The 57,671-nt window shown below is 58.8% G+C and carries 42 protein-coding genes (2 of these 42 cut by a window edge); 17 read left to right on the top strand and 25 right to left on the bottom strand.

Annotated elements, in window-relative coordinates:
• Positions 1–942, top strand: partial view of a DUF418 domain-containing protein gene (locus BUC24_RS09555; protein ID WP_073214256.1) — the 3' portion only. Its footprint begins 246 nt before the window's first position; 942 of the gene's 1,188 nt are visible here — the last part of the coding sequence; its start codon lies off the left edge, out of view; it ends in the stop codon at positions 940–942.
• Between the two features lie 14 nt (positions 943–956).
• Here the strand turns inward: BUC24_RS09555 and BUC24_RS09560 are convergent, their stop codons facing one another.
• A complete protein-coding gene (locus BUC24_RS09560; RefSeq protein WP_073214261.1) occupies positions 957–3,053 on the bottom strand; it encodes a TonB-dependent receptor in 2,097 nt (698 codons plus the stop codon).
• A gap of 161 nt (positions 3,054–3,214) precedes the next feature.
• Between BUC24_RS09560 and BUC24_RS09565 the strand changes: the two genes are divergently transcribed.
• A complete protein-coding gene (locus BUC24_RS09565; RefSeq protein ID WP_073214264.1) occupies positions 3,215–3,646 on the top strand; it encodes a YeeE/YedE family protein in 432 nt (143 codons plus the stop codon).
• 9 nt (positions 3,647–3,655) lie between these two features.
• A complete protein-coding gene (locus BUC24_RS09570) occupies positions 3,656–4,084 on the top strand; it encodes a YeeE/YedE family protein (RefSeq protein ID WP_073214267.1) in 429 nt (142 codons plus the stop codon).
• 5 nt (positions 4,085–4,089) lie between these two features.
• Here the strand turns inward: BUC24_RS09570 and BUC24_RS09575 are convergent, their stop codons facing one another.
• Both BUC24_RS09575 and BUC24_RS09580 read right to left on the bottom strand, forming a co-directional pair.
• Positions 4,090–5,232 (bottom strand): alpha/beta fold hydrolase, encoded by a 1,143-nt coding sequence (locus BUC24_RS09575; protein ID WP_073214268.1) that lies wholly within the window; start codon positions 5,230–5,232, stop codon positions 4,090–4,092.
• Positions 5,233–5,312: 80 nt separating this feature from the next.
• A complete protein-coding gene (locus BUC24_RS09580) occupies positions 5,313–6,857 on the bottom strand; it encodes a hypothetical protein (RefSeq protein WP_073214271.1) in 1,545 nt (514 codons plus the stop codon).
• Between the two features lie 213 nt (positions 6,858–7,070).
• Between BUC24_RS09580 and BUC24_RS09585 the strand changes: the two genes are divergently transcribed.
• The gene (locus tag BUC24_RS09585) at positions 7,071–7,904 is read left to right on the top strand and encodes a hypothetical protein (protein WP_073214273.1); all 834 of its coding nucleotides are present in this window, start codon (positions 7,071–7,073) and stop codon (positions 7,902–7,904) included.
• Positions 7,905–7,990: 86 nt separating this feature from the next.
• On the opposite strand, the gene BUC24_RS09590 is transcribed toward BUC24_RS09585, so the two are convergent.
• Entirely contained in the window at positions 7,991–8,683 is a 693-nt protein-coding gene (locus BUC24_RS09590; protein ID WP_073214276.1) for a PEP-CTERM sorting domain-containing protein, read from the bottom strand.
• Positions 8,684–8,967: 284 nt separating this feature from the next.
• Here BUC24_RS09590 and BUC24_RS09595 point away from each other — a divergent pair, with 284 nt between their 5' ends.
• Positions 8,968–11,760 (top strand): TonB-dependent receptor domain-containing protein, encoded by a 2,793-nt coding sequence (locus tag BUC24_RS09595; protein ID WP_073214279.1) that lies wholly within the window; start codon positions 8,968–8,970, stop codon positions 11,758–11,760.
• Positions 11,760–13,214 (top strand): prolyl oligopeptidase family protein, encoded by a 1,455-nt coding sequence (locus BUC24_RS09600; RefSeq protein WP_073214282.1) that lies wholly within the window; start codon positions 11,760–11,762, stop codon positions 13,212–13,214. Before BUC24_RS09595 ends, BUC24_RS09600 begins: the two co-directional genes overlap by 1 nt.
• Positions 13,215–13,223: 9 nt before the next feature.
• On the opposite strand, the gene BUC24_RS09605 is transcribed toward BUC24_RS09600, so the two are convergent.
• Entirely contained in the window at positions 13,224–16,196 is a 2,973-nt protein-coding gene (locus BUC24_RS09605) for a Tn3 family transposase (RefSeq protein WP_073214285.1), read from the bottom strand.
• Between the two features lie 741 nt (positions 16,197–16,937).
• Between BUC24_RS09605 and BUC24_RS09615 the strand changes: the two genes are divergently transcribed.
• Positions 16,938–17,525: an SIS domain-containing protein gene (locus BUC24_RS09615; protein ID WP_073214290.1), complete on the top strand. Its 588-nt coding sequence runs from the start codon at positions 16,938–16,940 to the stop codon at positions 17,523–17,525.
• Between the two features lie 832 nt (positions 17,526–18,357).
• Positions 18,358–19,536, top strand: coding sequence for a S8 family peptidase (locus tag BUC24_RS09625; protein WP_073214296.1), 1,179 nt, complete (start codon positions 18,358–18,360; stop codon positions 19,534–19,536).
• Between the two features lie 76 nt (positions 19,537–19,612).
• Here the strand turns inward: BUC24_RS09625 and BUC24_RS09630 are convergent, their stop codons facing one another.
• A complete protein-coding gene (locus tag BUC24_RS09630) occupies positions 19,613–20,626 on the bottom strand; it encodes a diguanylate cyclase (protein WP_073214298.1) in 1,014 nt (337 codons plus the stop codon).
• A 130-nt stretch (positions 20,627–20,756) separates the two neighbouring features.
• On the opposite strand from BUC24_RS09630, the gene BUC24_RS09635 reads away from it, so the two are divergent.
• The gene (locus BUC24_RS09635; protein ID WP_073214301.1) at positions 20,757–21,050 is read left to right on the top strand and encodes a hypothetical protein; all 294 of its coding nucleotides are present in this window, start codon (positions 20,757–20,759) and stop codon (positions 21,048–21,050) included.
• A 139-nt stretch (positions 21,051–21,189) separates the two neighbouring features.
• Here BUC24_RS09635 and BUC24_RS09640 read toward each other — a convergent pair whose 3' ends face one another.
• A complete protein-coding gene (locus tag BUC24_RS09640; protein WP_073214302.1) occupies positions 21,190–23,811 on the bottom strand; it encodes a heavy metal translocating P-type ATPase in 2,622 nt (873 codons plus the stop codon).
• A 307-nt stretch (positions 23,812–24,118) separates the two neighbouring features.
• Here BUC24_RS09640 and flgB point away from each other — a divergent pair, with 307 nt between their 5' ends.
• On the top strand, positions 24,119–24,517 hold the full coding sequence (flgB, locus tag BUC24_RS09645; protein WP_073214305.1) for a flagellar basal body rod protein FlgB: 399 nt from the start codon (positions 24,119–24,121) through the stop codon (positions 24,515–24,517).
• Here the strand turns inward: flgB and BUC24_RS09650 are convergent.
• From BUC24_RS09650 to BUC24_RS09695, 11 genes are all read right to left on the bottom strand, one after another.
• Entirely contained in the window at positions 24,498–25,211 is a 714-nt protein-coding gene (locus BUC24_RS09650; RefSeq protein ID WP_083598801.1) for a phosphatase PAP2 family protein, read from the bottom strand. The two genes, flgB and BUC24_RS09650, sit on opposite strands and share 20 nt — an antisense overlap.
• A complete protein-coding gene (locus tag BUC24_RS09655) occupies positions 25,201–26,928 on the bottom strand; it encodes a phosphoethanolamine transferase (protein ID WP_229448121.1) in 1,728 nt (575 codons plus the stop codon). The genes BUC24_RS09650 and BUC24_RS09655 overlap by 11 nt, the downstream gene beginning before the upstream one ends.
• Before the next feature lie 22 nt (positions 26,929–26,950).
• On the bottom strand, positions 26,951–27,373 hold the full coding sequence (locus BUC24_RS09660; protein ID WP_073214307.1) for an MgtC/SapB family protein: 423 nt from the start codon (positions 27,371–27,373) through the stop codon (positions 26,951–26,953).
• A gap of 232 nt (positions 27,374–27,605) precedes the next feature.
• Entirely contained in the window at positions 27,606–28,595 is a 990-nt protein-coding gene (locus tag BUC24_RS09665) for a cation diffusion facilitator family transporter (RefSeq protein ID WP_083598857.1), read from the bottom strand.
• 77 nt (positions 28,596–28,672) lie between these two features.
• Complete coding sequence (locus tag BUC24_RS09670) at positions 28,673–31,882, bottom strand: CusA/CzcA family heavy metal efflux RND transporter (RefSeq protein WP_073214313.1); 3,210 nt, start codon at positions 31,880–31,882, stop codon at positions 28,673–28,675.
• Positions 31,883–31,896: 14 nt separating this feature from the next.
• A complete protein-coding gene (locus BUC24_RS09675) occupies positions 31,897–33,486 on the bottom strand; it encodes an efflux RND transporter periplasmic adaptor subunit (RefSeq protein WP_073214317.1) in 1,590 nt (529 codons plus the stop codon).
• Positions 33,483–34,802 carry a TolC family protein gene (locus BUC24_RS09680; RefSeq protein WP_073214320.1) on the bottom strand — a complete coding sequence of 440 codons (1,320 nt, stop codon included), beginning with the start codon at positions 34,800–34,802 and terminating at the stop codon, positions 33,483–33,485. Before BUC24_RS09680 ends, BUC24_RS09675 begins: the two co-directional genes overlap by 4 nt.
• An 88-nt stretch (positions 34,803–34,890) precedes the next feature.
• Complete coding sequence (locus BUC24_RS26615; RefSeq protein WP_143167447.1) at positions 34,891–35,256, bottom strand: DUF2946 family protein; 366 nt, start codon at positions 35,254–35,256, stop codon at positions 34,891–34,893.
• Positions 35,257–35,315: 59 nt separating this feature from the next.
• Complete coding sequence (lpdA, locus tag BUC24_RS09685) at positions 35,316–36,755, bottom strand: dihydrolipoyl dehydrogenase (RefSeq protein ID WP_073214323.1); 1,440 nt, start codon at positions 36,753–36,755, stop codon at positions 35,316–35,318.
• Positions 36,756–37,213: 458 nt separating this feature from the next.
• Positions 37,214–39,625, bottom strand: a complete 2,412-nt coding sequence (locus BUC24_RS09690; RefSeq protein WP_073214326.1) for a heavy metal translocating P-type ATPase — start codon at positions 39,623–39,625, stop codon at positions 37,214–37,216.
• Positions 39,626–40,049: 424 nt separating this feature from the next.
• Entirely contained in the window at positions 40,050–40,475 is a 426-nt protein-coding gene (locus BUC24_RS09695; protein ID WP_073214328.1) for a Cd(II)/Pb(II)-responsive transcriptional regulator, read from the bottom strand.
• Between the two features lie 190 nt (positions 40,476–40,665).
• Here BUC24_RS09695 and BUC24_RS09700 point away from each other — a divergent pair, with 190 nt between their 5' ends.
• Positions 40,666–42,546, top strand: a complete 1,881-nt coding sequence (locus BUC24_RS09700; RefSeq protein ID WP_373887971.1) for an FTR1 family protein — start codon at positions 40,666–40,668, stop codon at positions 42,544–42,546.
• 95 nt (positions 42,547–42,641) lie between these two features.
• Here the strand turns inward: BUC24_RS09700 and BUC24_RS09705 are convergent, their stop codons facing one another.
• A complete protein-coding gene (locus BUC24_RS09705) occupies positions 42,642–42,833 on the bottom strand; it encodes a hypothetical protein (RefSeq protein WP_073214334.1) in 192 nt (63 codons plus the stop codon).
• A gap of 22 nt (positions 42,834–42,855) precedes the next feature.
• Positions 42,856–43,815 (bottom strand): site-specific integrase, encoded by a 960-nt coding sequence (locus BUC24_RS09710; RefSeq protein ID WP_073214336.1) that lies wholly within the window; start codon positions 43,813–43,815, stop codon positions 42,856–42,858.
• A 179-nt stretch (positions 43,816–43,994) separates the two neighbouring features.
• Between BUC24_RS09710 and BUC24_RS09715 the strand changes: the two genes are divergently transcribed.
• The 6 genes from BUC24_RS09715 to BUC24_RS09740 all read left to right on the top strand — a co-directional run bounded on the left by BUC24_RS09715 (position 43,995) and on the right by BUC24_RS09740 (position 49,757).
• Positions 43,995–45,041, top strand: a complete 1,047-nt coding sequence (locus BUC24_RS09715) for a DNA-binding protein (RefSeq protein WP_073214339.1) — start codon at positions 43,995–43,997, stop codon at positions 45,039–45,041.
• 146 nt (positions 45,042–45,187) lie between these two features.
• Positions 45,188–45,499, top strand: a complete 312-nt coding sequence (locus BUC24_RS09720) for a hypothetical protein (protein ID WP_073214342.1) — start codon at positions 45,188–45,190, stop codon at positions 45,497–45,499.
• A 397-nt stretch (positions 45,500–45,896) separates the two neighbouring features.
• Entirely contained in the window at positions 45,897–46,574 is a 678-nt protein-coding gene (locus BUC24_RS09725; RefSeq protein WP_073214345.1) for a prolyl oligopeptidase family serine peptidase, read from the top strand.
• 119 nt (positions 46,575–46,693) lie between these two features.
• Complete coding sequence (locus tag BUC24_RS09730; protein WP_073214347.1) at positions 46,694–47,302, top strand: PH domain-containing protein; 609 nt, start codon at positions 46,694–46,696, stop codon at positions 47,300–47,302.
• 745 nt (positions 47,303–48,047) lie between these two features.
• Complete coding sequence (locus tag BUC24_RS09735) at positions 48,048–48,605, top strand: hypothetical protein (RefSeq protein WP_143167448.1); 558 nt, start codon at positions 48,048–48,050, stop codon at positions 48,603–48,605.
• Between the two features lie 333 nt (positions 48,606–48,938).
• Positions 48,939–49,757, top strand: coding sequence for a C40 family peptidase (locus BUC24_RS09740; protein WP_083598802.1), 819 nt, complete (start codon positions 48,939–48,941; stop codon positions 49,755–49,757).
• A 59-nt stretch (positions 49,758–49,816) separates the two neighbouring features.
• Here the strand turns inward: BUC24_RS09740 and BUC24_RS09745 are convergent, their stop codons facing one another.
• The 5 genes from BUC24_RS09745 to BUC24_RS09765 all read right to left on the bottom strand — a co-directional run.
• Entirely contained in the window at positions 49,817–52,012 is a 2,196-nt protein-coding gene (locus BUC24_RS09745; RefSeq protein ID WP_073214355.1) for an OsmC domain/YcaO domain-containing protein, read from the bottom strand.
• 78 nt (positions 52,013–52,090) lie between these two features.
• Positions 52,091–53,326, bottom strand: coding sequence for a hypothetical protein (locus BUC24_RS09750; protein WP_073214358.1), 1,236 nt, complete (start codon positions 53,324–53,326; stop codon positions 52,091–52,093).
• Positions 53,327–53,343: 17 nt separating this feature from the next.
• The gene (locus tag BUC24_RS09755; protein ID WP_073214361.1) at positions 53,344–54,933 is read right to left on the bottom strand and encodes a CHAT domain-containing protein; all 1,590 of its coding nucleotides are present in this window, start codon (positions 54,931–54,933) and stop codon (positions 53,344–53,346) included.
• Positions 54,921–57,299, bottom strand: coding sequence for a PAS domain S-box protein (locus tag BUC24_RS09760; RefSeq protein ID WP_073214364.1), 2,379 nt, complete (start codon positions 57,297–57,299; stop codon positions 54,921–54,923). The genes BUC24_RS09755 and BUC24_RS09760 overlap by 13 nt, the downstream gene beginning before the upstream one ends.
• Before the next feature lie 224 nt (positions 57,300–57,523).
• Positions 57,524–57,671: the 3' portion of a DUF1801 domain-containing protein gene (locus BUC24_RS09765; protein WP_073214367.1), read on the bottom strand. The gene runs 272 nt beyond the window's last position; the window shows 148 of its 420 coding nt (coding positions 273–420); its start codon lies beyond the right edge, outside the window — the gene reads right to left on this strand; its stop codon occupies positions 57,524–57,526.

Raw genomic sequence — 57,671 nt, forward strand, 5'->3', positions numbered from 1 at the left:
TTGCAGGGAGAAGACTTCCGGGCTCGTTTTGCCTGGCGCCTGCTGCTCCTGTTCGGGTTTGGCATGGTCAATACGCTGTTTTACGATGGCGACATCCTGTCGCTATATGCCGTGCTGGGCTTCACGCTGATTCCGGTGGCAGGCCTGGGCAATCGCGCCTTGCTGGCAATTGCCATCGTTTTATCGCTGCAGCTGTGGCAGTGGGGCGTGCTGGCCGTGGCGCTGACCGAGCCGCCGCATGCGCTGGGCGCACCGGCGGCAGATGCTTACTTCATCCGTTCTGCCGAGTATCTGGCAAATGGCACGGTGCTGCAGGTGTGGTGGGGCAATCTGACCAACGGCAAAATGGCCACCATTGTGTGGAGCTGGGAAGCAGGGCGTCTGCTGCAAATTCCTGCCCTGTTCATGGTGGGCATGGTGCTGGCGCGGCAGGAACGGTTTCACGTGTCGGAAGCAAACCGGCAGTTCTGGCGCCGCGCATTCGTTTGGGGTTTGCTGGCCTTGATCCCGCTGGCGGCGCTGAAAGCGTCGCTGCCAGCATGGATTGCGAATGAAGCGGTGCGGCGCCCGCTGGGATCGATCGTGCAATCGTGGGCGCAACTGGCGGCATTGCCGGTACTGCTGTCGTGCTTGATTCTGGCCTACCATGCCGGCTTCGCCGGCCGCTTGTTTGCCTGGCTGTCCCCGATGGGCAGAATGAGCCTGACCAGCTACATGAGCCAGTCGCTGGTGGGCACATTCCTGTACTACGGTTTCGGACTGGCCCTGTATCGAACCGCAGGGCCGGCATTGTCGCTGCTGATCGGCGTGGTCATGATCGGCGCGCAGATTGTTTTCAGCATCTGGTGGCTGCGCACGCATCGGCAAGGCCCGCTGGAAGCCTTGTGGCACAGGGCGACCTGGATCGGCAGCGAGAAACATGCGCGGCGGCTAGCCACCTAGCGCTGGCCTTACCATCAGAACCGCACGGACATGCCCAGATCGACCGAACGTCCCTGCCCAGGCAAGGGCCGCAGTGCTCCTTTGTCAGCCGCAAGACCGCTCAGGTAGACGCCGCCCAGCGGGTCGTTGTAAAACTTGTCGAACAGATTGTTAACTCCGGCGCTGAGCAAGACGCTAGTGCTCAGTTGATATCCGGCGCGCAGGTTCAGCAGGGCGTAGCCCGCTGTCCTGCTTTCCAGCCGGCGCTGATCGACCCGGTGCTTCGGACCGACGAGTTTCATTTCAAATTGGCTATTCCAGTGACCGCTTCGCTGTTCCAGCGCAAGCAAAGCAGTCGGTGGCATGATGCGGTACAGCGCGCCGCCGTCCTCACGGCTGCCACGGGTGAAAGCCGCGTTGCCCGAAAAGTGAAGTTCACCAAACGGTGCGGTATGCGCAATTGGCACTTTCCAGGACAGATTGGCGCCGTACAGCGTGGTGTCGTGATTGGCAAACTGCAGCAGCGCGCCTTGCGCCTGTTTTGCCATGTAGGGCGTGAAGCTGGCCAGGGCATCGACGTCAATATAATCATGCACACGGTTGTAATATGGCGCGAGTTTCACAAACCAGCCGTTCGCATCTGTTCCGTGCCAGTGGGCAGTCAAGCTGACAGTGTTGGCAATTTCAGGGCGCAGGTCAATTCGGCCGACGTAGCCATTCCCATCGCCAAACCAGTTTGTCATGGTCATGGCCATGGTGCTGCGGCCCCAGGCAAAGCGCTCATAGAGATTGGGTGAACGGGTTTTGCGCGCATAGCCGAATTCAATCGCGTGCGTGGCGCTGCTCTCGTACTGCGCCGTCGCCGTCAAGTCCAGATTGGCGTCGCGCCGCTGATGCGCGCTTGTGTTGAACAGGGCTGCCGCCCCGGCGTCAGCTGCATTCATCATGTTGCTGCCGTAGGCCTGCACCCGGCCCGCGTCCGAATTAACCCATTCCCCGCGCGCACCGAACTGGGAAATCCAGGCCGTGCCATGGTGAGTCACCAATTCTGCAAACAGGGCAACGCGGTCGCGCTTACCATCCTTGATATTAACGTAGGTCTGCGGGCCCATCATCACCGAGCCCGGTACTGCAGGCCAATAGTCGTTCAGGCGGAAGATGTGGTACTCCTGGCCGGCGCGCAGCAACTGGCGCTCGCCCAGCGGGACGGTGGCGCGCACCGTGTACCCGAGATTGCGGCCCTCAGTCACCATGGGCATCGTGCCGCGCCGCTCCGGCGTGAAAAATCCCATCTCATGGGTGGTGTTTTGCCAGTACAGCGCGCTTTCCAGCTCGCCCCATGCCATCTGGCCGACGTAACGCAGGGTCGCATAGTGACCGGTGTTGTCGGTCATGTCCATGTATTGATTCGGGAAGCCTTCGTATGGAATGCGCTGCACCCCGGCCCGTAACGTCAGGCGGTAGGCATCGCCGCGCAGACCGAATGTCAGGCCGTGGTTCACGCTTTTGAACATGCTGGCCAGCACCCGATCACCATGGCCGTCCTGATAGCTGTGCGCGCGGGTATAGGCGCCATCGTAAGAAAGGCTGAGGCTGTCACTGGCGACCGATGCGCTGACGCCAGTCGAAAGCGCCTGATTGCTACTACGGCCAGTGACGGAAATGCTGCCCTGCGTACGCAAGCCAGCGCCTGGCTTGGCGAATACGGGCGCCGCGGTGGTCATCGAAATGGTCCCGCCGATATTGTCACCGCTGATACTGACGGGCGTAATACCCGCAGCGAGCTCGATGCTTTGTACTTGCTTGGGATCGACGTACGACATCGGGGGATTCATATGATTGGCGCACGCGGCAGTGACTTCGAGCGCATCGACCCTGATTTTGAGACGATCGTCGGCCAAGCCATTTACCACCGGCAGGGCAGAGACGCCGCCACTCGCCGCAACGTTGTAGCCAGCCGTGTTGCTGAGCAAGTCTGCGCTGTCGCTGGTGGGCGCCACGCGATAGGGATAGTGTTCGAGCAGCTTGGCCGTAATCACTACCGTGGGCAAGGGACCATTTTGATCGCTGGCGCGAACAGTTCCATAATTAAGTGCGAGCAAAACGGCGAGCGGGAGAGGTGCGAGCTTCATTTCTTGTTTTCCTTGACATGTTTTCTTTTTATGACTTGACCATGATCAATGGTCTGCCTCGGAATTTCATTGATGGAGATCAATAACTAGAATGTCATCTCAAGAAGCGGATTCGCACGCTGTCTGTATACTGCCAACGATCAAACCGAACAGGACATGCCATGACGATTGACTCGATCCACTTCACACCCTGGACTGCACTGGCCGGCGGCGCCATGATTGGACTGGCAGCCGTGCTGCTTCTGATCGCCAATGGCAGGATTGCCGGCATCAGCGGCATTGCGGGCGGATTGTTACGGCCCACCCGCGGCGATGTCGGGTGGCGCCTGGCGTTTCTGGCCGGTCTGGTGCTGTCGCCATTCGCGTATGGGCTGGCCGCGCCGTTGCCGACGGTGCAGGTGGACGCCAGCGGCCTGCTGCTGATTGTGGCGGGCTTGCTGGTGGGCGCGGGAACGCGCTACGGTTCAGGCTGCACCAGCGGTCACGGTGTGTGCGGCCTGTCGCGCCGGTCACCGCGCTCGATGGCGGCCACCGCTGCCTTCATGGGCGCGGGGTTTGTCACTGTGTATCATCTGCGGCACCTTGCCGCCTGAGGTGGACTGATGAAATCCTCCCTCAGCGCGCTGGCAGCCGGACTGCTGTTCGGCATTGGTTTGATCTTCTCGGGCATGAGCAATCCGGCCAAGGTGCTGGGCTTTCTTGACTTGGCAGGGCAGTGGGATCCCTCGCTGGCGTTTGTCATGGGTGGCGCCTTGCTTGTGGGCCTGGCCGCGTTTCCGTTTGCCGTGCGCATGCCACGCTCGCTCACCGGCGAAGCCATGCAAATTCCCACGGCAACCCGGGTCGACCGCCGATTGATACTCGGCAGTGTGACCTTTGGCGCGGGCTGGGGTCTGGCAGGGTATTGCCCCGGCCCCGCACTGGCCTCGCTCGCGACGGGCGGCACGCAGACGCTGCTATTCTGCATTGCCATGGTCGCGGGGATGGCCTTGTTCGCTTGGATCGAAGGCGCGCGCGCCAGCCCGGGCTAGTCGCCTCAACGGTGGGCTGGCGGGCTGGTCTCTTCTTCGCCGGCCGGCGCCACGTCTCCGGCTTTTTCTGCGATCGGTCTGGCGTAGCGCACCAGCGAAACAAGCATCTTGCCCGGTTCCTCGTTGAACATTTCGTGCGCCGAGTTCTCGAACCAGACCAGCGCCTTCGATGGTGCTTTTACGCGCGCGTACCATTCTGCTGCAGCACTGGCCGACACGTTGTAGTCGTGCCGGCCGTTGAACAGGATGATCGGGCACTTGAAGCGGGTGTAGCTGGTGTAGTCGAGGCCGACCACGTCTGCCAGCAAATGTTCAGTTGAATAATCATTGGCTTTCCACATGGTGCTCAAATCAGCGTCGGTATATTCGGGCGCCAGACGCGCCGCGCGCCCTTCGTGTTTGGCATCCTTGCGCCCGTACACGGCGCCACCGTAGTAATTGAGCCACTTGCGTTGCTTGTAGACGTCGGAAAGTGCGGCTGCCCGTCCGGGCGCGGCGTAGTCGCCCAGCGCTTCCAGCTCCGAGATCGCCTGGTCGTTCTTGTCGCGGCGCGCGGCTGCCAATGCGAACTGCAGACCACGGCGCTCGCTTTCTGGCGCGCTGGAGATTTGTCCCATCCCGATGTAGGCATGCAGCCATTCCGGGTGGCGATGGGCGAGCTCAATACCAAGCACGCTTCCCCAGGAATGCCCCAGTACGAAGATGCGCTCCTTGCCGAATTCGCGGCGCAGCCAGGTGACCATTTCCTCGGCGTCTTCAATCATCCGCGCCCGGTTCATGGTGGGGGCCACTTTGGCCGGATCATTGGCCGCGTACGTTTTGCCAGCGCCGCGCTGGTCCCATTGAACGACCGTGAAATAATCTTCCCAGCCACGCTGGAAATACCAGCTGGTCGGCATGGAGACAAACCCAGGCCCGCCGTGCAGCATCAACAAAACCGGATTGCGGCGATCGGTGCCGCGCACCGTAATCCATTGATCAATGCCGCCGATTCGCACCGCTTCCGTGCGTTCGATTCCCTGCGGCGTGACGATGCGCCGCATGTCGGCGATCAGCTTGACTGCTTCGGCGCGGCTGGCGGGACTTTGAGCCCAGGCTGGAATGGATGAAAGCAACAAGGTACAGGCAAAGGCAAGATGGAAGTTCATGGCTCTCTTGAGTTGTTGTCCCCACCATATGTTAGCAAGGGATCAGCGAGTTTGCTCATCCCGGACGCGCCTGCTTGCCATCAGGTGATGCTGCCGCGCGGCGTGCCAAGCGACTCGAGCGCCGCCACTTTGCTCACGGCAGCAACTGCCGGAATGGGCTTCGGCCTCGGTGGCGGATTGTCGGGCTTGAGGTTCTGGGCGGCAAATGGTCCAGTGCTCAAGTTGTAGGCGGCAATGGCAGCGGCAATCGCTGGATCGCGCGCTGCCAGTTGCGCCTGGCTGGCTGGGGAGGGTAGGGCGACTGGCAGCGGCGCCAAGTCCGGCTGGCGACTGACTGGGTCAGCCGGATCGCGCACTGGAATGGCAATTGGCCGGGCCGACGCCGCTGGCAGCAGCCGCTCACGCAAGGCAGGCTCGATGCGCGACAGCACGTCCGTCACGGCGGAATCATCGCGCTGCTGCGCACTGTTACCGGCTTGCTTGGGCTCACTGGTCCGGCTCGAATCGCGCGCCTCGATTTCGGCGGCAAGCGCGGCGCGCACTTCCTCACTGGCGCCGGCGATTTTTTCGTCGAGCAAACGTGCCGCCTCGCGTTCCGCCGCCAGTTGCTGTGCGAGCTGGCGTGCTTCGTCTGCAATGGCGTCGGCCTTTGTGGCGGCTGCGGCGGACGCAGCTTGGACCGCAAGGCTGGCATCTTGCGCTTGCACACCGTTTTCGCGAGCGATGATCGTTTGCGCTGCCGCTGACGGCAGGGCAGGGATGCCCAGTGCCTGTTCAGCCTGAAAAGGCGCAGTTGGTGCTGCCGTCGCGGGTGGCTGATTGTTTGCCGGCGCCACCGCCTCGTCACCGGGAAGCGCAAGGCCATTCGCAGGATCGTCGGGCAGCGCGCTTCCCTCACGAAGGGCATCTGTCAGCAAGTTTTGTACGAACAGCGCTGGCGACCGATCCTCCGCGATCTGGGCTTGCAGCGCAGGCGCGGCCAAGTCCAGCGATTCAAGGGGGTCCTGTTGTTCCTGGTCGAATGGCGCCAGCTGCGCGCTTTGCGACTGTATCTGGCTGCTCACGACGCCGAACAACGCGTCCGCACTGCGTGTCAGCAGGGCAGTGGTATCAGCGAGATCGTCCCGCAATGCGCTTTGCAGCGCCGCATCGTCGACCCGGAAGCTGCCGGGCGTTGACGGCGTTGGTCCGGTGGCGAACTGAAGGCCGATGCGGCCCAGCGTCACCCGGCCTTCGTCTTCGCTTGCGCCAAATTGCGCAAAGAATTGCGATGTCAGCGAACCCTGCCCGATGCGATCGGTCAGCGCACCAGCGTCGTCGACCGGGGCAAGTTGCAGCTCATTAAATACGTTTGCCAGCGCTTGCAGGCTCGCTGTCACGTTCGCAAAGGCATCGCTGCTGTCGTTGTCACGCTCCAGCGAGGCCTGCAATTCCAGCGTCTTCTTTTGAAACAAGGAGGCCAGCGACAGAAAGCGGCCCTGGGTTGACAGGTCGACTGCGGTGGGCGCCACCGATAGCAGACTAAGGGACTGGCCTGCGTCGACGACCGGCGTCTGCGGCGCGGTGATGGGATTGGCTGCCGAAATGGCGCGGAGCGTCGGCACTGCAGTTTGCGTGATTTCCATGATGCAACTAGCTCTCTGAAATTCTGCTCTGCTGATTGTCTTACGCAAGGCCTCTGCCGGACTGTGCGTAGACGAACACAGGCGCCCAACTGAAGTAAAAAACAACGTTATTTTCTGTAGTGTGAGTGTCAACGTTGTTGTGGAGATACCATGCGCCTGCATTCAGCGCATCGTCTGAATACCTTTGCCACAGACAAAATTTTAGGAGTTCCTATGTCGAACCTGCATTCCTCCCGCGCCCGTCACCTGATCGTTGGCGCCTCGCTCGTCAGCGCCGCGTTCGGTGCCATTGCTGCGCCTGCCGCGCCGCTGGACCGCTTCAGCCTGTCGGCTGGTGCTTTCAGCACTGAGCCTGAAATCAGCGTCGATGCGGACACCAATTTTGGCCGCATCGAAAGTGGCGATCAAAAAGGCAGCCGTACGACCTTGCCGAAAGTAAAAGCCGAAATGTTGATTGGTGACCGTCAATCGATTGCGCTCGATTACATTCGCTACAGCAAAACCTACAATCCCACCTTGTCCGGCGATACCGTGATCGATGGCGAAACCATCTCCGGCACGGCCAAATTCGACGGTAAATTGCGCCTGGACCTGAGCAAGGCCGCTTACAAGTGGTGGTTCGGCGACCAGAACGACGTATTCGCCGTGGGCATTGGCGCGGCCTACTACCGCGCCAAGGTGGGCGGCACGGCCAGCGCCACGGTGCAAGGCACAGTTAACGGGCTGCCAGTGTCGCGTTCGGTAAGCGGGACCGATTCCACCAGCGACGATGCCTATGCACCAGTGCTGGACCTTGGCTGGCGCCATTCGTTCTCCCAGGATGTGCGCATTTATGTCGAAGCATCGGGCATCAAGAAAAATGGCGGCAAGATCAATGGCCACATTTATTCCGGCGCGGTCGGCGTGGAATGGTTCCTGGCCAAGAATATCGGCCTGGCACTTGACTACGGCATCCAGAAGATCGACCTGCGTCGCGACAGCGACCGCGATAGCGCACTGCGCATCAAACTGGCGGGTCCGTCGGCGTATCTGAAGGCGCGTTTCTAAGCGTGACATGAACGCCGGCACGGCGTGCCGGCAAGAGGGAAGCAACGCCAACCGGAACCGGTTGGCGTTGGCGTTTCAAGGGTCAATCAAGCGCCGGCCTTTGCGCGGCGCCGCAAGCTTGCACCAATCAGACCGAGTCCCACCATGAACGTGCCCAGGGTCGCCGGCTCGGGCACGGCATTGATCACCGTCCACGACAAAGCATCCGGCCGGCCCGTAAAACTGGTCGTGCCTTCGCCGGTGAACGCGGCGAAATACCACCAGCTGGAGTCGCTATACAAATCGAAGGTGCGTGGCGATGTGAAATTCATCGCGTTCACAAACGGTGGGTACGAATAAACTTGCGCGATTGCGTCCACGGAAATGCCATCGAGGACATTGGTGCCATTGCCACGCATGTCCAGATATTCGTATTCCTCTGTTCCCCGATAGCTACGGGCCAGATACAGACTGGCGCGCCCATAATCGATGCTCCAGGCGTAAGCATGTCCGTCGACCGTCGTGGTGCCGTAAAACTTGGTGGTCGTGTCATTCGCCCATTCCGACACAGTTGTCGGCGTGTACGACTTTGACGGAAGAAAGGCCGTGTCGACCGTCATCGTCTGCGTATAGCGTTTCCCCTCGAGGTTCAGACCCGTTTGAAATAAATTCAGGCCGTCCGTACTACCCGGCGCCAAGGTGCCGGCGGAGGTAAAGGTAATCAGGGCTGCGTGCGCCGGTGACGCGGCTGCGCAGGAGAAGAGGATGGCCGACGCCACCAGTTTGAAGGAAATGGACATGTGGAATTTGGCGTTTCCGCGAATTGTAAAACGCCGATATTATCTTATTTGCATTCTTAATGCTAAAACATTGTTAATCGAATCGCCATGTTGAGCCGTCGGGCCCAGCCACGCGCTGACGCGCAGGGGCCAATTATTCACCCTGCATCATGAACGCCGGTGAATCGGGCATATATGCTCAATCATCCCGCTTTCTTTGAGCAAACGGCTCAAGACTGTCGTTCTCCTTCACCGCTAAGCTCCCCCTCCATTACAAGTTGTGAACAACACCTCAGGGGACAGCAATGAAGCAGCAATACAAACAAACCACCATGGCCGCGGCCGTCGCACTGGCGCTGGCCGCGCCCAATGCATGGGCGCAGCAAAATACCGACGCACCAGTGGCGCGCGTCGTCGTTACCGGCACCAATCTCAAGCGTGTCGACAGCGAAACCGCCTCACCAGTACAGATACTGACGCGCAAAGAGATCGAGCAAAGCGGTGCGCAAACCGTGGCCGAAATTCTGGGCAATGTCGCCAGCAATGACCACGGCGCCATCTCCGACCTGGGCGGCACCAATTCCTGGGCCAGCGGCGCTTCCGGCGTGTCGCTGCGCAATCTGGGCGCGACCGCGACCCTGGTTCTGCTGAACGGACGGCGCCTGTCCTCGTACGGCTTTGCGGACGGGCTGCAAGCGAACTTTGTGAATATCGATGCCATTCCTAGCGATGTGATTGAACGCGTCGAAATCCTGAAAGATGGCGCGTCAGCGATTTATGGCTCGGATGCGATTGCCGGTGTCATCAACATCATTACCCGGCGCGATTTCCGCGGTGTGGGCGTGAAGGTGGCCGCGCAGCAGTCCACCCGAAACAGTTATCTGGACGCCGAGCAGAAATTCTCCGTAACAGGCGGCCTGGGCGACCTGGACAAGGATGGCTACAACGTCTGGGCCCATGTGGAAGGCTTCCATCGGGTCGGCTACAAGGACCGGGATGCCCGCCCGTTCCTGCCGGACTGGTATCTGCGCATGAATCCCGAGCGCAATGCGCTGTCGACCGGCTCCGTTCCAGGTAACTATGTGGGACGTTACCCAGCCAATTACAGCAATCCTGCATTGGCAGGCAAGTCGATCAACACGGCAGCGCCTGGCTGCGCAGCGGCCGATCTCAGCGGCGGGCTATGCTTCTACGATTACTGGAAAGACAGCGATGCACGCGCGCCGGCCGAGCGCCTGACCTTCATGTCGGGCGGGCGCATGAAGCTGGGCGCCACCACCACAGGCTACGCCGAGCTGCAACTGGCGGGCACGCGGGACGATTACCATACGGCGCCACCGCGCAGCAACGTGAATGGGGTAGCACTGTCGTGGTACGACTCCATGAAGGGCGAAATGCAGTACTTCACCGACCCGAAACTGCCGGTCGGCCACGCCAGCAATCCATACAGCTTCCCGATCGGACTAAATTACCGCTTTGCCGACCACCCAGAGATGTTCAAGAACGTTGGTTCCGCCAGCCAGTTCCGCGTGCTGGCCGGCCTGGAAGGGCAGGACATGGGCTGGGACTGGGACGGCGCAGTCGGTTTCATGGGTTCGACGGCGAAACAGCGGCAGCACCTGTACCGCGACCGTTATGCCTACGCCGACGCGATCACCAGCGGCGAATACAAGTTTGGCCAGCAAAACAGCCGCGAGCTGCTGGACCGGATGTTCCCGAACATGGGGTCGCACGGGCAGTACCGCCAAGCGTTTGTCGACTTCAAGGCCTCGCGCGAGCTGATGCAGCTGCCCGGCGGGCCGCTGCAAATGGCAGCTGGCTTCGACCTGCGCCACGAATCGTTCGAGCACAAAAGCAGTGACAACGTGCTGGCAGCGCAGATCGTGCAGTTCAGTGGCGTGTCGATTGCCGGTTCGCGCAACCTGGCTGCCGCCTTTGTCGAACTTGGCGCACCGTTCACGCAAAAGCTGGAAGGCAGCTTTGCTCTACGCGGCGACAAGGCGATTCACCGCGCCGGTGCAGTCGTGCCAAAGTTCGGGCTCAAGTACAAGGTGTCGAACGCGTTCATGTTGCGCGGAACAGCAACCGAAGGCTTCCGCGCGCCAAGCATCCCGGAAACCGGCAATGGCGGCGCATCCTGGTTCAACAATGGTTACACCGATCCGAAGCGCTGCGCGGCCGCGACCGAGCTGCGCAACATCCTCAACACAGGCAATGCCGCCGACAAGAACAATGCGCTGACCGCCTACGCGCTGGGCTGCTCGGTCAGCTTCCCGGCCGCCGTGACACCCAATCCGGACTTAAAGCCCGAGAAGACCAAGAGCTTCACCCTTGGTTTCGTTCTGCAGCCGATGCGCGAGATCAGCATCACCTTCGACTACTACAACATCAAGCGGCGCGATGAGATCGCAGTCAAGAGTGTGGACGAAACGCTGGCCAATGAAGACCGGATTGCCGGCCTGGTGCAGCGCGACCCGCTCAGCAGCCAGGATAGCGAACTGGCCCAGCGCGCCAGCGAATTGGCTGGCCGTAACGTGGGATTCCCGATCGGGCCGATCAAAACCATCGCCGCGCAATACGAAAACCTGGGCAAAACGGCCGTCTCCGGCATCGACGTCGAGGTGTCGAGCCGCTGGATGCTGGGCGAATGGGGGAAAATCAACGCTGGGCTGGAAATGAACCGCCAATTGTCCTACCGTGGCTGGGACGCGTACCAGAACACCTACACCGAGAACTATGTGGGCTTTCGCGGCACACCGCGCATGATCGCCATCGCCAAGGCCAACTGGGAACTGGGCAAGGTGAATGTGGGCTTGCGCGTGAACCACAGCAGTGCCACACAACTGGGCTGGAGTTCGCTCGACACCTCCAATTCGATCGAGGGCTGTGCTGACCGTGACGTGGACGCCGCCGCTTGCCGGATCGCTGCCGATACCACGGCGGACCTGTGGACCAAGATCCAGCTGATGCAAAACACCTCGCTGTCGGCCAATCTGTTCAATGTATTTGACCGCAAGGACCCAGTGCAAATGCGTGTCGGCAGCGGTCTGCCTTTGCGTGGCCGCACCATCTTGCTGACGCTGGAGCACAAGTTCTGATGCGCGCCGTTCCTGCCTTAGCGGCCAGCATTGTTCTGCTTGGCATTGCAGCAGCAAGCAGTGCGCAAGAAAGTGATCCTCATCTGTGGCTGGAAGAAGTACAGTCCCCGCGCGCGCTGGAGTGGGTCGGCGCGCGCAATGCGGAATCGACCCAGGCGTTGACCAGCCTGGCGCAGTACCGCGCCCTGCAGCCCGCCATCAAAGGCGTGCTGGACGCGCCTGGCCGGATTCCCGGCGTGGAAATGCAAGGGAAATGGCTGTACAACTTCTGGCGCGACCCGCAGCACCCGCGCGGACTGTGGCGCCGTACCACGCTGGCAGAGTATCGGAAGGCGCAGCCGCGCTGGGAGACCGTGATCGACGTCGACCAGCTGGCCGCTGCCGAAAAAGAAAACTGGGTCTGGGGTGGCGCCCAGTGCCTGGAACCGGCGGCGCGGCGTTGCCTGGTGAGCCTGACCCGCGGCGGCGGCGATGCCCACGTCGTGCGCGAATTCGACGTACCGTCACGGGGCTTTGTGCGCGGCGGCTTCAGTTTGCCGGAAGCGAAGGGCAGTCTGGCCTGGATTGACCAGAACCGCGTGTTCGTTGATACCGATTTCGGACCGGGATCAATGACCGAATCAGGCTATCCCCGTGTCGTCAAGGAATGGCAGCGCGGCACGCCGCTGGCCAGCGCAGTGACGGTGTTTGAAGGCCGCGAAAGCGATACCAGCGCAAGCGCATGGAAAGACTTCACGCCCGGGCATGAACGTGAGTTCATCATCCGCAGGCCCACGTTTTTCACGAATGAACTATTCATCCGCGAACAGGGCGTGCTGACAAAAATCGCCAAACCGGAGGACGCCGAAGCCTACACCATTGGCGACCAGCTGATGATCGAACTGCGTAGCGACTGGCAGGTTGGCGGCAAGGTCCATGTACAGGGCTCGCTGCTGGCGATTCCGTACCGGGCTTTCCAGCGCGGCGCGCGCAACTTCGATGTGCTGTTCACACCGACGGCAAGCAGTTCGCTGCAATCGGTCGTGGCGCTGCGCGACGCCATCATCCTGGTGGAAATGGACAATGTGCTGGGCAAGGTCGAGGAACTGGTGCATCGCCAGGGGCAATGGCGACGGCGCACCGTGGCCACCCCGTCGTTCGGCAACGTGGCGGTGGCGGCACTGGACGGTGCGCGTTCGAATCAGTACTTGCTGACCGTTGGCGGCTTCCTCCAGCCGACCACGCTGATGCTGGCGCGCGCCGGCAGCGATGAGCACACGCCGCTCAAGTCGATGCCAGCCTATTTCGACACAACGCCCTATAAAGTAGAGCAGTGGAGGGCGCTTGCCGACGATGGCACAGCAGTGCCGTATTTCGTCGTGATGCGCAAGGACGTCGTGTTCGATGGCAGCAATCCCACGCTGCTGTATGAGGGACGGCCGGGATTCGTGTTTTTCACGCCAAAGCGCAGATAAGCCAATGATTTAAAAGGTGAAATCGAACTTGTAGTTGATCGGATCGACAGGCCGGTCGAGATCCAGCGGATACTCTCCGAATCGGTTGATGTGCTCCCTTCTGTACGGCGCAGTTCCCCTCAGAATCTCCTCGCGCAGCGGGAATCCCTTGGCTTGCAGTCCCTTCAGAACGCGGGTCATGCCTTGCACGTTATGCAGGATCACCATGTTGGCCACCAACTGGTTGTACTTCACTACCTTGCGCTGCTCGTGCCGGATGTTTTCGGCGATAACCCCTTCGCCGCCGAAGAACAGCCACTTCACGAAGTCATTGAATTCCTCGCTCTTGTTGGTGGCGGCGTTGATTGTGCGGCGCAGCTCGGCGTCGTCGATGTACTTGAGCAGGAATTGCGTGCGCACTGCCCTGCCCAGTTCCCGGAATGCGTAATACAGCTTGTTCTTGCGGCTGGCAGTGCCCAGGCGCCGCAGAATGGTCGACGGCGCGATCTTGCCGGCCTTGATCGAGATGACCACTCGTAGCATGTCCTTCAGGTGCAGCTCAATCAAATTCCAATCGATGGTGCCGCGGAACAGGCTGCCGATATGGTCCAGGTTATCCTCACGGTCGGCACGGTAGAAGGTCAAGTCCTTGATGTTGCGGATCCGCGGCATCAGGTTGATTCCCAGCAGATAGGCCAGGCCGAATACCGGCGTGCTTTGCGCCTGGGTGTCGCCATGCAGCGTGTCGGGCTGAATATCGGAGAGGTTGTTGATCAGACCGTCGAGGATGTAGACCGCCTCATAGACACCGCATGGAATAAAGTGGCTGAACAGCGCAATGTACTTGTCTGATACGTGGTAATAGCCGATGCCGCCATAGCCGCCGTAGCGGATGTGATATTCGGACAGCAGGTTCTGTTCGTACATATTCCACTTCGTGCCATCCGCGGAGGCGCTCTTGCCTGATCCCCAGTAGCGCGGCAAGGCGAAGCGGTTATAGGCGTTGATGACCCTGAAGATCGCCTTGTCCAGGCGCTGCTCAGTGACGTGTTTAAGGTTAAGCCAGGCCACCTGTTTGCGCGACAAACCCTTGACGGACCGCGCGGTCTGCGTCGGCCCCAGGTTGCAACCGTAGCAGAACAAGGTGGTAATGAAGCGCTTGCGCGGCTCGTCCACCTTGGGCTCGAATCCCGACAGCGGACCGAATAGCTTGTGCAGGTCCAGCCACTTTTCCACTTCGGTGAGTACGTCCAGAATGCTCGACTCGGTCATCTGCTCGCGAATGGCCTGATCCACCACGTCAAGTTCAGGGGGCGGTTTCAGTTTTTCGGGTCGGCGAATGATGAGGCCAGATTCGTCAATATCGACGCCGGCGTTCTCAGGGAAATTGAGATTGACTACCTTGGCCACCTCCTTCATCTGCGTGCGCAGGTTGGCCACGAACGCCTTAGGTTCGAGTGGCATGCCGACCATCTCGCCGTAGGCATGAACCTCGCGTTCGTATTCCTCCCAGCTGACCAGATGATTGCGGTAGTCGTCGAAGTCACCGCTGTGTTCCACATACAGGTCGCCGGACTTGAGCGCAACCATGACCTCGGAGAACACCGCCAGTTCGTAGTATTTGCGGTGGTACGCGGTCACCTCGCTATTCTGGCGACGGCCAAACACCAGCACCCGCCACTTGTCGGGCATCCAGTCATGGTCATCGACGGCCATGCCGCTATCGACGACGGCGATTTGCTCGCGGTGGCTGGAGCGGTATTTCTGCACCTGCGCGATCGCCCGTAACAGGCTGCCGTCCTGGGAACTGGAGCGCAGGTCGAGCGCTTCCATGCACTTGAACAGCAGGCTGCGCTTGGAGGTGTAGCTGCCTAGCATGAACGGGAAATAGTTGTTCCCGGCGTAAGCCATGTGCTCGTCGCAGGCACCGATCCAGCGCGCCAAATCATGGTCCAGCAGCGTCTCCACACGGTCGACTCGTTCCTCGCCGGTACCTTCCTCGCTGAAGGTTGACAGTACGTCGCGGAAGCGGCCGATCAGGCGCTCCACCTGCTCTGCCTGCTGGAGGTGATACTGGCGCAGCCGATCCTCCGCGACATTGTGCATGTTGCGCACCGTCTTGATGAAGATCTCGGCGATATCGTCCATCGCCCGCTGCAACTGGGTCTGAATCAGCAGCACTGCAAGCGTGTAGCGCTTCATCGGCTTGATGGCCTTCATTTCAGCCAGATCCAGCGCGCGGGCTTCAAGCACCATCTGGTCGCGTTTGGTCGCGGCGATGTCGCTGGTGCTCGGCAGGTCGCGCGAGAGCACGCTCATGTTATCGATGTGCGCGAGGAATTCCGTAACTTCCCGCACGTTCGGCTGCTTGGGCTCGCGCTTCAGGCCATCCCAGGCACTGCGGCCGGCGACCGATTTGAACAGACCATTGAGGCGCTCGATCACGGTGTCGGACAACTGACCGACAACCGATTGGTAGACCTGCTCGTTGACGGTGGCACGCGCGTTGCTAGACAAGCGAAACAGTTCGGTAAAGGCAGGCAGCTCGAAGCGCCGCTGCACCAGCTCTTCAATCAGCACGTTGATGATATCGGCCAATTCCTGCTTGGTCCTGGCCGCCTGAAAGGCCTGCTCCTTGAGCCAGACCTCATCGAGCGGCAGCAGCGTGCGGATGCCGACAAAGTCGCGCAGGTGGGCACGGTGGCGTTGCTTGGTCCCGGATTTGTCGTATCGGGCCAGCGCCGACTTGGTCGGCAGCCTGACTTGGGCGCGGCTGCAGATGTGCTTGATGACTTCGTGCGGAACGCTGCCAAGCATGATGAAATATCCGAGGCGCTGCAGCAGCTTGAGCTGGATAAGCAGGAAGGTCTGCAGCGTCACTTGCCGGTACCGCGCCGCGACGAAGCGCAACTCTTCAGGGGTGGGGGTATAGATGGCAACAAGTTCCTGCTCCGTGAACTCGTCCTTCAAGCGAGGATACGCGGTTTCGTGAACGCTGCTCATTGGGGTATCTAGGCCTCTATGTCAACTGAACAATATTACGCTTGGGCCAATGATACCGCTTTATCAATGAAAAGTTGAGCGACATTATGCGTTAGCTGACGTGCAATTTTGGGTTGGGTGACACCTTATTAGGGTTGTTTCATCTAGAGGATGTAACCCGTGACCCCGTTAATCCAACGATCGAGGCCTCGTATCGGGCGTCCCCCTTCTATTGCAAGCGCTATAGTGATAATCCATGTATTTTTACTAAGAGGGAGATTTCGATATGGCCAGCTCAGAAACCAAGAATTTGCAAGATTGCATCGAGGCTTGTGAAGAGGCAATCCATGCCAGTCAAGCCTGCGCGGCAGCAGACATCCGCGAGGGATCGGCCCAGTGCGCACTTATCAACCTGGACTGCGCAGATATCTGTTCAGCTACAATGAATGCGTTGGCGCGAAACTCAGCGCACCACGGCGATTTTTGCAAGTTGTGCGCCCATATTTGCCGCCAGTGCGCCGCAGCGTGCGCCGCCCACGCAAAGGAGCATAAACATTGTGCTATCTGTCAGAGCGCTTGCGAGAAGTGCGCTGCAGCTTGTGAAAAGCATGCGGCAGAAGCGCACGCGATTTAAACCGAGCGTTCCCCGTTCAACGAGCGGGGCTTACTGCCCCGCATCGACGTCCCAGACTTAAACGCCTTATTTTCTGAAATGCTTTCTGCCGTTTAGGTAGAGCGGCTCATTTAACTGTTGGAGACACCGTGATTGAAAATATCAGCGCCTCACTGCAGGAAGCTAGAAAGGCACTCGACGCACTCTTGGCGGACCGACGTCAGCTGGACCATATCGCTGCCGCCGCAAGCTTCTTGATCGAATGCCTGAAACGGCAAGGCAAGGTCATTACATGTGGAAATGGCGGCTCGATGTGCGACGCGATGCATTTTGCCGAGGAATTAACAGGCCGATTCAGACAAGACCGCCCCTCGATGGCTGCGATGGCGATTTGCGATCCAAGCTACATAAGCTGCGTGGCCAATGACTACGGGTATGACCAGGTCTTCTCCCGCTTCGTTCAGGGCCATGGCGGCGCTGGCGATGTGCTGATCGGGATCAGTACCAGCGGCGCCAGCCAATCAGTGGTCCTCGCGGCGCAGGCTGCCAGACAAGCGGGAATGACAGTGATCGCACTCACCGGACGACCAAATTCTGTTCTTGAGCAGCATGCAGACATCACCATCTGCACACCGGGCGGTGATTTTGCGGATCGTTCCCAGGAACTCCATATCAAAGTCATCCACATTTTGATCGAACAAGTAGAGCGCGCCCTGTATCCGGCCAATTACAAGTGAAAACGCTGAGCATAGCTTCCCATCCGCGCGGAATAACTGGAATGCCGACGGCTAATGCCTTGACCTCGACAGAATTTATCGCGCGCGGTGTATGCCTGATTTTTTGCTCTTGTAGCGTCCATGGCGTTTCCCCCGGGTGCGCTACCAGCCATTCTCGTGGTGCAGTATTTTTAGAATTGAGAGGACTTCTCATGAACGCAAACAAACAAGGTATGCAATGCAAGCACATGGCCGCAGGTGAGCGCGTTCAAACTGGGGCGGCCATTTGATGTCGCCCTCATCTAAAAAATCAAGTCGCGCACGCGCCAAGAAAAACGACTCTACGGCCGTGCCCACGCCATCAGATCAGACAGGAAGCTCGCGTCGCCAAAAGACGAATGTGGAGACTGGCAGCACTGCTGCCAGGAGCACCTCTGTCGAGGTGGCGAACGATACGGCGCAGCGGGATATCGAAAGCAATGCGGATATCAGTCAAGAGCAGAATGTTGAAACCGGGTCAATCGATTCGAGGGAATCGTTGGAAGCCCCTGCGGACGATGGCGGCGATGTAGAGCGCATGTAGCGGGCGCTCAAGACCAGTTCTTGCTGTCCAGGGCAGCGAACGTTAGCCCTGTCTGCCCGCCAAACCAACATTGAATCGTCCTTAATGAATCGCGCTATTTGGTGATCGTTGCTTTGGATACCAAAACAGGATTCGACCACGCTATCGCGATTTCCTCACGTGAGCATTTGTGCTTACACAATTGCGGGTGCGGCACTACACGCCACCATAGCATTGCGTGGCACCGCTTGCAGGCCTGCCAATGCACTTGACAAACGGAGGAGACCGACCATGATGCGGGACTATGTGATCCTACGAACGGGCATTGCGTCCGTCGCGTCCATGCTTGTCGCGCCCCCGGACGCAGCGGGTGCAAACCGTTACCGCATCGAAGTGGATGTCGATAGACTCAATGCGCGCAGCTTAGCGGCGCTATCGCGCGATCCGCGTGTTGTGGCCATCGCACCCACGTTACCAATGTGTCTGGTTGCCCCTGCCCGTATCGATCCAGTTTTGGAGGCGCCGGGTAAGCTCACGTGGGGTGTAGAGGCCGTTGGCGCCGCTCTGTCAAAGCGCACCGGTGAGGGCGTGACAGTCGCCGTCCTGGATACTGGAATTGACGCCAGTCACCCCGCGTTCGCGGGAATGTCGTTGGTTCATATGGATTTTACCGGCGAGGGCGGGGGTGATGCGAACGGTCATGGCACGCACTGTGCCGGAACTATTTTCGGGCGTGACGTTGACGGGCTGCGCATTGGGGTCGCTCGTGGAACGCGACGCGCTTTGATCGGCAAGGTCCTCGACCAAACTGGAGCGGGAACGAGCGAGCAGATCGTGCGTGCAATGCTATGGGCAATTGAAGAAGGTGCGCACGTCATATCAATTTCCATCGGTATGAATTTCCCTGGATACGTGCAGCAGATGGTCGAGGCTGGCCTGCCAGTCGATCTTGCCACGTCGCGCGCCCTGGAAGGCTATCGAGCAAACGTGCGCTTGTTCGACACGCTCGCCGCACACGTGAAGGCACGCTCGGAGGTGGGCCAGGCGGCGATTGTTATCGCAGCAGCTGGCAATGAAAGCCGTCGGCAGCTGAGCGAGGACTTCGAGGTCGCCGTTTCGCCCCCTGCCAATTCGGATGGCATCATTTCCGTGGCTGCCCTCGGCCAAAGTCCGACCGGGCTGGTAGCGGCCGACTTCTCTAATACCGGCGCTCATCTCAGTGCACCGGGTGTCCAAGTTGTCTCGGCAGCACTCGGAGGCGGCTTAACCTCGATGTCAGGTACCAGCATGGCCGCGCCGCACGTAGCCGGGGTAGCCGCGCTGTGGGCGGAGCAACTCCTCGCCACCGCCAGGCTAAATACCTTTGCCCTGTCCGCCAAACTGGCCGGGAGCGCCATCACGAAAAGGCTGGCCGATGGATTTCACTCGTCCGATGTAGGCGCCGGAATCGTTCAATCTCCTCTTGATTAGCCCAGAATCATTCGTTCAGTGCGCTGCGCCTTTCGCACTTGACCCACGCACAGATAGCGAAGCTTGGCGCTTAGTCTCACGGCGTGGGAACCTCATCGCTCTCGCCGCTAGAGGGACAATGCGCAGCACACACGGTGTTGCGACCACGATGTTTCGCGGCATATAGCGCTCGATCTGCCGCTTCAATCAGCGCGCCCATTGCCGTTTCTTTACCAGGGCGTGCGACCGCGGCTCCCACGGAAATTGTCAGGTACCCCGTTGGGCTGACGCCTCTATTCTCAATGTGCAGTGCTTCCAAATGCTGAAGGCTATGGTTTGCAATGTGAACAGCGCCTTCAATGGTCGTATCCGGCAGGATGATTGCAAACTCTTCCCCGCCATATCGCGCCACCAGGTCACCTGGACGGTTTAGCTGCTCCGTCAACACAGCGGCAACGCGCTTGAGGCACTGGTCTCCGCCCTGGTGGCCATACGTGTCGTTGTATTGTTTGAAATGATCTATGTCGCACATGAGAAGTGCCAGCGAATATTTGTTGCGCTTCGCGCGTTGCCACTCCACGGCGAGTTGCTCGTCAAATTTGCGTCGATTCGCAATTCCCGTTAAGCCATCCAGGCCGTTGAGTTTCTGGAGCAACACGTTAGCCGCACCTAGCCGTTCCTGGCTAACTTGAAGGCAATGAAACGCTTCGTCGCGCTCCATGTTGGCCAGATAGGCCTTGGAGTGATATCGAATCCTTGCCAAGAGCTCCACGCGGTGCGGCAATTTGACCAGGTAATCGTTAGCCCCTTGCAGGAAGCATTGTTCCTTCTGGAAGGCGTCATCGTCAGCGGAAAGCACGATGATTGGCACGGATTCAAGCTCAAGGGTTTCGCGATACCGCCCCATCAGCTCGATTCCATCGAGGGTTGGCATGACCAAATCCTGCAAGATGACGGTTGGCCGGAATCGTAGGGCCACGTCGACCGCATGCAGCGGATCTGTAACGTACTCACAGACAACTCCACTGTCTTCCAACATCAATTCTAGATGTTCAATGATGATTGGCTGATCGTCAACGACGAGCAATCGTACTGGTTTGTCCGCGTTCATTCTGCCTAGTCCTTCATGTGGCGATTGATACTGTCAGGCGGCCCACGCTCATGCGATGATCCTACAGGCCGTTGGCGGCTATACTGGCGAAAGCGGCTGTTGAATGTGGCGAATCAAGCAAGGAGTGCCAATGTTCCAACGAACCTTTTTGTATGCATCCACGGCAATATCCGAGATTGTTGCGGTCGTCATGGTGCTGCGATGGACGACGCATATCGCGCCTACTCCCTTGACGCTGGTCGCTGCCACAGTCGCACTGGCGCTTTTTCTCTTCCTTCTGCGGTTTCATCCGGCTCGAGAGCGCGCCTATACGGTCTATGCAGGACTCGGCCTGGCTGTCGTCATGCTGTTCTTCTTTATCGTTGACCACGTGGAGCCCACAGAAGCCCCCGCGCTCATCTGGAAAAGCGGCACAGCACATTGAGCATCCGATCCAGACCGTCGCCCCCGGAGCGTCAGGCCGGTCCAGGGCCGCGGCAAAACTTAAAAGTGAAACTGACTGACTCTTGCAGTGCCTCGAATGCACCCCGGACTGCGGCATAGGTCGAGTTCAACCGCATTCCTCAGCTCGACTTGTCTGCCGGCGGGGCCGGCACCGCTAGGTTCTTTTTATAAGCCAGCAACCGCAGTGCGTTCACGACAACAAGCAGTGTTGAACCCTCATGGAACAATACGGCCGTTCCTATGTTCAGGCCAAAAATCGTTGCGGGAATCAGCACGGCTACCACGCCTAAACTGACCCACAGGTTCTGCTTGATAATTCGGCTCGTACTTCTTGACAGCCCAACGGCGAATGGCAAGTGGGCGAGATCGTCGGCCATGAGCGCCACATCGGCAGTCTCAAGCGCTACATCTGATCCCGCTGCGCCCATCGCGATCCCTACGGTTGCATTGGCCATCGCCGGCGCGTCATTCACGCCGTCGCCAACCATGGCAACCTTGCCGTGCTTGTCCCGCAGAGCCTTAATCGCATCGACCTTTTGCTCAGGCATGAGATCGCCTTGTGCTTCAGTCAAGCCGACGGTTTTCGCGACGGCGTCGGCGACGGCCTGATTGTCACCCGAGATCATGATCAGCCTTTCGATGCCGAGCGCGCGAAGCTCACGCATCACCTCGGCGGCCACCGGGCGCGGCGTGTCCATGACGCCAAGTACGCCGAGAAATTGCTGGCCCATGCGCACGATCATCGTGGTGCGCCCAGCAGCGACTAGTTTTGCATTCGCCTCTGCCACCGGTACCGGCAGCGCCGAGTTTGGCAGTTCAGAGAAGAGAACCGGTTTGCCGATATGTACCGGTTGGCCGTCAACAAGTGCCTGGACGCCGCGCCCGGTAATACTTTTTACGTCCGATGCGACCTTCGCCACGAAGTTTTCCCCCAGACGTGCGCGGGCGCCGCCGACCACTGCACTGGCCAGCGGATGGTCACTGTGCTCCTCGACGGCGAGTGCAACGAGCAGCAACTGCGCTTCCGTTACACCATCAGCAGGAACAGCGTCGGTAAGCCGCGGCTTGCCTTCGGTCAGAGTGCCGGTTTTGTCGAAGGCGATGGAAGTGAGCGTGCCGAGGTTTTCAAGCGGACCGCCCCCCTTGACGAGGACACCTCCGCGTGCCGCCCGGGCGACCCCGCTTAAGACTGCGCTTGGCACCGAGATGGCAAGGGCACACGGACTGGCCGCTACAAGCACCGCCATCGCGCGATAGAAGCTCGTCGAGAAGGGTTCATCAATGACAAGACAAGCGAACAACAACAAGGTCACCAGGGCCAAGATTGCGGGAACGAATATGCGTTCGAACTTTTCCGTGAACTGCTGGGTCGGGGAGCGCTGCGCCTCCGCTTCCGTCACCATTTTGACCACCCTGGCCATCGTCGACTGATCGGCCATGCGCGCGACCATGACTTCGATGGCGCCCGAGCCGTTGATGGTGCCCGCAAAAACCCGGTTTTCCGGGCTCGTGCGGTCGAAGGCGGCAAGTGCCGCCTTGGGGTCGGCAGCAGGCTGCTTATCGACCGGTACACTCTCACCCGTAACGGGTGCCTGATTGACACTCGACGTGCCCACCGTAACGACGCCATCGGCCGCGATTCGCTCGTTTGGTTTGACCACGATGACATCACCGATCTGCAAGGTCTTGACGGGCACCTCCTCGGTGCCACTTTCACGGCGTACCATTGCCGTTTCAGGAGCGAGTTGCGCTAAGGCCTCGATCGCCCTTCGGGCCCGGCCCATGGCGTAGTGCTCGAGCGAGTGCCCGAGGCTGAACAAGAACAGCAGCAGTGCCCCTTCCGCCCATTCGCCGAGGGCAGCGGCGCCGGCGGCAGCAACAAGCATGAGCGTGTCGATCTCAAACCGGCGAGCACGCAAATTGTCGATTGCCTCCTTGACGGTGTAGTAGCCGCCGGCGGCGTAGGCCGCGACGTACAGCGCAATCGATAGCCAGGCGGGGGAATCGCCGTAGCGGTTCAGCAACCAACCAGCGGCCAAAAATCCACCTGCCAGCAGCGAAAAGATCAATTCAGATTTCTCGCCGAAGGGGCCGCCATGGTCGTGCCCATGGCCTGCGTGGCCTTCGTCGCTCGGGCCGTGCGCGTGGCCAGCATGATCGTGGTCGTCATGGTCCTGCTCTTTGCCTGCAGCGGCGGTAACGGCGGGCTTCTTGGACGCCTCCTGAGCCGAATCGGTGGTACTGGTGAAAAGCTTCGTCGGCCCGGGTGGGGCAAGCTCCGGAGATGTTTCGCCAAGCGCACCGCCGGTACGTCTATTGGCTTCTTTCAGCAGATCAGTTTCAGAGGTCAAGGTACGATCGAATTCGAGCCGGACAGCACCTGACGGGCCAACGTCGGACACGACCACGCCGGGGATATCTCGCAGATTGTCCGCCATCGATCGCGCTGCGCGCGCATGCAAGCTGTCGCGCGTGCGTAGCGTCAGATGGCCATATCTGGCAGTTACCTCAGCGCCAGATGCGTGGATCAACTCGCGTACCCTGGCCAAGGTCAGAACGGTCGGGTCGTAATGCAGGCACAACTGAGGCGCGCCTTCATCTGGCCTGACCAGATGGACATTGGTGACTCCTGGTCGCCCACACAATCTCTCCTGCAGGCGCTTTATACACGCGTCATCCTCATCTTCGATATTTGGGAGGATTAATGGAAGCTCAAGCCGTAGCTTTTCGATGTCGTTCATATTATTTTCGCTTTTCACATGGATTAAAAACCGGCCTTCACCTGGCGTTACCAGCAATGCCCCTATTTGCCCATCTCAGCCTGCAGCCTCATTGATATCTCTACTCTAACCTGGCCTTGTTCCATTGTCGGTGCGTCACCGAACGGGATCGGCGCCGTCAGTTTCAAAAGCTTTTATCCCCTTCGTCAAGTGGCCCCCATCGAGGGAATTAAGACTGCTTCCCCGTCTTATTCGTCGCGCCGGAACAACGTTGAATGCGGTACGCTTTCGCCATACCATGCTCATTTAACGGATTCATGAAAAATCGATGAAAACAGTTAATGGCTCTCCTTCGAGCGAAGAACGGTCTTGGGAGAATTCACTTTCCGTTTACAGCAAACGACTCGAATTAATCGCCTCCAATATTGCCAATGCCGATACTCCGCATTACAAGGCGCGGGACCTCGATTTCAAAGCTGCCATGTCCCACGCGATGCAAGCGGCCCCGCTACCGACCGGCCAAGCCGCCCGCACACTGGCTTCGCCGGACGTCCTACCTGTTCTCTACCGCGTCCCTGCCCAGGGCAGCGCCGACGGGAACACCGTTGACATGGACGTCGAGCGAGCAGCATTCGCAGAAACGTCGCTTCGCTACCAGCTCTCTGTTCAACAGGTCGCCCACGAATATAAAGAAATGAGCGAATTGTTCAAATCTGTCCCGTATTGAGCAGGTGACGATTTTCCACCAGGCGCAGCGTCCCATAGGCGGCGTACATGAGTGAGATAGCAATCCAGGCCGACCATAATGTGTGCGTCATAAAGTGGGCCCCACGCACTTGCTGGACGATCCCCATCGCGATACCAACACAGAGCAAGCTGCCGCCGACACCCCATGCAATGTGAGGCTTGCCAGGCAGCCAGAACAACATGATCGATGCCAGCCAAAGGCCACCGGATGCGTGACCTGCCGGGAAGCATTGTCCTGGTGACGCGCCAGCCGGAATACGGTCGAGGAGCCGGACGTAGGGCTCGACGCCGCCAAACAGCGCGATGTCCCAGGGGCAGTGCGTGCGGCTCATTTGTTTAAGCATGCTGATCGTGGTTGGAACCAGAATGGCACACAGGGCCACTGTCCGGATCCGCCACCCGGTTTGACGCGTCCAGTACTTCCCTGGACGCCAATAGTCCACCAAGGCACACGTTAAAAAAGCGACGCCGATTGTCACCACGAACAGCTTCATGTACCCATGGAAAAATTGGCTGGTGAACCAAGCGTCCCTTAGGGGGAACCGCCCGCTAGCCGCGTCGTAACTGAGCGTGGCGATATCGAGATCAATATCAGTGGCTTGGCCGAGCCAAAGCAGAACCGCGGCGGAGCATGCCAATGCACAAGGCATGAAAAGGCCGGATTTAGCGTGCATGGGTGCACCCCGCAAAAAGATCCAGCGTCGGGTTATACACCTTTGTTTGAATTTGAAGCATGCCAAGTATCGAATGGAAGATATTGTCATGCGAGAGCGCAGTATCGCGCCGCGCAGTCAAACACGCTGCATCGAGGTTGATTCTTTTCTGGAAGCCGTCAGACATCCACACCATTAACGGAACATGTCGCTGTTCGATTGGCGAAATGACATAGGGGGCGCCATGTAAAAACAGATTTTTTTCGCCCAGCGATTCCCCATGATCGGCAAAATAGATGAGTGAGCTGTCGATCTCACGGTGTTCGCTCAGCAGCCTGATCGCCTGGTCAATGACATAGTCGGTGTAGAGCACGGTATTGTCGTAGGCCGAGACGATCGACTCCGTCGAGCATTCGCTGAACATGGTGCTCTGGCATGCAGGCCCAAAGCGCGCAAACTTGGCCGGATAGCGCCGCCAGTACGCAGGCCCATGACTGCCTTTCTGATGCAACACCACAACCAGGTCGCTGTCTGCCGCTGCTATCCGCTTTTCAAGGCCCGCAAGGAGCCGCTCGTCAAAGCATTCGTCGGTTCCACAGAAGGAAGAGCCCGGTTCCGGAATGCTGAGATCCTCGTACTCCACGCCCTCGCAAGTGCCCTTGCACCCCGAATTGTTGTTCCGCCACAGGAGCGAAAACTGTGCGTACTTCAAAACCGCCATCAATCCCTGCTGGGAGCCCGCTTTCTCGTCCGTGAAATTCTCCCGGCCGAGCGACGAGAACACGCACGGAACCGAAACCGCCGTAGCAGTACCGCATGACTGAACGTTGGTAAAATTGAAAAGATCACTGCGCTGCCCCAACATGGGATTGGTCTGGCGGGCGTAACCGTTCAGCGAAAAATTGGCTGCCCTTGCGGTTTCCCCCAGGATGATCAACGTGACCGTCTTTCTTGGATTCTGCACCCAGGCGCTGCTTTTGCGCGCATCAGTTCCAAGCGGGGTGACCACGCCTTGACGCGCGGCCTTCATCTTCCGAACCCCGTTAATCGCCTGAATATAGTTAGTCGGCGCGAGAAGGTAGCGCAACTCACGATGCTGACGGAACACGGGCGCGAGCGTCTTGTAGAAGGCAAACACAAAAAGGGCAAGCGCCATGCAGGAAACTGAAATAATCAGGAACTTTCGCGCCAGCCCCTCACGCCAATTCCCATAGTCAATTTTTGTGGCGATCACAATCGCAGCGGGCACTACACCGAGGAAGATTACCGTCGTCGCCAACGAGTAGCTAAACAGTTCCGACGCCTCCCGCACGTCGGTTTCAAGTACGTTCTGCATCATGCTCTTGTCGATCGTCGCACCGTACTGGTCCGTAAAATAGGCCGCGATCGAAGTGAGCAGGAAAAGAACAACCAGAACCGGCTTCAACATGTAGCGAAAGCTGACCAGGGTCAGGCATGCGTTGAAGAGAATCACGATAATGATAAAGCTAAAGCCGATCAATGCCGCCCCGGACATAGTCCAGCCCCCGGTGGCGGAAATAAAAGTCGTCCAGAATTTCTGGTTATAAAGCAAGCACAGTAGAGCCGACGCGGCCAACGTGACGTATTCCGATTTGACTCGATATTTGGTGAACATGTCTATCTCGATGAACTCTTTGAATCGCCTGGAATCCGAGCGCAGGAAACACAGCCAGGAAAAAAAGGCTGAACGATCCCCCGCGACACTGAAGCGCTTCATTTTCTAATGCGGTTAATTTGGGCTATCGTCTTTTCAGACGCAGCGTGATAAATGTCGTAATACTCAAAATGGCTGCGATGTCATACAGGGCAAAGCCGACCGAGGCGCCAATCGCACCCGTTGCCCAGATACTGGACGCTGTCGTATTACCCCTGATTTCGCTATCCCCTTTCATGATCGTTCCGCTGCCAATGAAACCTATGCCTACTATCAAGCCGTACAGGACGCTGGACAGTTCGGTCGACTTTTCACCAAAGGCGCCGACTCCCACCAGAATGAAACCGCAACTGGCCATCGCTACAATCGGGAAGGTACGCAATCCTGCTCCCCCCTGGGTAGCAGCCTCTCGGTCCCAGCCAATCGGTAGCGCTAGCAGATAGGCGAGCGCCATGTCGATCAGATGAGACGCCACGTCAGCCCATACCAGTGCCTGAAAACGAAACATTCGGCTCCTTCCTGTTGGTGATGCCCGCCACGACGGCGCGCAACTTAGCGATAAGGCTTTCGGCCCTTGACTTTTCGCCGGGAAGACGATTTGGCGTTGGTCACGTTTGGCGGAGGCTCTTTCCGTTTTTGGCGGTCCTTCCACGTCAAGAATAGAAACAAGGCGCCGATCGACACCACCGAGCCGACCAGCAGCAGCAAGTAGACTGAGTCAGGTAAATTGTGCCTGTCCATTACAGAGACTTCCCATCGGATCGAGCAGCGTCGCCATCGGGGACGATGGCCGATGGAGACTCTGCGGATTGCTGTAGTGACGAGGACGCATAAGAGTGCTCAGCCACTCCCTGCTCGCACACACTGTTCTCAAGCTGGATAGTGGCGTGAAAAATCGAGAATTTTTCACCCAGCAAGCGCCGGATTTCGTCAGTCAACAGCGGCCAGCGCTCTGGCGGGTGTGTGCTCGCCAGGTGGACTGTCAGGCTGGCCTTGCCGCTCGAGATGGACCACACATGCAACTCGTGGACGTTGAAGATGCCGTCAACAGCCAGAAGAACCTTCTTGATGTCGTCAACGCCCAAGCCTTCCGGTACGCCTTCAAGCAGCACGTTGACGCTTTCCTTGAGCAGGGTCCAGGTTCGTGGGAGTACCCACAGTCCGATTGCAACGGCAATGACGGAGTCAACCCAGCTCCAGCCGGTGAGCTTGATGACCACAGCCCCTACAATGACGCCGATGGAACCGAGCATGTCGCTCCACACCTCCAGGTATGCGCCCTTGATGTTGAGGCTCTCATCCTTGTCCTTTGTCAGAAGGCGCATGCTGATCAAGTTCACTACCAGGCCCAGTGCCGCAACGGCGAGCATGGTCATCGATTCGATCTCCGCCGGCTCGCTTAGTCGTTGATAGGCTTCGTAGATGATGTACATCGCGACGAGAAAAAGCAGAATCGCGTTGAAAGCCGCGGCCAGAATTTCGAAACGATAGTAGCCAAAGGTCCGTTTCCCGTCGGCGGGCCGGCGACCGATGCGAATCGCAGCGAGTGAGACGGCCAGGGCCGCTGAGTCGGTGAACATGTGCGCTGCATCGGAAATGAGCGCCAGGCTGTTCGTCAAAATTCCCCCAATTACTTCGGCGATCAGAAAGGCACTGGTGAGGATCAAGGCAATCCACAACGGTCGTTCGCCTTGGCCCTGAACGGCAATGTTCGAATCAGTAGAGGTCACGTTTTCTCCATTTTTGTTTTCAAATTGCCTTTGCCAGCCCATCCGGGACGGCAAAGGCTCACTCAACTTAGGCGCGTTTAAGGTGCGGGAGCGACGCCGGGCTTGAAGTTCTCATCAGTATCAGAGTGCCTCGTGAAATCCTCGACACTTTCGTCTTTGCCATGGGCCCAGCGGTACAGCAGAGGGAGAACGAGAAGGGTCAGGATTGTCGAGGAGATGATGCCGCCGATGACAACGGTGGCCAGCGGCCGCTGCACTTCTGCGCCGGTACCCGTCGCGATCGCCATCGGGATAAATCCGAGCGATGCAACCAGTGCCGTCATGAGGACCGGCCGCAGGCGGGTGAGCGCGCCGACATTGATCGCTTCGTCCAGATCCATACCTTCTTCGCGCAGCGTCCGGATAAAGGACAGCATGACAAGCCCGTTGAGAACCGCGACCCCGGACAGCGCAATGAAACCCACGGCCGCCGAAATCGACATCGGAATGTCGCGCAGCCACAGCGCCAGGATGCCGCCGGTGAGGGCGAATGGAATGCCGGTAAAGACCAGCAGCCCATCCTTGACGTTGTTGAACATCACGAACAGGAGAACAAAGACGAGGAACAACGCCAGCGGCACCACAATCTGCAGTCGCTGCGTCGCCGATTGCAACTGCTCGAATGTGCCGCCCCAGCTCGTCCAATAACCAGGCGGTATTTTCACTTCCTTGCGGATCGCGCTTTCCGCTTCAGGTACAAAACTGCCGATATCGCGACCCCGTACGTTGGCGCTGACGACAATACGGCGTTTGCCATCTTCACGGCTGATCTGGTTCGGTCCTGGCGCAAAATCAAGCGTGGCCACTTCCCCGAGCGGGATGTAGCTGACCAGTCCCTCACCATCGGCGCCTGCCGCAGGCTTTGGCAGCGCAATCGGCAGCCGGCGCAGCGCCTCGAGGTCCGTACGCAATTCTTCCGGCAAACGGACAATGATATTGAAGCGCCGGTCGCCCTCGAACATCGTCCCGGCTTCAGTACCGCCGGTGGCAATGGCAATCGTCTCTTGAACGTCGCCGATGTTCAGTCCATAGCGCGATGTTTTCTCGCGATCGATGTTCAGTGTGAGCATCGGCAAGCCTGAGGTTTGCTCGATCTTGACTTCGGATGCGCCTGGTACCCGCCCAAGCACCGTGGCCACTTTGGTCGCCGTGTCATTGAGCACGTCCATATCGTCGCCGAAGATTTTCACCGCGACGTCGCTGCGCACACCGGAAATCAGTTCATTGAAGCGCAGCTGGATCGGTTGCGAGAACTCATAGTTGTTGCCAGGGTACTTGTTGGCTGCCTCCTGCACGGCGGCCAGCAATTCATCACGCGTCTTCTTTGGCTTTGGCCACTCGCTCTCCGGCTTGAGCATGACGTAGCCGTCTGAAATGTTCGGAGGCATCGGATCGGACGCAATCTCCGCAGTACCAGTCCTGGCAAAGATACGTTCGATCTCAGGAAACTGTGCCTTCAAGCCAGCCTCGATTTGCTTTTGCATCTCCAGGGACTGAGTGAGGCTGGTGCCGGGTATGCGCAAAGCCTGAATAGCAAAATCCCCCTCGTTCAGGCTTGGTACGAATTCGCTGCCCATGCGAGACGCCACAGCCCCCGAGAGAATGACAAGCACAAGTGCACTGCTGACAACGACTGCTTTGTTGAGCATGACTTTCTCAAGCAGAGGCTTGTAGGCCCGCTTGGCGTAGCCCATCAAGAAATTTTCCTTTTCGCTCACGCGCTCGCCGATGAACAGTGCGACGGCAGCCGGAATGAATGTCAAGGACAGGATCATGGCGCCAACGAGAGCGGCCACCACCGTGAAGGCCATCGGATGGAACATTTTTCCTTCCACGCCAGTCAGGGCAAAGATCGGAATGTAGACGATCATGATGATCAGCTGGCCGAACAGCAGTGGACGACGCGCTTCCTTCGCCGCCGCGAACACTTCATGGAATCGCTCGGTCCGGGTGAGCACGCGCCCCTTGTGCTCCTGCGCGTGGGCCAGGCGCCGGACACAGTTTTCCACGATGACGACGGCGCCATCAATGATGATGCCGAAATCGAGCGCACCCAAACTCATCAGATTTGCGCTGACTTTGTAGGTAACCATGCCGGTAAAAGTAAACAGCATGGAAAGCGGAATGACCATCGCGGTGATGAGCGCCGCGCGGATGTTGCCCAGAAAGAGGAACAGGATGACAATCACCAGCACTGCGCCTTCAAGCAGATTCTTCTTGACGGTGTTGATTGCTTTGTCGACCAGGACTGTACGGTCATACACGGTGACGGCGCGTACGCCTGCGGGCAAGTTGCGGTTGACTTCCTTCATCTTGACGTCGACCGCTTGGGAGACCACGCGACTGTTCTCACCGATGAGCATGAACACGGTCCCCAGTACAACCTCGCGTCCATTGTCGGTGGCGGCCCCGGTGCGCAGCTCGCGGCCGATCTCGACGTTTGCCACGTCGCGGATGCGGATCGGAACACCCTGGACGTTACTCAAAATGACGTTCTTCATATCGTCAATGGAGCGAACCTGGCCGGGGGCGCGAATCAGGAACTGCTCGCCGCGCCGTTCGATATAGCCGGCCCCGACGTTATTGTTGTTGCGATCGAGTGCCGTGACAATGTCAGCCAGCGTGAGGCTGTATGAACTCAGCTTGGCAGGATTTGGCGTGACGTGATATTCCTTGGCGTACCCGCCAATAGAATTGATTTCCGTGACGCCTTTCACATTGCGCAATTGCGGCTTGATGATCCAGTCCTGTATCTCGCGCAAATCGGTCGGCGTGTAGGCAGTGCCATCGGGCTTTTTTGCGCCCGGTTCAGTTTCCACGGTCCATAAATAGATCTCGCCCAAACCGGTGGAGATGGGCCCCATCATCGGCGTCACCCCCGAAGGTAGCCGCTCCTTGGCTTCCTGCAGTCGCTGGTTGACCAGCTGGCGTGCAAAATAGATGTCCGTTCCGTCTTCGAAGATGACGGTAATCTGCGACAAGCCATAGCGGGACAATGAACGCGTCTGCTCGAGCCCGGGGAGGCCTGCCATGACGGTCTCGATCGGGAAGGTGACGCGCTGCTCCATTTCAAGCGGCGAGTAGCCGGCAGCAGAAGTGTTGATCTGGACCTGTACATTGGTAATGTCCGGCACCGCATCAATCGGAAGTTTTTGATAGCTGAAGATGCCAATGCCCATCATCCCCACGACGGCGAGAATGACAAGCCATCGGTGCTCGATGGAAAAGCGAATTATTCGTTCAAACATGATCTTTTCTCCGCTTAGTGGGCATGCTCGGCGCTGCCCTTGCCCTGTTCGGCTTTCAGGACGAAGCTGCCTTGAGCGGCATACTGGGTGCCGGCTTTGAGCCCGCTCACGATTTCGGTGTACTTGCCGTCGCTGCGGCCGAGAGTGACCGGCACGGCGATGAATCCGCCCTCGATTTTGGCAAACACGGTGGGTTTGTCGGCAACCGCCTGGATCGCGTCGGAGAGGACTGATACCGCAACATCGCGTTTGTCCGCGGTTAACTCCACGTTGACGAAGAGGCCAGGGCGCCAAGCATTGTTCGGGTTGGCCAACGTCACGGTTGCTTTGGCAGTTCTGGTCTGCTCGCCAAGAAGGGTGCCGACATAGGTGACGGTGCCCGTAGCGCTTTGCGCAAGCGAGGTCGCCTTCACTACCGCTTTCTCGCCAACACGCACAACGCCGAGGTCCTTGGCCGGCACGCTCACATCGGCCCAGACCGAAGACAGGTCGGATATTTTAAAGACGTTGGCATCTTCTTTGACGGACTCGCCCAACGCGATGTGCTTTTCGACAATGGCGCCATCGAAGGGGGCTCGCAATTCGAAGCGGTTAAGCGCGCCCGATGTACTGCTGGCCGAGGCCCCAATGGCGAGCAACTTCTGGCGCGCATTTCGCGTCGCAATTTCCGCTTCCCGCATAACCTGCTGGGCCTGCAGATAATCCTGTTCAGCCGAAATCTTTTCTTGCCAAAGCTTTTTCTCGCGCACGTACGTCACCTGCGCCAGTTCTTGCCGCCGCTGCGCCGACAGAAACTCACTGCGCAGTTCGGACACTTCCGAGCTTGCGATGACAGCCAGGAGGTCGCCCTTCCTGACCACCTGGCCAATGTTTGCCTTGACGCTTTCGACCACACCTGCCATGCGCGGCACGACGTGCGCCGTGCGATCTTCGTTGAACCGGATTTCGCCCGAGAGCTGGAAGGCGCTGCTGATCGATGCTGGAGCAGCAGTGGCGACTTGGACGCCCGCAGTTTTAAGCTGTGCGTCACTAATTTCAATCTTCCCCTCTTCACTCTCGAGTTCGATTTGCAGCACATCGCTGCCTCGGCGTACGACAATTTTGGCCGAAAATATATGCGGTTCGGCAATCGGCTGCGCGGATAGCTGACTATCCTTGTCTACTTTGAAGGTGATCTTTTCCACACCGCCCAGTGGCCGGCTCAGCTCTTCCGTCACTGTGACCGTGCTAGGTGAAATCTGCTTTCCCTTTTCGAAAAACCACAAGCGATGGCGCGGATCGCCGCCTTCCTCTGCGAGCAAGACCTCGGCGCCGAACTCGCCTTTGGTGAACAACTTTCCTCCATGGGGTCCGGCCTTGTATGCAGGGGCATGATGTTCCTTGTCACCGTGCTCCTTGTCGTCATCGTGCTTCGCGGTGCTTGGTTTGTCATGATGTTCACCATCGTCATGACCAGCCTTCTCACTGTGCCCCGCGGGCTCCTCGCCGCCAGGTGAAGACGCTGACTTTCCTGTACTTAAAATGAGCGCCAACAGGATGGCGCCGATAGCTAATACGATCGCGATCGCAAATCGTGTCTTTTTTTCGATGACGGGGATGTTCATTTTTGTTCCTGATTGGAGACGGTCGGATTGATGAGGCGGCCATGTTGTTCAACATTGCCTACGACACGTTCAATGTCGGCCGCCGCGCGATGCGACTCGGCAAGCGCGCGGATGTACTGGGATTTCGCCTGGTTCAAGGTGCGTTGCGCATCCAAAACGTCAAGAAAATTGAACTTGCCCAGTTCGAATCCCTTGGTGGCAGCTTCGTACGCACTTTGCGCCCCAGGCAAGATCTCGTTGCGAAGGACCACCAACTCGCCCCTTGCCGAGTCGAGCCGCAGCGATGCCTGCGTCAGTTCGACGGAAAGGCTGGTTTCAGCGACCACCAGCTCGTCGCGGGCTTTGTCCGCTCTGCGTAATGCGCTCAGAATATTGCCCTGGTTGCGGTCAAACAGGGGGAAAGGGACCGATAGGCCGACAATGGTCTGCCGGACGCCGACCTGTTCGTCGCGCTTGCTACCGATGCTGAGCGTGAGATTGGGAATGCGACGGCTTCGCTCGACGTCGGTTAGGGCTCTTTGCCGCTCGATCTCGAGCCTGGCTCTGGCGAGCTGTGGCGAACCTGGCAAATGCGCGAGGAGCTCAGCCGTTGTGGGGTGTGCGCCGATCAAGCCCTGGGGGGCCTCGAGCGTTTCAGCACTGCCGAGCTTGTTACCCCACGTAGCGCCGAGGCGCTGACGCGCGAGCGCGAGCTCGTTTGCAGCCTGGCTCAATTCGATCTTGGTGCTGGCTTCAGCTACACGCGCACGTGTTTCTTCGACAGGGGATATTTTGCCGGCGGTGACACGCCGCGATGCGGCGCCCGTGACGCGCTGCGACAGCTCTTGCGACGCCTGCGCCAGGGTGAGCCGCTCCTGAGCCGCTAACACGTCAAAGAACGCCGTGACCACGTCCGCCCTCAGAGTGGCCCGGTAGGTGGCAACATCCGCGGTAGCGATATCCAGTTCCCGGTCCGCCGACGCGATCCGCGCTCCCCGCTTTCCGCCCAATTCAATTTCCTGATTGAGCTGGACTGTCGTTGTGCGACGATCCTTTTGCTGCCCCTCCCGGAGGTAAGAGACCTCCGGATTGGGGATCTTCCCGGCCTGCATGCGCTGACCGCTGGCAATGTCAATATCGCGACGGGCCGCGCGCAGTCCAGGGTTATGTTGAAAGGCACGCTCGATGGCTCCCGCCAGCGTCAGCACTGGCGCGACAGTCGGACTACCGGCGATGAAAGCCGGATCGGAAAGGGGAGCAGGCGCAGGTTGCGCGTAAAGCGAAAAAGGCTGAAGCAATAGCACCGCCAGCCCGAGCGGGACAGAATGAAAACGCATAGATTCTCCGAAAAATGAAAATGGAAGAATCCGGCAACGTTTTACCGCAACCTAAGCAAAAATGGGAGGGGTTGGACTTGTTGCCGGACTAGGCGGCAAAAATCCATTGGGGGCGTTCGGGCGCGCCGAGGTAGGGCGCAGGCTGCACAGTCAGACTTGGAAGAAGCTCATGGCCGACGATAGAAACGATAACGCGTGTGGAGGCGAATGGCAGCACGCTGGCGGGCGAATGACTACAGCTTGCGCAGTCCGGGTCGCCGCCAATGGTATTGGGGGAAGGCGACCCATCGTCGCCATTCTCGCCACTGCTGGCGGAACCCTGATGTTGATGCAAGTGATGACCAAAGTGCTGACTGGCTTTACCTGTCTCATGCCCGCAATAAGCACTGGCCACACCCCAGGTGAACTGGAGTGTCAGTGCAACGATGAGCAGTTGAAGGAAGCGTTTGACCATGAGGCGATTATAACGTGTTTTGTAAAAAACGAATGCGTGAATACATCAAGACAACAATGTCAGATGTTGAGAGCGCGGTTATCGACAGCAAGGGAAGCCTCCCTTACCGCCTCGTAAAGGGTTGGGTGAGCATGGCAAATTCGCGCGATATCCTCCGATGACGCATGGAATTCCAGAGCCATCGCGGCTTCCCCGATCATCTCGGAGGCCGCCGAACTGACGATATGAACCCCTAGCACCATGTCGGACGCCGCGTCTGCGAGGACTTTGACAAAGCCTTCCGTTTCGCCGTGTCCGAGGGCCCGGCCATTCGCGGAGAATGGGAATTGTCCAGATTTAAAGGCGCGGCCCTCGCGTATCAACTCCTGTTCAGTTTTGCCCACCCAGGCCGCTTCCGGATTGGTGTAGATCACGAAAGGAATGGCGCCGTAATTCACGTGCCCAGCCTGTCCCGCAATGATCTCGCACACCATCACCCCTTCCTCACTGGCCTTATGCGCCAGCATCGGTCCGCGCACGACGTCGCCAATTGCGAAAACGTTGGGCAATGCGGTTTTACAACGCTCGTCAACTGGTATGAATCCGCGATCGTCCAGCTGCAGGCCGATGGAATCCAGAGCGAGCCCATCGGTGGATGGGACGCGTCCGATGGCTACGATCACTTTATCGGCCGCCAGGTCGACGCGCGCTCCTGCCCGGTCGCGATAGCTCACCATCGCGCCATCCGGTGTGCGTTCTATCCGTTCGATGGAAATCCCAAGCGCGAATTTCAGTCCCTGGCTGGTCATCGCTTTCAGCATTTCCTTGGCGACGGCCGGATCGGCCGCAGGGAGAAATTCCGCCATGGCATCGATCAAGGTGACTTCGGAACCCAGCCGGCGCCACACGGAGCCGAGCTCGAGGCCGATCACGCCGGCGCCGACGATGCAGAGACGTTTCGGAATTTCGTCAAACTTTAGTGCGCCGACGTTATCGCAGATAACTTCATTGTCGATGACAACAGCCGGGAGCTGGCGCGGCTTTGAGCCACTCGCAATAATAATGTTTTTGGCGTTGATCCTGCTCGTCGCACCGGCACCGGACAACTCCAGGACGTAATCGTCCCCGACTTTGCCGGCGAATTTTGCTTGGGCCTTGAGAAAGTCGACCTTGTTTTTCTTAAACAGATATTCGATACCTTTGGTCATATTTGTGACCACGCCGTCCTTACGGTCGATCATCTTGCCTACATTGACCGCAGGATTTTCAGTCAGGATCCCATGTTCGGCAGCGCGATGGACGATCTGGTCATACAGGTGACTCGACGCCAGCAAAGCTTTGGAGGGAATACAACCCACATTCAAACAGGTTCCGCCAGGACGGGGCTCGCCCCGGGGATCGGCGTATGCGTTCCCCTCGATACACGCTACCGATAACCCCAGTTGACCCGCCCGAATGGCCGCAATGTATCCGCCGGAGCCGGCCCCAATGATCGCAACGTCGTACTCAGTATTTGCCATTCGTCTCTCTCAAAATAACTCAGCAATGGTTAGTGCCTGTATATCATCAGGCGATACCGTAGACCTGTCGTGCAGCAACCGCGAAATGCTTCCTGCGCAAAACGGGGCCGCGGCCGCCTCGTGAAGTCGTCAACAGTTCGACTGCCTGCAACTTCATATTAATAGTTGCCACCATTGCAATGGTAGTGCAATAATTGATCAAACGCCGTACGGTTCAGAAACCCCGTACTGGAAGAGCTGCGCGATGCCTGCCCGTATGGCCCGACAGAATCTGTTGGACCACAGGTGTCACCGCCGTCCTCGCCACACGCTGTGGCGATTCAATCGCGTGACGATGGCAAGGCCGTCAGCCAAGCGTCAATACAAGTGCTAACGTCCACCAGGGCGGGATATGCAGGCGCTGGAACGAGAGCTGGCCGGGTTGCTCGGTTTTTGCACCAGGTCCGGGTGTTTGTACATCATGCATGCCGCTCCGAGACCTTCCCATGACGGAGCAATCGCAGGCCGTTGAACACCACGATCAGGCTGGCTCCCATGTCGGCGAAGACGGCCATCCACATGGTAGCGTACCCCGTAAAAGTCAGCACCAGGAAGATCGCCTTGATGCCCAGGGCCAGGACGATGTTCTGTGTCAGGATGCGCGCTGTCGCGCGCGACAGCCGGATGAAAGCGGGTATCTTGCGAAGGTCATCATCCATCAGTGCGACGTCGGCTGTTTCAATCGCGGTGTCGGTCCCTGCGGCGCCCATGGCGAACCCGATGTCGGCGCGTGCCAAGGCGGGCGAATCGTTGATGCCATCGCCAACCATGCCGACTTGCCCTTCGTCGCTGACCAGCGATTCGACAACGCTGAGCTTATCTTCCGGAAGCTGATTCCCGCGCGCCTCGTCGATGCCGACTTGCTTCGCGATTGCATCGGCGGTGTGGGGATTGTCTCCGGTCAGCATCAGCGTGCGCACGCCAAGCGCATGGAGATCCGCAATTGCCTGGCGGCTGGACTCCTTGACCGTGTCGGCGACGGCAAATACGCCAAGGACCTTGTCCTTCGAAGCCAGCATGACTGCGGTCTTTCCTTGCCGTTCCAGTTGCTCCAGCTCGGCGCTCAACTCCGGGGTGGCAAGCCCCAGCTCCGAGATCAGACGATGATTGCCCAGAAATAGCCCTTGTTCGGCGACCTTGCCGCTGACACCGCGGCCAGGAATGGCCGCGAAATCAGCGACGTCCTGGAGTGCGATCTGTGATGCGCCGGCGGCGCGCGCAATCGCTTGCGACACCGGGTGATCGGAGCGCGACGCCAGGCTGGCGGCCAGCGATTGAACGACGCCTGCATCGCCATCGAGATGCTTGAAGTCCGTCTGTTCCGGCTTGCCGTGGGTGATAGTGCCTGTCTTGTCGAGCGCCAGCGTGGTCAGTTTGCGGCCGCCTTCCAGGTAGACGCCGCCTTTGATCAATATTCCCCTGCGGGCCGCTGCGGCCAGGCCGCTGACGATGGTCACTGGCGTCGATATTACCAATGCGCACGGACAGGCGATGACGAGCAGTACCAGCGCCTTGTATAGCCAGTCCATCCAGCTTGCCCCCATCGCCAGGGGCGGCACCACGGCCATCAGAACCGCGACGACGAAAACGGCCGGGCTGTAAATGCGCGCGAACTGGTCTACAAAGCGCTGCGTGGGCGCCCGGCTGCCCTGAGCCGATTCGACCGCGTGGATAATGCGGGCCAGCGTCGAATTGCTTGCCAGGGCAGTCACCCGGTATTCGAAGGATCCGGACTCATTGATGGTGCCGGCAAAGACGGTGTCGCCAACGGTCTTTTCCACAGGCAGGCTCTCACCTGTGATCGGGGCCTGGTTGATCGCCGATTGCCCGGCCATGATGACGCCGTCGAGGCCAATGCGTTCGCCCGGTTTTACCCGCACCAGCGCCTCAAGGGGGACGTCCCTGGCGGGGATATCGGCCCATTGTCCGTCGCTCTGGCGCACCGTCGCCTTCTCGGGAGCCAGTCCCATCAGTCCGCGGATGGCGTTGCGTGCGCGATCAAGCGATTTGGCTTCGATGATTTCGGCGAGGGCAAACAGGAACATGACCATCGCAGCTTCCGGCCAGTGGCCGATTACCATGGCGCCCGTGACGGCAATGGTCATCAGTGCATTCATGTTCAAGTTGAGGTTCTTTAGGGCAATCCATCCCTTCTTGTAGGTCGGCAAACCGCCGCTCGCGATCGATATCAGTGCCAGCAGGACAACCGCCCAATGGTTGCCATCGTTAATCCAGTAGACGAGCTCGGCCAACGTTGCGGCGGCGCCGGAGGCCGCGACAATCCACCAGTTGGTTTGCGTGGCGGGCAGCACTTCGTCCGCCCCCGCGCTTCCACTGGTTTCAACCTCCGCGTTCAGGCCAAGATTGGTGAGGGCTGCGCGAATGGCGGGAAGCGCGTCGGGCGAATGGCGCACAGTCAATGTGCGCTGCATTAGGTTGAACTGGAGAGCGGCTACGCCGTGCATGCCGCCGATCTTGTTGCGGATGAGACTTTCCTCCGTAGGGCAGTCCATCTTCGCGATACGCAGCACGGACGTGCGCTCATTCCCGGCGGCCATGCGGCGCGCATTCATGCCGATCGCCGATAACGCGGCCTCGATCGGGGCGTCGGAAGGAAGAGAGTGCTGTACCGCAAGCGTTCGCTGGATCAGGTTGAAATCGAGACTGTTGACACCCGCGACCTTGCCCAGCTTGTCCCGGATCAGTGCTTCCTCGGTCGGACAATCCATGTTGTCGATATGGTAGATCGAGGTCGGCACGGACGCCGCCACCGCGCTCCGCGCTGACTGCGGCGCGCTGCAGCCGCAGTCCGTCGGTTCGGGTTTGTTCATTTGTTGCTCCTTGTTTCGTTTAATCCAGACATTACACACCCTATAGTTACTAGAGAGTCAAGCGTGCACGCCAGGCGCGGCGCCGATGCGTCTAACGAGCCTTTTTTAGTACCATATCTGCAACACAATGACGGCGAAAGTACCCTGCATGCCAGATGGCGCGCCCGAACTGGACGTGGCCGCCCACAGGCGCTGCGCTAGCCGAATTGGGCAGCGCTGGCGATGTCGTTCGTAAAGATCTATCCTCGTCATCGAATCTCCAAACAAACAGGGATATTCGGCGGGAGGTTTCAACAGCGCCCAGGTCAAAGCGCTTGAGAAATTGTCTCCCGCCGGCGCAGCTGGCGGAAATCCAATTGGGGCGGGTCGGACCGTCGGAGACGTGTGATCGATAGAGGAATGCGGCGAGGGCTCGGGGCCGGACCTAAGCATGAAGCGGATCTTCCCAGGGCCCGTCGTCGGGCTTCGAAAGCCCGGCCAGGATGGGGCAATCTTTACGCACAACGCCGACACCGCATTGACGGCGCAGGTTGTTCATATAGATTTCCAGCATCCTCAGCTGTTCAATCCGCGTTTTCACCCGCTCGATTTGCGCATCGAGCAGTCCGTTGATGTCGGCACAGCTTTCCTGTGGTTGCGCGCGAAACTGCAGCAGCCGCTCGATATCGACCAGCGGGATGTCCAGCGAACGGCATTGCCGAATGAAGTGCAGCGTTTCGAGATGCTGCGCGCTGTACGAACGATAGTTGTTCCCGGTGCGCGCCGGAGCCGGCAGCAGGCCAGCGCTCTCGTAGAAACGCACAGTGACGACATCGCAACCGGCCAATTTCGCAAGCTCACCAATTCTCATAGGGCACACCACATTTCCACGTCCGGGCAGTATCAAGTGGCTATAGTAACTTGAGGGTTTTGGAGTTGCAAGCGCTAAACCTAAGTTATAATCATTCTCATTTGGCGTCCATGCCACGACCATTTCAGGGTAATGTCGTATGAAATTCCTCCACTTCGCCGCGCTCGCCATCGCGTTTTGTCTGTCGTCCATGCCGATACATAGCGATGCCGCCGACCTTGCCGACCAGGCCAAGGCAAAGCAGATTTGGCAACTGCTCGATTACCTGGCCGTCGACTATGGCAAAGCCGTCAAGGGTGGCGTGGTCGTCAGCCAGGATGAATACGCGGAAATGGGGGAATTTGCAGCGGCGGCGGAACGCCAACTGGCGGAACTGCCGACCACGGCCGCTCTGGCTGGCCTGCAGAAGGAGGCGACCGGATTGCGCCAATCCATCGCGACCAAGGCGGAGCCGGCGCTCGTGGGCGAACAGGCGCGGCGCATGGCGAACGCGTTGCTCGCCGCCTATCCCGTCCCGATGGCGCCGGCCAAGTCGCCGGACCTGCTACGCGGCGCGCGGCTCTATCACAACCAATGCGCATCCTGCCATGGCGCGACCGGCCGCGCCGACGGCGTGCTCGCCTCGAAGCTGAGTCCGCCTCCAATCGCGTTTTCCGACCGCGAGCGTGCCCAGCACCGCAGCGTCTTCGCCCTGCAGCAGATCGTCGCCAACGGCGTGGACGGCACCGCCATGCCGGCCTTTGCGACGCTGACGGACGACGACCGCTGGGCATTGGCGTTCTTCGCCTCTACCCTGTCTTATTCCGACGCGGAGCGCAAATCGGGCGCTGCGCTGTGGGCGTCCGACCCGGCGGTTCGCCGCGCCGTGCCCAATTTGTCCGCACTGAGCCAGACGTCCGAAGCGGCGCTCTCAGCGCACCTGTCCAAGGAAAATGCGAGCCAGGTGTTGGCTTTCCTGCGCAGCTTTCCGGAAAAACTCGATGCGGCAAGCGCCGACACGCTCGCGCTTGCGAAGGAGCGCTTGGCCGACAGCCTCGCGGCATTGCGGCGTGGCGACGCCGCGCAGGCGACGCGCCTTGCGCTGTCGTCCTATCTGGATGGATTCGAGCCGGTCGAGCCTGCGCTAGCCGCAAAAAACAAGGCGCTTTTCGAAGCAATCGAAAAGTCGATGGGCGCCTATCGCGGCGCCATTTCCGCCGGAAACAAGGACCTGGCGGAGCAAATTGCGCCCCGCCTGCAGGGTATGCTGTCGGACGCCCAAGTGGCGCTTGGCGGCTCGGCCGATCCGTGGGCAACTTTTCTGGGAGCATTGACGATCCTGCTGCGCGAAGGGCTGGAAGCTCTGCTGGTCGTCGTCGCCATGATGTCCTTTCTCAAGAAGGCGGAGCGCACTGATGTGCTGCCCTACGTGCATGCGGGATGGGTCGCTGCACTTGCCTCAGGCGGGTTGACTTGGGCGGCTGCCACCTATCTTGTGGATCTGAGCGGCGCCAGTCGCGAAATGACGGAGGGCTTCTCGGCAGTCTTCGCCGCCGTCGTCTTGCTGTGCGTCGGCATCTGGATGCACCAGAAGAGCCTGGCGGGACGCTGGCAGTCGTATGTCAAACAGAAGCTCGCTTCCGCATTGAACAGAAAATCGGCGATGGTGCTGTTCCTGCTCTCGTTCGTCACGGTGTACCGCGAAGTCTTCGAGACGGTGTTGTTCTACGCGGCGCTCTGGACGCCGGGCAATGGCATGTATCTGCTGGCCGGACTGGCCTGCGGCGTCGTGGTGCTCGGTGCAATCGCCGTCGTGCTGTTGCGTTCTGCGGCACGGCTGCCCATCAGCCAGTTTTTTGCCTTCAGCTCGGCCATGGTGGCCGTGCTGGCAGTGGTACTCATGGGTAAAGGCGTGGCAGCATTCCAGAAGGTGGGCGTGCTCGACATTACGCCGATCGCATTACCACGCATCGATTTGTTGGGCATCTACCCATCCATGCAAACGATTCTGGCGCAGCTCGTCATCATCGTGATCATCATCGCCAGCGTCGCCTATAACGTTCGTTCGCAGCGGGCAGCAGCGGCGATCTAGGCGATTCAATTGTCGGGTTTGGACACCTTTCCCGCCATTTGGTAAGGTCACCCAAGCTCACAGTTCCTGCTGACACGGCATGCTGGCCACGCTAGTCATCTTTTGCCCCAGGCATAGTAGATGAGTAGCGCAACAAGGACCGCCCAAACGATCGCCGACGTCGTGTTGATCCGCTGGTCATACGAGATTCCAAACAGGCTGAATTGAACGCCGGCAGCCGCCAATGCGCCATGAGTGAGTGCCTGATTGGCGGCAACCCCGGTAAAGAATTTTGCGAATTCTTTCATTATCTGGTTCCTTGCTTTAGGTTTAAGGTAGGCCGCCGCGATCGTCAAGCCGATCAGCCGGGGCGATGCGATGCCTTGCAAAAGGGTCTGCGCCTTCGACATAGCGCAGCGCCGACTGGACGTTTTTCCAGCCTACGTATTCCATCAGCGTTTTCACATCCCATCCGTTCGACGTTGCCCAGTTCGCGAAGCCGCGGCGCAGAGAGTGACCGCTGTATTGTAGCGGGGACGCGATGCCGGCATCGGCGAACACCGAACGCAACAGCGGCACAAGACTGTTGATATGCAATCCAGCCTCGCTCACGTGGCCCCATCGATCGATGGCGCGAAAGACGGCGCCGTCGCGCAGCTCGGCAAGATCGACCCACGCGGTGTAAGCGCTGACCGGGCATAGGCGGGCCAGCGCGGGCGCCTTGAAACTCGTTCCACCGTATTGGCGGTCCCCTTTGGTTCGCGCCAAAAAACAGGTCATCCCTTCACTTGGCGCGATCTCCACATGTTCGACGCGCAGCCGGGTCAGTTCGTCGCCGCGAAAGCCGCGCCAGAAGCCGAGCAGCAGCAGCGCTTTGTCGCGGGTATGGCGAAGGCGGGATGGCCGGTCGCCGGCGTCGGCTGCCGTGCAGATCGCGCGGTCCAGCCATTGCGACACTTGTTCGAGCTGTTCGAGTTGCAGCGGCCGCGCCTGCTTTTCCCTGGCGGGATGCAGTGCCTGGATGCCGCGAAAAACCTTGCGCACCACCGGCGCCTTGGTCGGATCGGGAAACCCCTGGTCGATGTGCCATTGCGCCAGCGCTGCGAGACGCTGGCGCAGCGTGTTGATAGCAAGAGAATCGGCGTGGTCGACCAGATAGCGTGCGACCGCGTCCGCTGTCGCGGGCAAAAAGCCGCCCCATTCGACTTCGAAGTGGTGGACGGCAGCCTGATAGCTGCGCCGGGTATTCTCCCGGGTGGCGGCGTGCAAATAGACGTCGATCTTGCTCATTGTCGGAGGCACTTTGCTGGTACAGGCTGGAAATGCCCAATAATACGCTTTTTGTCGCGTTACACGGGATAATCTTAGATTATCCAGGATGCCTTTTCTTGAGTTGGTACTTTATTTCGCTTAATATTGATACATAATTACGTGGTATGTAATCCATTACGCTATTTCGTGGAGCCCTTATGGCGCGCACCGGCTTGTATCAATCGGAAGTGAAGAAGGCGCGCGACGCGCTGATCGCACAGGGCAAGCATCCGTCGGTCGACGCGGTGCGTGTCGCATTGGGGAACACGGGGTCGAAGACTACGATCCACAAATATTTGAAGGAGTTGGAGGAAGTGGACGGCGGGGCCGGCCGCAAAACCTCAGTCAGCGAGGCGCTGCAGGATCTGGTTGCGCGCCTGGCCGCCCGGCTTCACGAGGAAGGCGACGCTCGCGTGGAGGCGATCGAGGCACGCAGCGCGGAGGCCGCGCGGCTCCACGGCGAGGCGCTGGCGGCCTTGCAAAGAGATTTCGATGCGACGGTGGGAGAGCGTGACCGGCTGGCCGCGGCTGCGCATCAGGAAGCGGCGGCGCACGAGCTCACGCGCAGGGCATTGCAAGCCGAAACCATCGCGCGGCATACGGCCGAGGAACAGGTGGCCGGGCTAAAGGCCCGCCTTGATGAAAACGACGCCCACCTCATATCGCTGGAAGAGAAGCACAAGCATGCTCGCGAGGCGCTGGAGCACTACCGACAGTCCACGAAGGAGCAGCGCGACCAGGACCAGCGTCGGCACGAGCAGCAAATACAGCAGCTGCAGGCCGAAATCCGGCAGTTGCAGCAGGCCCTGGTAGTCAAGCAGGACGACGTGACGCGCCTGAACCAGGAAGGCGCGCGTCTGGTGGCCGATCTGTCGCATGCCAGGCAGGGTTTGTATGATCAACAATTGCAGGTCCGGGAGCTTGCATCTCAACTGGCAGCATCGCAGGAACTCGCCCAGCAGGCCGGCGTACTAGCAAGCCAGGTGGCCAGCAAGGATGAGCATTTGGCGGCGCTCCGGGTGCAGCTGGAATCGGCGACTGGCAATGCCGAAACGCTGTCCGCGCGGGTCCGAGAGCTCGAACTGGCACTAGCGACTTCGCAGGCTACACTGGCATCGCAGCAGGAGATCGCGGCAGCGCTGCGTGCCCATCTGACCAGCAGGAAGAACAAGGGCCAGATGGGCCCCGTCGATTCCGCATCGTGATTCCAGGTCTGCAATCGAAAGAACTGATCGGACATTTCCCCACCATGAACGTCACTAGCGAGCGCTGCACGGTGGGTTGCCTTTCTAAGTATAAGGATGCGACGAAATGCGAACAGCGGCCGATGAACTAACAGAAAAGAGACAGTATGAATCTAGCACCACTCGACGAAGCCCTGATGGCAATGTCTGCCTTGCATGATAGCTTGGAGCCGAACGATAACGGGCAACAGGACGCAATCGTTCCTGCGGCCGCATTACGCGACTTCGTAGACACTCATGCTAGGCTACTCTTTGAACGCAAGCAGAGTTTGGGCCATCCGAGCGCAACGGACTTGCGCAGCGCCTTGCAAGCAATGGTCAGTGCGCAGCATGCAGGACCGATAACTGATGAAATGCACGCTGCCTGGAGAAATGCTGGGCAGCTTTTGAATCGCTTTAAGGAGCAAAATCATGAGTGAACGGGCGGTGGTGGAAGCCGAATCAACGTTTGATGCCGAGAATCGCACTGAGGCGGCTTTTCTCGATTTTCAGAAAGCGGTACATGTTGCAAGACCAGACCTGACTTTTACGTTCGACCGAGGACCAAGCTTCCAGGCGAAGTGGACGTTCCCTGGTGCTCGGTTCGGTGGATCGGCAATGTGGCTCAGCGGGACGCGGGACTTGGGCTGGGGAATGGCTCAAGTCGATATTGATGCATGGCGAACCTACGAAGCGAGTTGCGGTAGAGAGCCACGCTGGACATAAAGCTTTTCGCATCTTATTTCTATTACAGAACAAAGACTTAATTCAACTTTGGCGCAATAAACACGAATCCCGGCCGCACCTCTGTATGGGTACGGCGGCTTCGAGCTCACAATGCGTCCCTCATACAGCGGCGTTCTGGCCAAGGGCTGGCTGGAGCAGGGCGGGGTGTATGTACTGGCCAATATCCGAGGCGGGGGCGAATTCGGGCCGCGCTGGCACAACGCTGCCTTGAAGGAGCATCGGCAGGTGTCGTACTCGGACTTTATCCGCGTGGCCGAGGATCTGGTCGCGCGCAAACTGACCACGCCGCGCCATCTGGGCATCATGGGCGGCAGCTTGGGTGGCATGCTGGTGTCGGTAGCGATGTTGCAGCGGCCAGACCTGTACAACGCGGTGGTCAGCCAGGTTCCGCTGACGGACATGCGGCGCTATCACAAGATGCTGGCCGGAGCCTCGTGGATCGATGAGTATGGTGATCCGGACGTGCCGGCCCAGTGGGAATACATTCGCAAGTATTCGCCATATCACAACGTCGAGGCAGGAAAACACTACCCGGATATCCTGTACACCAGTTCGACCCGCGACGACCGCGTGCATCCCGCCCATGCGCGCAAGATGGTGGCCCGCATGCGCGAGCAGGGGCATTCGGTGCTGTACTGGGAAAATACGGACGGCGGGCATGGCGGCGCCGTGAACAACGATCAGCAGGCGCAGTTGCTTGGCATGGTCTACGCCTTCCTGTGGGATCGGCTCGGACCGGAGCAAAAACGTCACACGGCCAGCCATTAGCAGCGGCGCTGAAAGTGCACGGTGAAATCCCAATATTTTCACCGTGCATTTCTCTACAGCCTTTGATCCGGACGTGGGAGAATGTTGATGTCATTTTCCCCACAAACGCAAAGGCGATCATGTTTAAGAAATTTGCAGCAGATGCACTCGGTATGAGCGATATCGGCGTCATTGTCGAACCGGCCGACTATAACAAGGTCGATGCGGACGACTATCTGTTCAACGAAGACGGCGAAAAAATCTTCTTCCTCATCAAGAGCAAGAAGGATGAATACTGCTTCACCAATCTGGCGCTGATTCACGTGGATGGTGATTCCGCCATGTCTTCAAAGCGGTCGATCAAGCGCTACGACTATTCGACCAACCAGATCTCCAGGGTGACCATCGAGACAGCCGGCACGCTGGATATGGACATCGAACTCAAGTTCGACGTGCAAGGCACCGTGTTTTCAATCGACGTCAAAAAGAATTTCATCGAACAGCTCAAGGATATCTACAAAGCCTTGATCACGATTGGGAAGCAGCAGCAACGCGACGCGGCGTGCCGCGAGAATGCCATGCGCACGCTTGATGCCACCGCTTCGGTGCATAAACTGAATGTAGCGCCAGGCGAGGGTGGATTGGTCAGCAGTTATAACTCGTTACTCGAGGCTTTAAACAGCGCGATGTTTGAAACGCATACAAAGCGCGACTTCAACGACGTGTTCACGAAGTACATTCATAACTAAGGTTTGCCTTTTGGGGAAAGTCCGACTCATACGGAAGTACGGAGACGGATTTTCTCGCACGTTTCAAATTCATCCGATGAAGCGGCAGCGCACCTATCTGCGCACGGATATAGCGACGCGCTTAGGCTGTCGGCGACATTTTTATACCTCTCTATTGACTGTAGTTTCCTTAGCCTGCATTAAGTAAACTGGAATTGTCAGCGGCTTTGCTGTTCCATGGACCGGCATTTTGGGTCAAATTTCAAAGTCGCCAGCACAATCCGACCCTTTGGGCTTGATTTTGAACATTCACCTTGCAATCAGAAAAACACTAGCAAGGTGCTGCCATAGCCGGGAACATCAACTAATAGTGGCCGATGTCCGGAATTCAATTTCTAGGGGTTGAAATCGCTGGAAAATCTCCTGGTAGCATAGTGGTGTCTTCTGCAGGACACACCTTGGGGAGTTCCAACGCATCTGCACTTCAAAAGAGTTCGGCGGGGAGCGCAAAATGGGAATGAGGAAAGTCAGGCGGGAAGCGTTCTTGGCGGCCCATCCATATTGTATTTTTTGTGGAGGAGAGGTCAAAACCGAAACCGTTGAGCACTGTCCACCTCGAGCGATGTTTCAGGATCGCGCATGGCCCGAAGGATTCGAGTTCCCGGCGTGTGAAAATTGCAATCACGGCAGCGCGGATGATGACTTACTTGTGACGCTACTGGCGAGGACCGATCCTTTCACCGAGGCAGGGGACAGGGATGGACGCATGACGGAAATTATTCGGTCGGTTAATCAGAAATTTCCCGATCTCATCGGCAAGATGATGCCAACCGCCATCGAGGCCCGTGCGATGAATCGACGCCTCGGCATTGCACCCGCCACCGGCCAAACCAACCAGGAAGCGGGCCCTGTACGTGTCACCGATGAAATGCACCGAGCAGTCCGCGTTTTTGCCGGGAAGCTGACAAAGGCCATTTTCTACATGCACACTGGGCAGGTCTTTCCCACGGACGGGCGGATAGGTCTTAATTGGTTCACGAATGCAGCTCTCATCACCAATGCCGGCCGATATCCGGTTTTCGACGTACTGCAGGGACTGGATGGCTTAGCTCCTGCGTTGGTGCGGTCCAAGTCGCTTCTGAACGACCAGTTTGAGTACAAGCTGAGCATTTCTCACGAATCCGACCTGCTAGCTCTGCAGGCTAGGTTCGGCCAGGGCTTCGGATTTGCGGTATTCGCCTGCACAGCAGGTGACAGGCTCGATGCGCTCTTCGCGAACCTTGAGGTGCGAACCGGAAGGCGCAATCCGTTCGCGCTGATCTGAATCACCCTTAAGGGCCGCAATCGCGGTAACAGTCCAGCCGCCTGGTCCATTCCAACCGGCGCGAAGGAGCCACATTCCTGAAGAGGCACTTTTAATTCAGAAGGAGTGGCATTTCTACTTCAACCGACGCGCTATGAGGGAATTACGGCTCACATCTCCCATTCGCATTTTACATAATATAAATTATGCGAAATTTGGCTGTAGTGAGCAGTGTAGGGTTAGACGGACAACTCTACGTACAAACTGGACAGTAAATACAAGCCCCCCGCATAATACTTCGCTGCCGATTGCATCAGATTACCTCTTCAGAAAGAAAACAATACCGTGAAATCGATGACGCAAATTTGGAACCTCCCAGCCTTGGCACTTGTTTCTGCCACCGTTCTTACCGCATGCGGCTCTGGCGCGGGCGAAACCAGGCAGCCGACCCAGGCTTTGTCGGCCACGTCGACGTCGCCTAGTGCGCCCACCACAAACACACCGCAACCAGACACGCTCCCGCCGCCGCCCGATAACGTTGTTCTGCCGCCGCTGGACGAACCACCACCGAATTCTGTTTCCTTACCGGCCGTGCCAGTACCCGCCAACCCGGCGCCGCCGCTCGCTGCGGGCTGCACCTATCCGGCAGCCGTTCAAAGCGATTTCGCCGCTCGCGACAAGCTTCCGCAGTTCATACCGCAAAACGCCTATGGCAGCTGGGGCCCGTGGCCTGCGCGTTATGCCGTACCGGCGATTCCTGCAAACTGCGAATCAATCCAATGGCGGCGTGAACGCGTGCTTGCGGTCGCTAAGAAATACATTGGCCTCGGTTATCGCCATCACCACGTGCCTGGTTATGACGGCGGCGACGGCAAGGGTCTCGATTGCTCCAACTTTACTGCCTGGGTGTACAACTACGGGCTGGGCGTCAGCATGAATAGCGCAATCGGCACGCAGGCCGAGACCGCAGGCCGCCGCTTGAGTGGCGATGAGCCTCTGCGTGCTGGCGATCTGCTGTTTATCAAGTCAGCCGATGGCACTGCCATTGCCCACGTCGTTATCTATATCGATCAGCTCAATATCATTGATTCGACGGGCCCAGGCGTACAGATTCGTCCCTTCAAAGGCTGGTATGCGTCGCGCTTCTCGCATGCGCGGCGCGTGATCGAATAATCAGCACGCCAATAAAAAATCCGCTTCGTTTGAAGCGGTTTTTTTGTTTTCGCCAATCCTTACGATGCGGCTATGGCGCGTGCCAGGTGCAGTTTTTTGTAGCTGTCGATCAAACGATGGTGACGGTCCAGACCTTCCAGTTTCATGCTCGTTGGCGTCAAACCATGGAATCGCACACTGCCGTCTACAGAACCGAGCACCGCGTCCATCCGGGCGTTGCCGTACATGCGGCGGAAATTGGCAACGTAATCGTCCAGCTCCAGTTCGTCGTCCAGCAGCACTTCCAGCACGACGTTCACTGCCTGATAGAACAGACGGCGCTCGACGGTGTTGTCGTTGTACTGCAGGAAGGCTTCCACCAGCTCCTGCGCCGGTTCGAGTTGTTCCAGTGCCAGGTGAATCAGCAGTTTCAATTCCTGGATCGTGAGCTGGCCCCAGTCAGTGTTTTCGTCGAACTCGATACCGATCAAGGTGGCGATATCGGTGTAGTCATCCAGTTCGCTGTCTTCCAGGCGCTCGAGTAAGGCTTCCAGCTGGGCGTCATCCAGGCTGTGCAGGTTCAGAATATCGGCGCGGAATGCCAGGGCGACGTTGGTGTTATCCCAGATCAGGTCTTCAACCGGATAGATTTCCGAATAGCCTGGCACCAGAATCCGGCACGCAGTGGCGCCAAAATGGTCAAATACGGCGGTGTACGCTTCCTTGCCCATGGTTTCAAGGATGCCAAACAATGTGGCAGCTTCTTCGGCATTCGAATTTTCGCCATGACCGGAGAAATCCCAATCCACAAACGGGAAATCGGCTTTGGCGCTGAAGAAGCGCCACGACACCACACCGCTGGAATCGATGAAGTGCTCGACAAAGTTGTTTGGCTCGGTGACGGCATTGCTGGCAAACGTCGGCCGTGGCAAGTCGTTCAAGCCTTCAAAGCTGCGGCCCTGGAGCAATTCGGTCAGGCTGCGCTCCAGCGCAACCTCCAGGCTTGGATGGGCGCCGAACGAGGCAAATACGCCGCCGGTTCGCGGGTTCATCAAGGTCACGCACATGACCGGGTAGATTCCGCCCAGCGAAGCATCTTTGACCAGGACCGGGAAACCCTGTTCTTCCAAGCCCTTGATGCCGGCCACAATGCCAGGGAAACGGTTGATGACTTCTTGCGGCACATCCGGCAAGGCGATTTCACCCTCGATAATTTCGCGTTTAACCGCCCTCTCGAATATCTCGGACAGGCATTGCACCTGGGCTTCGGCCAAGGTGTTCCCGGCACTCATGCCATTGCTGACGTAGAGGTTTTCGATTAGATTCGATGGGAAGTACACTTCCTGACCGTCGGACTTGCGTACATACGGCAGCGCGCAGATGCCGCGCTCGACATTGCCTGAATTGGTGTCGATCAGGTGCGAGGCGCGCAGTTCTCCGTCCGGGTTGTAAATCGCCAGGCAGTATGGATCAAGAATCCCGGCCGGCAGCGCGTCCTTTTTGCCTGCCTTGAACCAGCGCTCGTTCGGGTAATGCACAAACGCGGCATTGGCGATGTCTTCACCCCAGTACACGCCAGCGTAAAAGTGATTGCAGTTAAGCCGTTCCAGGTATTCGCCCAGGGCCGATGCCAACGCGCTTTCCTTGGTTGCCCCTTTGCCATTCGTGAAGCACATCGGCGAATGCGCATCGCGGATGTGCAGCGACCAAACGTTCGGCACGATATTGCGCCAGGATGCGATTTCGATCTTGATGCCCAGGTTGGCCAGAATGCCCGACATATTGGCAATGGTTTGCTCAAGCGGCAGATCCTTGCCCGGAATGAAGGTCCGGGTGCCTGCATCGGGATTGAGCACCAGTAAGGCCTGGGCATCGGCGTCGAGATTCTCGACTTCTTCGATCACGAAATCTGGGCCTTCCTGCACCACTTTTTTCACGGTGCAGCGGTCAATCGAACGCAAAATACCCTGACGGTCCTTGTCGGAAATGTCGGCTGGCAGTTCGACCTGAATCTTGAAAATCTGCTTGTAGCGGTTCTCGGGATCGACGATATTATTTTGCGACAGACGGATATGCTCGGTCGGGATATTGCGCGTGTCGCAGTACAGTTTCACGAAATACGCGGCGCACAGGGCTGACGAGGCCAGGAAGTAGTCAAACGGGCCGGGTGCCGAGCCATCACCCTTGTAGCGGATGGGCTGGTCGGCAATAACGGTGAAATCATCGAATTTGGCTTCGAGGCGAAGCTTGTCGAGGAAGTTGACTTTAATTTCCATGGGGCGGTGTCCAATAATATGCGCGAAATGATCCAGCCGCTATTATACGGAGCCCCCGCCCCTCCCCGCCGATCGTTTTTAGCCGCCGTGCTCGACGGCATCACGCATGATCACGCGCATCAGGTGCTGCGGCTTCCTTGCCGCAGGCGTGCGCGCCTGGGTCAGGTAGGCGCCAATGCGCGCATCGTCGAAGTCCGCGTCCCCTTCTTTCTTCAGCTTGATGGACAATTGCACGATCTCGGCCAGAATCGCGTCGCTGATCTTGTCCTCCGCGCTACCGCCCTTCCCTGTTGCCAATGAAACTGCCTGGCCCGCACGCACGGCGGCCAGGGGTTCGCGCGCGGGCATCTTCATCAGTTCCCGCACGGCTTCCAGCTTTGCCTTGTACAACTGGGTCAGTTGCATCTTGTTGCCGTCCGTCAGATCCGGGCTGGCAAACAGCTGCTGGGCGCAGGTGACCATCAAACGGTCGGCTTCGTCCAGATGGCGGGCGATCATTTTGGCGCGCGCTTCCTGCCAGGTTTTGTGGAATGGCATGGACGTGTAGTCGCCGCGTGTGGCTTGATGCTCGATCTTGATCAGGCAATAGTCGGCCGCGTTGAAGGCGCGTCTGGCGCCGTCCACCACTTCAAACAGCTGGTCATCCTCGATCACCAAGGCGGCATCGTTCAAGGTGCCTGCATCAGCTGCAATAAATGCGATATGGCCAGGGCTGGGCCGGGCTTGCTGGCCCACCACGTTTTGTTCGGCCAACAGGCACTTGGGCTCCGCGCCGCCCAGCACCTTCATGGCTTCGCCAGTCAGTTTGTCGGCCATACGCAGATAACTTCCCAGTCCACCCACGTCGACGCCATCGAAAATCTTTTCGACTATCGCAAAGACCGACTTGCGCCAGTCCTTGAGCGGGATCTGGCACAGGCTGACGAGCAGGCTCACATCGCCGCCAGCGTAGGGCGTTGGCCCGACGATCAATTGATTTTTAAACTTGATGCGCAGTACGCCCGTGATACCGGCCTCAGCCAGTTCCGCGACTTTGGCATTGCTGACCATGATGGGATGCCGGACAGGTGCGCCATTGTAGAGATAGGTGGCCACAAACAAGGCTGCAGGTGCGACTTCCGTCATCCAGCGCCGGTCGTCCGTGAGCCGCATTTCGCACAGGCGCATCTGGAAATAGCCGTCGCCATCGTCATCGGCAATGACTGCCTCGGCGGACGCTGGGAATACCCGGGTCAGATGCTGCGCTGAAGGCCGATGTTTGATGTAGCTTCCGACGTCAAGTTCCAGCAGATCGCGCAGGCCATTCCAATTCATTCACTTCTCCTGTTGATTCAATTCGGTAATTGGCACTCCATCGATTGCATGAACAGCAAAGGCGCCGTCCAGATCGAGTTGCTCGGGTTGGCCTGATGCAGCTTCGCCTTGGCGCGCATGTGCGCATATTCCAAAAATCCCCGCTGCGCCGACGGCGCCGGCAAATCCTGGAACAGCTCGGCATAAAACGCTTCCGAGAACGATCTTGCCACGTCATCTGGAATTGGCCAGGCATAACCTGCCACCGCCGGAATATTCCGCTCCAACAATTTCATGACGAAGCGCGGATGGGCGCTCAGGCAACTGTTCAGGAATACAAACTGCGCCATATTGGCTGCACGGCCGAACTGGTCTACGCTAAGGATATCGCCTGGATCTGGCCCCATGACCAGGTAACCTTCGCCATCACGCGCAAAATCGGAGTGCCCAGTGTAGTGTATCAGCTGCCAGCCACCCTGCTCCAGCGCCTGCAGCACCAGCTGACCGAAGCCGCCGTCAGGGTGGTCGCTGTGGCGCAGGACTTCAACGGTGGCAAGACCGAATTTTTCGCTGTTCTGAGTCAGATAGCCTTTGATCCAGTCAACTTCGTCGCCGGCATGCGAGAGTGCCGGGTAGCGGCTCACGCGGCCGCCACTGGGCGCGGCAAATTCGTCGGTACAACCCTGGATCACCAGGCAACGCACACCGTTCTCCCGGCTGGCGCGATCCTTGTACAAGGGCAGCCGGTCGCTGCGCGAGCAGAACCGGCGGAAGATTGGACTGCGCAGCATCCAAAGGTCTTCCTTTTGTTTGCTGCCGCGCACTGGCCGCGCCATGGTTTCCACCAAGAGATGGCTGGTGCGGTCGTCCACCTGAAAACGGAAACGCAGCGCTTCAATCTGGTCCCAGCCCGAACTGCGGGTGCAGATTTGCTCTCCTAAACCCTCGCAGCGCGCGCTATCTTCCAGGATGCAGCGGTAAATGTCCCGTCCCAGCCGACGTATCAGTTCCCCAGCCAGGCCTTGCGAATCCGCCCGGGTGGCACCCACCAGTTCCGAGTGGAACAGCAAGGTGTCCAGATCGTCTGGAGGAATCGAAATGATGCCACCCTCTTCCTTTCCCTCCCCGTTTTTGCCGTGCAAATGCCAGCATGAACCCGTGCCTGTCCCAGTGAGAGTAATGTCGACGTCGAGAATATGGTGGCGGCCCTGCTTGGCATTCACTTCGCCCTTGACCAATTCCCGTATGGCGGCGGGCAAGGCGCGTGCCACATCCATGATGGGCAACAGGCGCGCATTGGGCATGCCCTCGAGTGCCTCGAAGCAGCGCGCGCTGGGCTGCGCTGCCAAAAAGATGCATGGCGGCAGAGTGCCATCGGGGAAATTTCGCCGCAAATACTCGATCGAGATCGGGGCGCTGCGATCCATGTCGATGGGTGTGTGCTTATCCAACGGCACATTGCAGCGGCAAATGATCAAGGCAAATCCCGCCGTACCATGGCGGCGCAGCGCTGCGCTGGCGTCTTCCAGATGCTGCGCAAACAAGTAGTCGCCGGACAATTCTTTTACGGCGAAACCGCCAAACAAGGCGCCGAATTCGGCGTCATCATAAATGACTAGGGTTCGCATGGGCGTGCTCCCGGTTCCGCAAATTGTGGAAACTCGATCTCCATCCGGCATTGCTGTTCGAAGTCGCAGCGGTAAGCGCCGCCATACTTTTGCGCAATGCGCTCAATGACGCTATTACCCAGCAACAGATCGCTGATGGACTTGCGCCGCCAGCGGTCCATGGCGTCGGGTTCGTCGTCCAGTGCCAGTGCGGGCACCCAGTCCCCTTCCACCACGAAGCGTGCAATGCCATCGGCTTGCTCCAGGTGGATATCGAGCATCTTGGACAAGGGCCGCGACCGAATGCCAAAGGCGATAAATGATTCGATGCAGAATTGCAGGTCGTCAAACAGCACGGCCACCGGCACGCTCTTCGAAGGCAGCGAGGGATTGAGGCATTCGACCATGTTGCGCGGCAGCTCAGACAGCGTGACGAACACCGCCTGGCGCATATCGGCATAGGGCCGGCTGACAATGCGGTGTTCAGCTGCCGACAAACGCATCAAACGCTCCAGGGGCAAATCGGCACGGGCCAGCTGACGCGTGACTTTTTCGATGGCTTCGCGTGTTTCGGGGTTTTCCTGAACCGACAATTGCAGCCAGGTCGCGGCGAGTGCCAGCGGGACCCGTCCTTCCATCGCGGCCTGGCGGAACACCACTTTCAGTTCATTGAGCCGCTGCACCTCTTTTTGCGTCGTCAGATCCGTGACGACATAGACCAGTCCGCCAAGTTGCTGCGGCATTGGCGTCACCTCGATCGACACGCTGAGCTGGCGTCCATCGTCGCGGCGCAACACCAGCTCGGTGGCGCTGGCGCGTAGTTTGTAGCGCCAGACTTCACGCTCTTGCTTGTCGTTGATGAACTCGAAGACTGTGCGTCCCACCAATTCTTCCTGCACCACGCCAAGCAGGCGGCTTGCCGCCGGATTGGTGGAGCGGATTTCCCCATCCAGATCGGTCTCGAACACGGCATCGGAGATGGCGTTCAACACCGCATTTTGCATGCCAATCATGGCAGAACGGGCCAATACGCCGCCGGCCTCGCTGACGAGGATTTTCAGCAGGTCGATTTCTTCGGTGGCGAAGGCATTGCTCAGACGTGATTCCGCGTTCAACACCCATTGCAAGCCGTTGGCGGAAATGGCGATGGCGACTTCCGACCCTTGCGTGGCACTCTGCTTGGTGGACGGAAACACACCGCCGCTGCGCGTGTTCTCGACGATCACCGGCTTGCCGCTGCGCGCGGCCAGGGACATGACCCCACCGCGTGACGGCTGTTCTGCCAGCACCGTGTCATCCAGCCAGTTGAGAACGCAAGGCTCAGGCAAGCGTGGCATGGCGGGATGGGAAGCCTGGCAAATCAGGCGCAATTGCTGGCCTTCCGCCTGAAACACCGAAACGTGGTCCCAGCCATAGTTGCTTTGCAAACGGCGCACCAGAGTGTCGGCCACCTTCAGCACATCGTCTGAATGCTTGCTCACTTGCCGTATCAGTTTGAGCGCGCTTTGATGCCGCTTGCGCTGCTCCCGGTTCAATGCGGCAACAACTGCTTCCGCGATCGGCAACGCCATCAACAACGCCAGGGTGGTTTCGTCGTAACGGCCATCCACGCGGGAGTCGAGCGCAACAAACCCGATGATACGGTTACCGCGCGTGATCGGCAGACTCAGAATCTGTTTGACACCGGATTCAAAAAAGGCGCGGCAGGTCGCATCACGCTCGATCAGATCCTGGTAGTGCGGCTCGGCCCGCATGGTTTCGACCACCAGCACATCCGGCACATACTGGTCCAGCGTTTCCAGGATAAACGTCGGCATTGGCCACCAGCGGAAGGGATATTTGGTGGCGGCCTGCGGATCCGTGGAATACACGGTGCGCAAGTGCTGGCGGCTTTGGCTGACCGCAGTGACGCGAAACTCGTCGAAATCAAATACGGTGCGCAATTGTTCGACCACGCGGGCAAACAGCGCTTCGTTTGTTCGGCTCAGCTCGATCGCCTGATGAATGCCGGCGCGCGCGTTTTCAATACGCATGTCGCGCAGTAGAACCAGTGAACCAGTCACTTCGCCACTGGGTCGCGCGTCCGGCACCGCATGCACGCAGACCGGGATGGCACTGGCGTCCGGACCGTCATGGGGGCGCCGGAATGCGGTCTGGTACACGGCCGACTTGCCATCGAGCCGCTCCGCCAATTGCTGCTTGATGAAGCGAAGCTGCTCAGCGTCGGGAAACAGGAGCGCGAGATCGACGTGCTCGCCGTCATGTACACCAAGCAGATCGAGGCCGGTCTGGTTGGCGTACGTCATGACGCCACTGCGGTCAAAGCGGGCAACGGCAGTACCGACCTGGCGGAAGGCGTCGGGCTTGTGGGTGAAATCTGGAACCATGCAACTCTCCTTGCGCGGGCAATCAGGAGTGAGAAGAGGGAGAACCAGAGATCAATGTAGTCGAAATTGGCGGAGCTAAATACGTGAAAAGTAACATTGTCGAAGTGACTAGCGAGCTTGTGACTTTCGCACTGGGCCGGCGCGGCAAACGTCCCTTCTTTCAAGTGCTTCGATCCTATGACACAGCGGTCAAGGGACCTACGGTGTGGTTTTTCCGCTCGCCACTAGCTTGCTTTTTTTGCCGCCCGCTTGCGCGCAGGCTTGACGTTCAGGGCCGCCGCAGCCTGAATCAACGCCTTGAACGCGGCTGGATCGAGGCGCTCGCCTTCGTGGAGATCAATCGCGCGGCGCGCATTGCCGTCCAGGCTGGCA

The sequence above is a fragment of the Massilia sp. CF038 genome, from assembly GCF_900129765.1.
Classification (GTDB): domain Bacteria; phylum Pseudomonadota; class Gammaproteobacteria; order Burkholderiales; family Burkholderiaceae_D; genus Telluria_A.

What these genes read in the sequence shown, in the direction of transcription:
- BUC24_RS09560 (WP_073214261.1), bottom strand. Translation starts at nt 3,053, where the DNA reads ATGAAGCTCGCACCTCTCCCGCTCGCCGTTTTGCTCGCACTTAATTAT.
- BUC24_RS09565 (WP_073214264.1), top strand. Translation starts at nt 3,215, where the DNA reads ATGACGATTGACTCGATCCACTTCACACCCTGGACTGCACTGGCCGGC.
- BUC24_RS09570 (WP_073214267.1), top strand. Translation starts at nt 3,656, where the DNA reads ATGAAATCCTCCCTCAGCGCGCTGGCAGCCGGACTGCTGTTCGGCATT.
- BUC24_RS09575 (WP_073214268.1), bottom strand. Translation starts at nt 5,232, where the DNA reads ATGAACTTCCATCTTGCCTTTGCCTGTACCTTGTTGCTTTCATCCATT.
- BUC24_RS09580 (WP_073214271.1), bottom strand. Translation starts at nt 6,857, where the DNA reads ATGGAAATCACGCAAACTGCAGTGCCGACGCTCCGCGCCATTTCGGCA.
- BUC24_RS09585 (WP_073214273.1), top strand. Translation starts at nt 7,071, where the DNA reads ATGTCGAACCTGCATTCCTCCCGCGCCCGTCACCTGATCGTTGGCGCC.
- BUC24_RS09590 (WP_073214276.1), bottom strand. Translation starts at nt 8,683, where the DNA reads ATGTCCATTTCCTTCAAACTGGTGGCGTCGGCCATCCTCTTCTCCTGC.
- BUC24_RS09595 (WP_073214279.1), top strand. Translation starts at nt 8,968, where the DNA reads ATGAAGCAGCAATACAAACAAACCACCATGGCCGCGGCCGTCGCACTG.
- BUC24_RS09600 (WP_073214282.1), top strand. Translation starts at nt 11,760, where the DNA reads ATGCGCGCCGTTCCTGCCTTAGCGGCCAGCATTGTTCTGCTTGGCATT.
- BUC24_RS09605 (WP_073214285.1), bottom strand. Translation starts at nt 16,196, where the DNA reads ATGAGCAGCGTTCACGAAACCGCGTATCCTCGCTTGAAGGACGAGTTC.
- BUC24_RS09625 (WP_073214296.1), top strand. Translation starts at nt 18,358, where the DNA reads ATGATGCGGGACTATGTGATCCTACGAACGGGCATTGCGTCCGTCGCG.
- BUC24_RS09630 (WP_073214298.1), bottom strand. Translation starts at nt 20,626, where the DNA reads ATGAACGCGGACAAACCAGTACGATTGCTCGTCGTTGACGATCAGCCA.
- BUC24_RS09635 (WP_073214301.1), top strand. Translation starts at nt 20,757, where the DNA reads ATGTTCCAACGAACCTTTTTGTATGCATCCACGGCAATATCCGAGATT.
- BUC24_RS09640 (WP_073214302.1), bottom strand. Translation starts at nt 23,811, where the DNA reads ATGAACGACATCGAAAAGCTACGGCTTGAGCTTCCATTAATCCTCCCA.
- flgB (WP_073214305.1), top strand. Translation starts at nt 24,119, where the DNA reads ATGAAAACAGTTAATGGCTCTCCTTCGAGCGAAGAACGGTCTTGGGAG.
- BUC24_RS09650 (WP_083598801.1), bottom strand. Translation starts at nt 25,211, where the DNA reads ATGCACGCTAAATCCGGCCTTTTCATGCCTTGTGCATTGGCATGCTCC.
- BUC24_RS09655 (WP_229448121.1), bottom strand. Translation starts at nt 26,928, where the DNA reads ATGAAGCGCTTCAGTGTCGCGGGGGATCGTTCAGCCTTTTTTTCCTGG.
- BUC24_RS09660 (WP_073214307.1), bottom strand. Translation starts at nt 27,373, where the DNA reads ATGTTTCGTTTTCAGGCACTGGTATGGGCTGACGTGGCGTCTCATCTG.
- BUC24_RS09670 (WP_073214313.1), bottom strand. Translation starts at nt 31,882, where the DNA reads ATGTTTGAACGAATAATTCGCTTTTCCATCGAGCACCGATGGCTTGTC.
- BUC24_RS09675 (WP_073214317.1), bottom strand. Translation starts at nt 33,486, where the DNA reads ATGAACATCCCCGTCATCGAAAAAAAGACACGATTTGCGATCGCGATC.
- BUC24_RS09680 (WP_073214320.1), bottom strand. Translation starts at nt 34,802, where the DNA reads ATGCGTTTTCATTCTGTCCCGCTCGGGCTGGCGGTGCTATTGCTTCAG.
- BUC24_RS26615 (WP_143167447.1), bottom strand. Translation starts at nt 35,256, where the DNA reads ATGGTCAAACGCTTCCTTCAACTGCTCATCGTTGCACTGACACTCCAG.
- lpdA (WP_073214323.1), bottom strand. Translation starts at nt 36,755, where the DNA reads ATGGCAAATACTGAGTACGACGTTGCGATCATTGGGGCCGGCTCCGGC.
- BUC24_RS09690 (WP_073214326.1), bottom strand. Translation starts at nt 39,625, where the DNA reads ATGAACAAACCCGAACCGACGGACTGCGGCTGCAGCGCGCCGCAGTCA.
- BUC24_RS09695 (WP_073214328.1), bottom strand. Translation starts at nt 40,475, where the DNA reads ATGAGAATTGGTGAGCTTGCGAAATTGGCCGGTTGCGATGTCGTCACT.
- BUC24_RS09700 (WP_373887971.1), top strand. Translation starts at nt 40,666, where the DNA reads ATGCCGATACATAGCGATGCCGCCGACCTTGCCGACCAGGCCAAGGCA.
- BUC24_RS09705 (WP_073214334.1), bottom strand. Translation starts at nt 42,833, where the DNA reads ATGAAAGAATTCGCAAAATTCTTTACCGGGGTTGCCGCCAATCAGGCA.
- BUC24_RS09710 (WP_073214336.1), bottom strand. Translation starts at nt 43,815, where the DNA reads ATGAGCAAGATCGACGTCTATTTGCACGCCGCCACCCGGGAGAATACC.
- BUC24_RS09715 (WP_073214339.1), top strand. Translation starts at nt 43,995, where the DNA reads ATGGCGCGCACCGGCTTGTATCAATCGGAAGTGAAGAAGGCGCGCGAC.
- BUC24_RS09720 (WP_073214342.1), top strand. Translation starts at nt 45,188, where the DNA reads ATGAATCTAGCACCACTCGACGAAGCCCTGATGGCAATGTCTGCCTTG.
- BUC24_RS09725 (WP_073214345.1), top strand. Translation starts at nt 45,897, where the DNA reads ATGCGTCCCTCATACAGCGGCGTTCTGGCCAAGGGCTGGCTGGAGCAG.
- BUC24_RS09730 (WP_073214347.1), top strand. Translation starts at nt 46,694, where the DNA reads ATGTTTAAGAAATTTGCAGCAGATGCACTCGGTATGAGCGATATCGGC.
- BUC24_RS09735 (WP_143167448.1), top strand. Translation starts at nt 48,048, where the DNA reads ATGACGGAAATTATTCGGTCGGTTAATCAGAAATTTCCCGATCTCATC.
- BUC24_RS09740 (WP_083598802.1), top strand. Translation starts at nt 48,939, where the DNA reads ATGACGCAAATTTGGAACCTCCCAGCCTTGGCACTTGTTTCTGCCACC.
- BUC24_RS09745 (WP_073214355.1), bottom strand. Translation starts at nt 52,012, where the DNA reads ATGGAAATTAAAGTCAACTTCCTCGACAAGCTTCGCCTCGAAGCCAAA.
- BUC24_RS09750 (WP_073214358.1), bottom strand. Translation starts at nt 53,326, where the DNA reads ATGAATTGGAATGGCCTGCGCGATCTGCTGGAACTTGACGTCGGAAGC.
- BUC24_RS09755 (WP_073214361.1), bottom strand. Translation starts at nt 54,933, where the DNA reads ATGCGAACCCTAGTCATTTATGATGACGCCGAATTCGGCGCCTTGTTT.
- BUC24_RS09760 (WP_073214364.1), bottom strand. Translation starts at nt 57,299, where the DNA reads ATGGTTCCAGATTTCACCCACAAGCCCGACGCCTTCCGCCAGGTCGGT.